The organism is Herbidospora sp. RD11066 (assembly GCF_054661255.1).
On record NZ_BAAGDO010000003.1, the window covers coordinates 536,442 to 590,282 of the forward strand.

Below are 53,841 nucleotides of genomic sequence, written 5' to 3' on the forward strand. Positions count from 1 at the left end.
TCGGAGCCTCGCTCCTCCCGCCAGCGCCCTGCGCCAAGCGTCGTTTCCTGGGCCGATCGCGCGAAATTTCGGGCGCGACAGCGCCCGATGCAAGGCCAGGGCAGTCTCGGAGCCTCGCTCCTCCCGCCAGCGCCCTGCGCCAAGCGTCGTTTCCTGGGCCGATCGCGCGAAATTTCGGGCGCGGGAGCGCCCGATGCCGGGCAGCCGAGGAGCTCCATGCACCGAGCCCCTGAGCCGAGCAGCTGTTTCTGGGTCGATAGGCCGAAATTTCGGGCGCGCAAACACCCGGCCCAGACGCTCAACGACCTAAACAAACAGGCCGCACCAGCGCCCTGGCCAACCGAGCTCAATTCGTACAGAAAGATCTCAGGGGCGGGTCTGTGGCTTGAGGCCCTCGATCGTTTCCATGGCCTTGACCACCGTAGGTTCCCGAGCCGCCAGCGCCCGCGACACATCTCGCAGTTGCTTGGCCCGGTGCAGCTGGGCACGCCAATCAGTCCCGGTGGCCCGGTGGGCCATGTCGACCTCGACCTCCACCACCCGGAACCCCTTCCGGATGAGGTCGACCGTTAACCCGGTCTCCACGCCGAACCCCGCGGCCAGCGGCCGGGCGGCCTCGAAAGCCGCGCGCGTCAGGCACCGCTGACCGTTGAGCGGCTGGACCGGATCGAAGCCGGTCAGCCGTTTGATCCCGTCACGTGCCACCTTGACCACGACCCCGTGCCCGCCCAGTTTCACCCGGGTGGCGAAGGTCGCGATCGTCATGTCGGCGGTGCCGGACACGACGGGGCCGATCAGAGGTGCCGCCGCGGCTGCGGTGTCCCCCAGGTCGGCGTCGAGGAAGAGCAGGTGACAGTTCTCGTCGAGCAGGCGGACGGCCTCCGCGCCGCTCTCCATCGCCGCGGCCTTGCCGCGGTTGCGGCTGTGGCGCACGACGCGGGCGCCGGCGGCGCGTGCCACCCGCCCGGTCTCGTCAGACGAACCGTCGTCGACGACGAGAACGAGCGATACGCCCGGCAGGCGCAGGGCGGCGGTGACCGTCGCGGCGATGCGGTCGCCTTCGTCTTTGGCCGGGATGACGACCGCGGTGCCGGAGCGGGGGGAGAGGTCGCTCATCCGGTCAGTTCGGCCAGCTCCGCCGGGACGCTCTCGTGCACGGTGAACACCGAGTCGAGACCCGTCACCTGCAGGATCTTGCGGACCGCCGGGCGTGGCGAGGCCACCTCCAGCACGCCACCGCGTTCCTTGAGGCGCTTGAGCGCGGACAGCAGCACGTTCATGCCCGTGGAGTCACAGAACTCCACGCCGGACATGTCGATGACGACCCGGTCAAGCGCGGACTCTTCGAGCACTCGGGTGAACTCCGACTGCAGGCGAGGCGCGGTATACAGGTCGATTTCTCCGGATACGGCCATCACAGCGTGACCCGCATGCGATCGAGTCGAGACTTTGAGCTCCACAGCGCGCACACTAGCGCCGGTCGGGCGCTGGGTCACGTTCCTCTGGGATTACCGAAGAGTCGTCCGCCCTTTGTCCCCGATTTCGGTCCCATGTAAACGCAGAGTGCGCGAAGCTTGACGCTATGGAACCGGCTCCCGCCGGAGCCGGAGGAGGAGCGGCGCTCATGAACACGGAACTCCCTGAAGATCCACAGAGACGTCGGCTTCGTGAGCGGCTGGAAGTCATCCAGATCCGCGCCGACAAGGCGAGTTCGTGGCGTGAAGCGGTCGGGCCGCTGCGCAGGCTGCTCAACCGTGAGGGCTTCGTGCCGATCAAGACCCGGCTCGCCTCGACCGACCTCGATTTCCTCGAGTCGTCCCGCGAAGATCTGCTGTCCTTCTCCGAGCTGTCACTGCGGCTGATCGATCTGCACCAGCCGCGCGACGCGGGCGGCATCACGAGTGACACGGCCCACCCGATCCTGCGGTGCCGCAGTTGTATGTGGCGCTGGCCGTGCCCGACGTTCCGGGCGATCACCGAGGGGTTCTCGATCGGTCACGAAACCGGTTCGTAGCGATATCCGACGCCCCACACCGTGATGATCCGGGCGGGGTCGGTCGGGTCGCGTTCGATCTTCTCCCGCAGGCGGCGTACATGGACCGTCACCGTCGACGAATCGCCGAAGGCCCAGCCCCAGACGCGGTCGAGCAGGTCCGTGCGGCTGAACGCCTGGCGCGGGTTGCGCAGCAGGTAGACGAGCAGGTCGAACTCGCGGGCCGTCAGGGTGACCTCCGCGTCGCCCAGGCGCACGTGGCGGGCGCCGACGTCCACCACGAGGTCGGCGTCTCGCAGGACGCCGGTTCCGGCCGGCACGATCGATCCTCGGGCCCTGCGGAGCACTGCGGCGACGCGTAGGGCCAGCTCACGGGGGCTGAAGGGCTTGGTGACGTAGTCGTCGGCGTCGGCGTCGGGGTCGAGGTCGACCAGGTCGATGGCCTCGCCGAGGATGATCACGGGGACCGGCCAGCGGGCGCGCAGCTTGCGGCCGACGGCGAGCAGGTTCATGTCGAGGATGAGCAGGTCGGGCGGGTCGATGCTGCTCAGCACGTCGTCTCCGGCGCATTGCACGTCGTGGCCGTCGCGTTCGAGGTAGCGGGCGATGACCTCGGCCACGGCCGGATCGTTGTCGACGACGAGAACACGTGCGGCGGGACTGACGGTCACGCCCCAAAGACTAGGTCGCACGGCGATCGTGGAACGCGTAGTTTGTTCGCCATGAGCCGAACTGTTTTTGCCGTCGTGGGGATCTTCCTCGCCATCTGGCTGGTGGTGAGTTTCGTCATCCCCGCGCTGTTCGCGACGCTGAAGTTCCTCCTGGTGATCGCGTTGATCGCGGCGGTCGTGGTCGGAGCGATCACAGTCGTGGCCAAGAAGAAGTAACCCGTGTTCGTCCAGGCCCTGCTCGGCGCGCTCGCGATGCCCGGTGGCATCGCGCTCCTCGCCGTCCTCGGCCTGTTGCTCGTCACGTGGGCGCTGCGGCTGCTGGCCGCAGCGCCACACGTCGCTGAGGCACCGCTCAGCGCAGGGGTCGAAGCGGTTCTTGTACGGCTCCGCCGCCCCAATTCGCCAGGCCGCACAAGGTCGAGAGCTCCAACAGGAAACCCGGCGCCCCGCTGATCGCCATTGATCGGCACGGGCGCCTTCGTCATGCCCTCACACCAGACGAAAGGTTCCTGTCATCGTGTTCGACTTCATCCTCGGCCCGGCCTACCACGCCACGGAGGCCCTGGCCGGGCTCGTCGGCGCCGCGCCGGCGATCGTGCTGCTGACGCTGCTGGTCCGCCTCGTGCTGCTCCCCCTGGCGATCCGGCAGGCGAAACTCCACCGCATCCGCGCGAAACTCGCCCCCGACGTGGCGAAACTGAAGAAGCGCCACGCCAACGACCCGGAACGACTGGTCCGGGAGACGCAGGCCCTCTACTCCGGCGCGGGCACCTCGATGTTCGCCGGAGTCGGCACGGGTCTGGCCCAGATCCCGTTCGCGTTCGTGCTGTACAACGTGTTCACCCACCCGGTGATCGCCGGGCAGCAGAACGTCCTGATGACCCACAGCGCGCTGTCGGTGCCCCTGAGTGAGCACCTCGGAGCGGTGATCGCCCACTCCGGGTTCTTCGGTGTGCCCACCCTGGTCTTCGTCGGTCTCATCGTGCTCATCGCACTGGTGGCCTGGCAGTCGTCGCGACTCGTGATCGGGACGCCTGAAATGCCGGGTAGTGGGCTGTTGAAACTGCTTCCTTACGGGACCGTGCTCGCCGCCGCGTTCCTGCCCTTCGCGGCGGGCGTCTACCTGCTGATCAGCACCGCCTGGACAACGACCGAGCGGCGGCTACTCAGCGCTTAGACGACTTCGCTTATTGCGCTTATTTCGGACTCACCCGACCGACCATTTCGGCCAGGCTGCGGGGCGTGGACGATGGCCCAAACAGTCGTCGTCTCGCCCTCGTGGCGAACCCCCCAGCGCTCCGCCAGGAACTCGACGATGCCGAGCCCCCGGCCCCCCAGAGACGAGAGGGTCGGCCTTCCCGCCCGCGGCTCGGTGGTGGCCCCACCGTCGCTCACGGCTACTTCCACATGTCCGTCACCGCAGGCCCATGTGACTCTGAGCTGCCCAGACGCGAGAGGATGTGCATGTCGCAGGGCATTGCTCAACAGTTCGCTCATCACCAGGACCGTGTCGTCGACCGCAGCCTCGTAAACTCCGGAGGCAAGCAGGTCGGCACCGAGGCGCTGACGCGCCACAGCAACGCTCGCCAGAGCGTACGGCAGCATGATGACGCTCGACGCACTCACCTCCCCGTTCTCCCGAACCCCCTGAAGATGGTCACCCCAGTACGACCGAAATGCCCCGTTAGCTGACTCTGGAAACCGAGACCTGATTACAGCTTGTGCACATTGGACAATAGGTCAGCTTCGGTGTTACCCCGGCCTTACCGCCCCGGTGTGTCGGGTGCGGTGACAAACCCCTCTCTGCGGAGCACGAACTGCATACGTGTACCACCCTCGGGTCGGGGCAGTGCGGCCACCTCCCCACCTTGGGCCCGCGCGAGGCTCCGGACGATGTAGAGACCGAGCCCCACACCCCCGAATCTGCGGCGGTCGCCGCTCTCGCCTTGGACGAACCGTTCGAAAACGCGCTCACGATCGGACGGGGCGATGCCGATGCCCTCGTCGTCGATCGTCAGGACGACTTGGGACTCCTCTGACCAGGCCGACACCTGGATGAGACCGCCGTCGGGCGAATATTTGAACGCGTTCTCCAGCAGCTGGTCGAGCAGTATGGCGGTGGCGAGCGCGTCACCTCGTACGAGAGGAAGGTCGTCGGGGACCCGCACCTCGACGCGGTGGCGGTCCGAGAGGACCGGCAGCCCCAAAGTCGCGGCACGCACGCGTTCGGCCAGGTCGAAGGCCTCGTCGCGGACCGACGGCTCGGCCGCCCCGGCGCGGGCGCCGAGCAGCAGGTGGTCGATCAGCCGCCCGAGCGACTTGGCCCGCTCGGCGATGGTGTGGACGTGGGCCCGCCGGTCGGTGTCGGAGAGCTTGTCCCACCGGTCGGCCAGCGTGCTGGCGAAGCCGGTCACGACGGTGATCGGGGTGCGCAGTTCGTGGCTGGTGGTGGCCAGGAACAGGTCCTTGGCCTCCTCCAACTCCTTGGCGCTGGTGATGTCGCGGAAGTCGGCGACGATCTCGCCGGTCTCCGGGATGGTCGCGCAGAGGACGTCCAGCCATCTCCCCGATTCGAGCTGGAAGGTCAGCTTCTCGCCGGGTTCTGGCAGGTCGAAGGGGGGTGGACGGCCGATCACGTCCTCGTAGGCGTAGCCGGTCAGTTCGGCCGCCTTGGGGTTCCAGCGCGTGACCGTGCCGCTCTCGCTGAGCACGGCGATGCCGTCGGCGCTGGCGTCGAAGACCGCGCGTTCGTGGGCGCGCTGCCGGATGGCGTCCTGGTAGGCGACCGCGTTGCCGACCGCGATCCCGGCGTGCCCGGCGAGCAGTTCGAGCAGTTCGAGCTCCAGGTGGCCGGGCTTGCGCCGGGCGAACAGGGCGTAGAGCGCGCCGTAGGGCCGCCCGCCGACGGCCGCGATGGCGACCGCGATGGTGTGCAGGCCGTCGAGCTGGGCCCAGATCAGATCTTGGAGCCCCTCTGGCCCGGTCTCCAGGATGACCGGTTTGCCGGTGCGCAGCAGTTTGCCCACCAGGCTGCTGCCCAGGTCGGCGGTGGCGCCCTTCATGGGTTCGGGCAGCCGGTGGGTGCTGACCAGCCGGAGCTTCTCGCCGTCGATCAGCACGAACCCGCCCGCGTCGGCCCCGGTCAGCTCGGTCAGCGAGCCGGCGATCCGGTCGAGCACCACGTTCTGGTCGAGCTCGGCGTTGATGTCGCCGACGACGTCGGTGAGCCTTCTGACGAGCTGGGCGCGCCGCACCGACCGGGCCCGCGCGGCCTCGTTGTCGTCGCGCTGGTGGTAGACGCCGACGTACCCGAGCAACGCGCCCGAGGGTGTGCGCAGCGCACTGATGTCGGCCTGCACCTCGATGAGCGTTCCGTCGCGCCGGAATCTCCGGGTTCGCAGCTGTACGGGACCACCTGTGCGCACCCTTTCGAGCACCGCGTTGTGCTCGGCCATCAGCTCCTCGGGCACGAAGGGCGGGCGGCGTCCGACGATCTCGTCGGGGGACCAGCCGAACATCCGTTCAGCGGCGGGATTCCACGTGACCACCGACAGATCGCGATCGAGTGCGACGATGGCATCGGCCGCGCTGGCGACTACCGCCCGCGCGATCCCTTCGTCCTCGTCGTCACGTTTATCCCAGTGGTCACATTCCACGGGTCCATCGTGCCGCTTTTCCGCTCGTGATCATGGGCTTTTCCCATGCTCCGCTACGCTGCCCTCGAACCCGGGGAAGGGAAGTGCCATGGACGCGTCGGCCGCATCGGGCGACCTGGAGGCACTGCTCCGGGTCACCTCACCCACGTACGTCGGGGAATCCGTCCCCACGATCGCCTTCGGCACCCACGACACGACGGCCGGACGGATGGTCCTCGCCGTCACCGCGCGGGGTGTGATTGCCACCACATTCGACGACGAACACGCGGTGTACGCCCGGGTCTACCGGGAGGTCGGGTCGTTCATCGGCCATGACCCCAGCCGCCTCGACCCGCTGAAGCGGGAGATCGACGCCTACTTCGACGGGCGGCTGCGCACGTTCACGCTCCCGTTCGACCTCCGCCTCGCGACGGCGTTCGCCCGGAGCGTGCTGCAGATGATCACCTCGACGCCCTACGGCACGACCACCACCTACGCCGCGGTCGCCGCCCGCATCGGCCGGCCCCAGGCGCTGCGCGCGGTCGCCAACGCGGTCACCGAGAACCCCGTCTGCCTGCTGGTTCCGTGTCACCGGGTGGTCGAGGGGCCGGGGCTGCCGGGGGCCTACGCCGGTGGAAAAGCCGCCAAAGAGATGCTGCTGAACCTGGAATCCGCTTAGCCAACGTGTCTGTCCCCACACGGTAAACCTGTGATCACTCAATGTGATAGTAATCTCACGCCGAGCAATCACCAGGTCACTAGTGGGGAGTGGTCATGCTGGGGTTCATCGTCGCCGTCGGGTCGGCGGTCGCCGTGGTGGCACTTTCGGCGTTCATCTTCAGAAGGTTCGGCACCGGGAGCGAGGACTCCGACCCCGGCGGCCCGACGGTCGGCCACGCCGGGTCGATGCTGTCGGCGCTGTTCCTGCTGGTCTTCGCCATCGCGATCGTCGTTCCGTGGACGACCGCCGACGCGGCCAGGCAGAACACGTACACGGAGAGCCAGTCGGCCGTGGAGGCCTACTGGGCCGCCAACGAGCTGCCTCCGGCCGCCGCGGCGCAGGTGCAGGCCGGGCTGCGCGACTACATCGGCTTCGTGGTCGACCAGGAGTGGCCGCTGATGGCCGAAGGCCAGCTCAGCACCGAGGGCACCACCCGCCTCAACACGCTGCGCACCCAGGTCTCCGGGCTGGTCGTCCAGGGTGACGACCAGGAAGACGCCAAGGCGGCCGTGGTCGACCAGATCTCCCAGCTGAGCTCGTCGCGGGTCCAGCGCGCCGCCGACGCGGGGGCCACCCCGCCGACCATCCTGCTGGTGCTGACCGTGGTGACCGGCCTGATCGTGCTGGTCTTCCCGTTCCTGGCCGGGGCCCGCCCGAAGGGCATGGCGCTGCTGCCGATGCTGGCCATGGCGGCACTGCTGGGGGTCGGCATCTTCATGGCCTTCGACATCATCCATGTGTTCGACGGCGGGCTGGCAGTGAAGCCCGACGCGTTCACCAGCGCACTGGCCGAATTCGGCCGAATCTCAGGATTGAGCTGATGACAAGCCGAATAACCGCCGCGACACTCGGCTTCCTGATGCTGGCCACGCTCTCGGTGGCCTCGGCCCCGGCCGCGACGGCCGACGGCATCCTCGACGTCGGTGTCGGCGTCGGGCCGGGCGTGGGGGTGTGCGTCCAGGTCGGGGTCATCCTCGACGTGGAGTTGGGGGTCGGTGTCCTCCAGCAGCCGCCGTGCAACCCGCCACCGCCTCCACCGCCGCCTCCGCCACCACCGCCGCCCGCCGAGGAGCCACCGGCGCCGACCCCGTCGGAGACGCCGTGTCCGCCGCCTCTGCCGGAGGAACCGCAGGTGGAGCCGCCACCGCCACCTCCGCCGCCTCAGGTGGAGGAACCGCCGCCGCCTCCTCCACCTCCGCCGCCACCGCCGCCGCCACCCCCGCCGCCGCCTCCTCCGGTGAGAGAGCCGAAGCCGAGGGTGGAGCAACCGGCCAGGGTCGTTCCGGTACGCCTTCCGAAGCCGGTCCCGACCGTGAAGAAGCCGTCACCGCGTCCCAAACCGACGCCGTCGGCGACACCGGAGCGGCGTGAACCGAGGGTCGCGGCCGTGGCCAACCCGAAGAAACGTGAGAACCCGCTGAAGTCGGTGCTCTTCATGGTCGTCCTGTCGACCGTGATCGCCTCGGCCGCGGCGGTGGCCTTCACCCGGATCAGATAGTCGCCTTGACCGAGCGCCGCCTCAGGCCCCCGATCGCCAGCGTGACCAGCGCGGCGACCAGGAACGCCCCGAGTGCGGCGCTCATCTGGGGCACGAAACCGAGCGCCTCCCGCGCCGAATCCCAGATCGCATCCCACCATTCGATCTTGGTCGGCGCCGCGACCATCCACCAGGCGGCGAACCCGAGCACCCACGGCACGATCATGATCCACCGCGACGGCGCGTGCTCCGAGGTGTCCCACCTGCGGCGCCCGCCGAGCAGGAAGTAGTCGACGGTGAGCACCGCGAACATCGGCACGAACACCGCCCCGATGATCCCCAGGAACGCCGAGTAGGTGTCCGCGCTCACGAAGATCGCCAGCAGCGTGACCAGCACCCCGATGACGACCGAGAGAATCCGCCGGTCGACCTTCGGCATCAGGTTCTGCAGCGACATCGTCACCGAGTAGACGTTCACGAACGACTGGTCGGTCTCCCGCAGCACGAGGATCCCGAAGAAGACCGCCCCGAGCGACGCGGTGACGAACGGATCCCAGACCTGGTTGACGTCGTTGCCGACGAGCGCCAGCGCCGCGATCCCCAGCGCCAGGCAGGAGACCTGGGCGATCGTGTAGCCGCCGACCACCCCGCCGAACGCCGCCCTCGAACTCTTCGAGAACCGCGAGAAGTCGGCCGCAAGCGGCACCCACGACACGCTCAGCGCGATGACGTAGTCGACGGCCGGCGTGAACGCCTCCCACGACCCCGCTCCCAGCGAGGGTCCGCGCGAGATCAGCTCGTACGCGAAATAGATCATCGCCAGCACGACGCCGACGGTGACGTAGCGGCGCAGGATGCGCACGGCGCCGAGCGGCTTGATCGTGAGCGCCGTGGTGATCACCCCGGCGATGACGACCCAGACCGCGTAGGGCACCGTCACCCCGAACTGCCCCGCGATGGCCTGCGCGCCCTGGGCGATGACCCAGAGTTCGAACGCCCCCCAGCCCAGCATCTGGATGATGTTCAGCACGCTCGGGAGATAGGAGAGTTTCGCCCCGAAAAGCCCTCTGAGCAGCATCATCGCCGGGGCGCCCGTCTGGGTGCCCGGAATGGCGGCCAGGCCGACCATGGCCGTACCGATGAGACTGCCCACCACGGCGGCCGTCAGCGCTGCGACGAAACTCAGCGGACGGTCCCCGAGGGGGTTGACCAGCGCGATCGCTCCTGAGAACCCGAGCAGTGACACCCCGAGGTTGGCCCACAGTGCACCCTGGTCGAGCAGGCCGAGCGTTTTCGGCGGAGCCTCGTCGAGGGTGAGGGGTGCCTCGGAATCGATGACAGCGGTCATCACACACACGCTCCCTACGCCGGCATTACCCGGACAGGTTCATGCGGTCGGCGACGCTGGTCGCCCTCTCAGCCCGGTTACGCCCGAGCTCCCGCGGTTCTTAGGTTGTGAACGAACCGGGATCAGCCCGGTTCGTCCCCACATGATGCATCATGTGCACCCGTTCGACCACCCCCGACAGGTCAGGAGCCCGGGAAGACGACCCGGCCGACGGACGGGGCGGGCAGATGTTTCTTCGCGCCCCACCAGTCGAAATTGACGCAGGTGTCGCGGCCGGGGGCGTCCTGGCCGTCGTCCACTTTCGCGCAGAACCGGTTCGGCAGGCCTTTCGCACTGGTGTACATGTGCCACTTGACGTCCACCGCCGCCTGGGCTTCGTCAGGCTTCGGGGTGTCCGCCCGCAGTGACGGCGAGGCCGCGTAGAGGTCGCCGTAGGCGATGACGCCCTCGTACATGGTCGCGTTGCGGCGCTTCCCGGCCTTGAGCAGCGCCTTGAGCGTCGTCGGTTCGACGATGAAGACGGGGTTCCAGAAGGGGTTGTACTCCCTGGGACCGGCCCGCCAGACCTTCCCCTTGGGCAGGGAACGCACGATCGCCGGGCTGGTGCGGTAGGTGTACTTCCCGCCGCCGAGCGACCTGATCCGGTCCTTGACGGGAGCGCGCTTCACCCGCGTCTCGTAGGCCACCACCTGTTTGCGGCCGAACTCCAGCCACCCCTCCTGCCAGAAGACCAGCTTCGCCGGGGCGCTGGCGAACGAATGCCCCCACTCTCGGATCATGACGCCGTGGCCCGGCACGTACTGCGCCTTCACCGCCGTCAAGGGATCCGCAGCCCCCACCGCAGGACTCGGTACGCCAAGTCCGGCGGCCACAAGGACGACAACCATCGTTCGCCGCATCACGGGGTGCATTCTGCACCAGATCGGGGGATCTACGAGTGTTCGGTCACCTGTCCGGGGGTGCGGGAGCCGGCCAGTTCCGTGAGCCGGGCCAGGTCCAGTCCGTCGCAGGTGAGCTCGTTCGAGGCGATCTCGGCGCGGATGACGGGTTCCGCGGGTCCCGGCAGGGCCACCGTGGCGGTCTGCATCGCGGCCCAGTCGCGGAGCTCGTCGATCGAGGGCTGCGGCAGCTCAGGTGAGTACTGGACGATCAGGGCGTTGTCCCCGGCGAGCAGGTGCTCCAGGCTGCCGCCGGTGGGCATGTTCTGGTCGCCCGGGGCGTAGAAGGCCCGGTCGGGGTGGTGCCACTCGGTGTCGCCGGGGGCCGCGAGGGGCGTACGCGGGCCTGATTCGCAGGTGACCGCCCCCGGCTCGGACGCGGCCGGGGTGCCGGCGCATGCGGTGCACAGGGCGAGCGCCGCCGCGGCCGGGAGGAGAAAGCGGCGCATCGGTTCACTCCTGATCGAATCGCGAGGCCGGTGGCCCGAAGGATCTCGGGCCACCGGCTGTGGAACGGGTGGGTCAGCCGACCTGGAGAACGGCCGAGCGCGAGACGATCACGCCGGTCGGGTCGGTGGCGCGGACCCGGTATTCGGAGCCGTTCAGCTCGGGCGCGGCGACCACGTCGATCGCGAACGAGGTCTGGCCGGGGACGTCCGCCCAGTCGGCCGAACCCGGAGCCTTGACCTGCCACTGGTAGGTGACGTTCTGGCCGTCGGCGGGGGCCGCGAAGACCGCGTCGTCACCGGGCTGGTGGGTGGCTCCCACCGGCTCCGACTGGAAGCGCAGGATGATCGCGTCGTCGGCGAGCACCTTCATCCACTCGGCCAGTTCCTTGGCGCGCTCGCGGATGGGGGTGTTGTCGGGACCGGGCAGGTTGGCCTTGACCTCGCGGCGGACGACCTTGGCCTCGTCCATCGCCTTGATGTAGTCCTTGACCAGGTAGGCGTTGTACGAGGCGTCGATCGCGCCGTTCAGCGTGGCGGCGAGGTCGGCACTGACGGAACCGTCGGCCACGCCGGCGGCGACCAGGCCGCGCATCTCGGTGTGGGTGGAGCAGTTGCCGGAGGTCGCGCCGGCGGCCCACTTGATGCCTTCCAGGATGTTCTGCTGGAAGAGCGGGTTGGCGGTGAGCTGCCAGTTGTGCAGCAGCGCCTGGGTGAAGGAACGCCCGCCGTCGAAGTTGGCGCACCACGAGATCGGGTGGTCGGCGCCCTCGATCCGGCCCGCGCTGTTGCCGATGCCGTTCACGTAGGTCGACTCGGTCAGCGTCTGCAGGACGTGCACCTTCTCGCGGGGAAGGAAACCCCGCCAGTTGTAGAGCTCGTCCGAGATCGTCGTCTTCTTCTCGAAGTGACGCGTGGCCGGGTGGGTGCCGTCCTCGGTGACCAGTTCGGCGACGAGGCAGCCGCCACAGGTGTTCTGGATGCCGCCGGCGTTGGAGCCGTGGTTGTCGAACTCACCGCCGGTCAGGTTCTTGTACCAGTCCCAGTTGTGCATCGAGTCGGTGGCGCCGTGGATGGCCACGAAGCCGCCGCCGTTGCGGATGTAGGTCTGGAGCGCGGCCTGCTCGTCGACGGTGGCACCGGGGGTGGTCGTCGAGGGCCGGTTGGTGACGAACACGTCGTTGCCGACGCTGGAGACGCCGACCAGGGCGTCGTACTGCGACAGACGCTCGGCGCTCTCGAACGGGTTGCCCTGCACCGACACCTCGGGGCTGAGGTAGTCGTAGACGTCGACGTCGAAGGAGTTGGCCCGGCCGAGGTCCTGGATCGTCGCCATCGTCAGCGGGATGTGCTCGTGGCGGAACGCTCCAGGGCGGTTGCCGAACAGCAGGATCTTGAACTTGGGCCGCTTGTTCCGCACGGCCTCGCCCGGAGCCCGGAACGGGTAGCGGTCCATGCCCTTGCCCGCGCTCACCGCGACACCGGTGGCGATGGCGGGGTGGTCGACGCCCTGGAGCACTTCCACCAGGTAGGCGGCGTCCTTGACCAGGGAGTCACGCATGTGGCCCGCGGGGGCGACCTTGGCGGCCAGCGCGCCGAACTTGGTCAGGGACGCCTCGGCGGTGCCGCCCTCGGCCTCGGTGAGCAGGGCCAGCAGGCGGGCGCCGTTGGGCGTGGAGATCTTCCCGGCGGTCACGTAACGCTGCACGAGGGCGCGCAGGTCGGCGATCGAGGTGGTGATCTCGAAGGTCAGCGTGTACTTGGCGCCGTTGCCGGCGGAGTCGCCGACATTGACCGCCCAGGTGTGCTTGCCGACCGAGAGGGTGGCCAGGTCCAGCGGCATCGGGTAGGTCCAGACGCCGTCGATCCACATGTCGCGGACCGCCGCGCCGCCCGAGCCGGGGGTGGCGTCGGTGCGGGTCGGGTTGATCGAGGCGGCGGTGGCGCTGTGCGCGACCTTGCCGGTGGCGATCGCCGGCCAGGCCGCAACCGGCGGCTTGGTGTCGATGCGCACGGTGATCGTCCGGGCCGCCGAGGCGTTTCCGGCCGCGTCGACCGCGACGTAGCTCACCGTGCTGTTGCGGTCGCCGCTGATCACATGTGCGGCGGTGCCGCGGTTTCCGTTCCGCACGGCGGGTACGTCGACCGCGACCCCCGCGATGGTCACCCGGAACAGGTTGACGACGTCGTCGTCGGTCGCCGACAGGTTCAGCGTGACGTCGTTGCCGGTGAACCAGCCGCCGGCGCCCGTGGAGGTGGAGGTCACGTACGAGGTGTTGTTCGCCACCCCGTTGTAGTTCGGGACGGGGTCGACCGGGGAGAGCGTGGCCACGTCGAGGACGGGCGCGGCTCCGGTCTCGGCGGCGAACGCCACTCCGGGCGTGCCGATCAGCAAAGCGGGCACTGCCAGCAGGGCAGTCGCTAACGATCGCTTGGTGGGACGTGTGCGAGAGGACGGCATGTCGCTCCTCTTTTGAGGTCTTACAGGAACTCCACCGCGTCCGAGCGCCACCACTCCCTAACGCGCTGAATGTCGGAAGTGTGAGCTTCGCCTCATACATTTGTCAACGATCTTACGAACTTTCGATTTTCGTCGGCAAAAGTTTTCGACTAAAAGTTTCTCCCGACACTCGCGAAAGTTACTCCCGGCCACCGCGAAAATTCAGGCGCGGGGCAGCAGCGAGCCGGTCAGTGCGCCACGGGGGTCGTACACCACGCACATGACGTCGCGGTCGCCGTCCGCCCAGGTCTCGGCGGTCGGCAGGATCGGGTAGTAGTCCAGGTCGGCGCCCGCCGCCCCCGGCCAGTAGTGCGCGAACCCCCGCTGGCAGCTGCTCCAGCCGAACTCGGCGAGCGCCGCGCGATCGTAGGGCCCGTCGTCGGCGTGGACGAAGCCGTAGGACTGGTTGTCGGCGTGCTGGTCGCAGGTCGTGTAGAGGACGACCTCCTCGCCCGCCGCCGGGGAGTACTCCGGGTCGGTGAAGCACTCGCCCGCTTCCAGGTTGAGCACTCCGGTCGTCTCCGGGGTCATGAAGTCGTCGCCCTTGTCCACGACCGGCGCGACCGGGACGACGAAGAGCACGCCGAGCGCCAGCACGGCGGGCACCATCGCCAGAAGGCGGGCAACGGTCATCGGCACCTCGCCAGGCTGGTGGGTCCAGTGAAATATCACCTCAACGCCGAGTGTCGGCCGTACAGAGATCGGATGTCCGCTCGACCACCCGGTCTGACCTCGGGTGACGCTGCGTACAGGAGTGAAAGTAAAGATCGTCCGTTCACTTCGAGGCAAGGTTCCGGCCAACCCCTTCTGCGTGGATTCGGACATCCCCTCGTGCTCCCTCGACGGGATGAACCCCCTTCCTCAGGAGTGAAGCTCGACGTGAGTGACGCCACCCGACCCTGGTCGCCGCGCACCCGGCAGGGCAAACTGATCGCGATCGGCGCCGGTGCGCTGCTTGTCGGCGGTCTGGCCTTCAGCCCCGTGGCGTTCGGCGCCGCCGCACCGCCGAAGTTCCCCGCCGCCGAGATCCACAAGCCCACCCCGATGCCCGACCGGGTCATCCTCACCCCGACCGCCACGCCCGCGTCGTCACAGAAGGTGACCTGGCGCGCCGCGGCGACCTCCGATGTCGCCCAGGCCCAGATCCTGGAGGCGCCCCGCGCGCTGGGCGACGTCGCCCCGGCCGCCGGCGCCGTCAGCAACGTGATGGCGCAGTCGAGCACCCCGGTCAACACCACCCTCGGGTACGCCTCGACCTACCACACGGTCGAGTTCACCGCCCTCAAGCCCGCCACCCGGTACACCTACCGCGTCGGCGACGGCACCAACTGGAGCGAGTGGAACGACTTCACCACCGCCGCCGCCGGTTTCCAGCCGTTCTCCTTCATCTACTACGGCGACGCGCAGAACTACATCGACTCGGCCGTCCCCCGCGTGTTCCGCCAGGCGTTCGCCGACCGGCCGCAGGCCAAGATGATCGTCAACGCCGGTGACCTCATCGACTCCGCGAACAGCGAGGAGCAGTGGGGCCAGTGGTTCAAGGCCGGCGGCTTCATCGACAGCCAGGTCAACAACCTGTCCATCACGGGTAACCACGAGTACAGCGGCCTCAACCTGTCGTCGTTCTGGGTTCCGCAGTTCCCCTACCCGGACAACGGCCCGGCCTGGACCGACTACCCGAGCGCGCAGAACATCGCCAAGACCGCGTACTACGTGGACTACCAGGGCGTGCGCTTCATCGGCCTGAACAGCAACGTCCAGTCGATCCCCGACCTGATGACCAAGCAGACCGCTTGGCTGGAGGGTCTGCTCAAGGACAACCCGAACAAGTGGACCGTGGTGACCTTCCACCACCCCGTCTACTCCAACACCGGCACCCGTAACAACCCGGTCGTCCGCGCCCAGTGGGCCCCGCTGTTCGAGAAGTACGGCGTCGACCTGGTTCTCCAGGGCCACGACCACTCGTACGGCCGCGGCAACCTGAAGACCGCCCGCCAGTCGGCGACCACCCACAACGGCGTCTCGTACGTCGTGTCGGTCTCCGGCGGCAAGATGTACGAGCTCAACGGCGGCGTGAACTGGACCGGCAACGGCGCCGAGGTCATCAGCACGAGCGAGAACACCCAGCTCTACCAGATGATCGACGTCGACAAGGACCAGATCCGCTTCGAGGCCCGCTACGCCAACGGCGAGCACCACGACGGCTTCGTGATCCGCAAGAACGACGCGGGCGAGCGCAGCGTCATCGAGCTCGGCAGCGGCAACACCGGCGAGCAGGTCACCGTCGACAAGACCAGCGTCGCGCCGGGTGAGCAGCTCACCGCCACCGCGTTCGGCTTCGACCCGGCCGAGAAGATCAAGGTCTACCTGCTCCGTCTCAAGGGCACGGTCGACACCCGCACCTACGTCGGCACCCAGACCGCCGACGCGCTGGGCAAGCTGAGCTACGGCTTCACGCTGCCGGCCGACCTCGACAAGGACAGCACCTACCGGGTGTACCTGGAGAGCGCCACCCAGAAGATCACCAGCCCGGTGATCACGGTCAAGTAGTACCGCGCCGGGCCGGCGTGATCGCGCCGGCCCGGTCGGCCCGACAGGAGATCCCTTGACCTTCCGTACCCGTCTGGCGGGCGCGCTGCTCGCCGTGGCGGCGGTGGCCGCCGTGCCGGTGGCGCCGGCCGCCGCTCATCCCTTCGGCCCGCCGTCCACCGCGCGGATCAGCGTCGACGGCTCGCGCGTAGCCCTCGCCTGGCTGGCCGCCGAGGACGACTGGGTCGCGCTCGGCCAGTCGCTCGGCGCGTTCGAGAACCCCGCCGACGGTCCGGTGTCCACCGAACTCACCGGCGAGCAGAAGCTGCAGCGGTCTGCGGCGGTCCGCGACTACCTGCTCGGCCGGATCACCGTCGCGCAGGGCGGCACGCCCTGTCCCGGGCGGTTGGAGTCGCTGGAGCAACTGGTCACCCAGGGCGCCCGGCTCTCCTTCGACTGCCCCGCCCCGGCCGTCGACCTCGACGTCACGGTGAGCGCGCTCACCGACCTCAACGAGAACTACCGGACCATGCTCACCGCCGAGACGCCCGCCACCCCGGCCCAGGCGCTCTACACCGCGCGGCAGCAGACCACCCGGCTGCGCTTCAGCGCCTCCGGCGGCGGCCCGCTCACGGCCGTGACCGCCGTCGCCGCGGGCACCGCCGCCGCGGCCGTGATCATCGGAGGGCTCGTGCTGCTGCGGGTCCGCCGCAGGAAGGTCGTACAGGCATGAACGAGATGGGCGGGGCGGACGACCGCCTGATCGCCATGTTCGACGGCGGCGCGGCGTTCTGGCTGGTCCTGGCGGTGGCGCTGGGCGTCGGCGTGGTGCACGCGGTGGCCCCCGGGCACGGCAAGAGCATCACCGCGGCGTACCTGATCGGCACCCACGGCCGCTACCGCGACGCGGTGCGCCTCGGGGTGATCGTGGCCGTCATGCACACCTTCTCGGTGCTGGTGCTGGCGCTCGCCTGGGTGGGGCTCAGCGGCGTCGCCGGCCTCGGTACGAAGAGCATCACCGCCTGGTTGCAGGTGGTCGCCGGGCTGGTCGTGATCGGCGTGGGCGTCCACCTGGTCTACCGCCACCTGCGCGAACGCGGCCACGGCCATGGACACGGGCACGGACATGGGCATGGGCATGGGCACGAGTCGCCGACCGATCCGTGGTCGCGGCGCGGACTGGTCGCGCTCGCCCTCTCGGGCGGGCTGCTGCCCTCGCCGTCGGCCTTCATCGTGCTGGTGAGCGGGCTGCTCACCGGGCGGGCGCTGGACGCCGTCGTGCTGGTGATCGCGTTCGGGGCCGGGATGGCGGCCACGCTGACCGCCGTAGGGGTCGCGACGATCAAGGGCGGTGGGCTGGTGACCCGCCGATGGTCAGTGGCCGGTTGGCTCCCCGCCGTCGCCGGAGTCGCGGTGTCGCTCGGCGGCTGTCTCTACCTGGTCGCGGCCGTCGGCGCACTCACGGCGTAGGAACGCGCCGAGGCCGGTGGGCTCCCGTCCGAGCAGGGTGGTCAGCGTCGGGTCGACGGCGGCGAACTCACCCGCGCGGCTCGCGGCGAAGATGCCCAGGAGGTGGTCGGCGGCCTCGGCCGGAACGCCCCGGCCGACGAGCCTCTCGCGGAACAGGTCGTCGGGGGCGACCGCCCTGGTGATGGTGCGGCCGGTGGCCTGGGTGGCCAGCTTGGCGGCGTCGTCGAGAGTGAGCGCCTGAGTCGCGGTGAGCGGTGGGGTGGGCCCGTCGAAGCGGCCTTCCTCGGCCAGGATCACGGCGGCCGCCTCCGCGAGGTCGTCGTGGGTGGTCCAGCTCACCGGCCCGTCGGCGGGCAGCGCGATCTCTCCTCCCCCGGCCAGGACCGGGTTGAGGAACTGCACCGTACTGGCGGTGTAGAAGCCGTTGCGCAGCGACGTGAACGGCACCCCGGAGGCGCGCAGCGCGTCTTCGGTGGCGGCGTGGTCGCGGCAGGCCTGGAAGCAGGAGGTCGCGGCGGCGCCCATGTGGCTGGTGTAGAGGATGCGGCGGGCGCCCGCCGCGACAGCCCCGTCGATGGCGGTCCGATGCTGGTGTACGGCCTCGTCCCCCATCTTGTCGACGGAGACGACGAGCACCTGCGTGGCGCCCTCGAAGGCGTGCGCGAGCCCGCCGGGGTCGGTGAAACTCCCCCGCCGCACCCGTACGCCCCGGTCTGTGAGCCCCCGCGCCTTCTCCGGGTCACGGACGCTGACCCCGATCTCCCTCGCCGGGACGCGGCTCAGCAGGTGTTCGACGATCCGGCGCCCGAGTTTCCCGGTCGCTCCGGTCACGATGATCATTGGTCCTCCAGATGATTCCAGCGGAAACAGAATGATGCTAACACTGGAAATTATCAATGGAACCAGCAGACTGATAACATCGATACATGTCACCCCGCGACCAGGAGCAGACCCGGCAGCGCGTCATCGAGGCCACGATCGCGTTGCTGACCCGCGAGGGCCGCGACGCGGTCACCACCCGCGCCGTCGCCGTGGCGGCCGGTCTCCAGCCACCGGCCATCTACCGCCTGTTCGGCGACAAGGAGGGCCTGCTCGACGCCGTCGCCGAACACGGCTTCGCCACCTTCCTGGCGAGCAAGAACCTCGAGCCGGGAGACCCCATCGCCGACCTGAAGGCGGGCTGGGACCTGGCGGTCGAGTTCGGCCTGGCCAACCCGGCGCTCTACGTGCTCATGTACGCCGACCCCGACCGGCCCGCCCCCGCCGCGTTCACGGCGGGCGTGGAGGTCCTGATGGGCCGGATCAGGCGCCTGGCCGCCGCCGGGTGGCTGCGCGTCGACGAGGACCTCGCCGCCGCGATCATCCACGCCACCGCGCGCGGCGCCGTGCTGACCTGGCTGGCCCTGCCGGAAGACCGGCGCGACCCCGCGCTGCTGACCACCCTGCGCGAGTCGATGCTCGCCGCCGTCACCACCCACGAGCCGGCGGTCCGGGAGGCCGGACCGGCCGGCGCCGCCCGCGCGCTGCGCGCCGCCCTGCCCGAACAGACCGCCCTGAGCCGGAGCGAACAGCACCTGCTGGAAGAGTGGCTCGACCGCCTCACATCGGGCTGACCAGGCCCGATTCGTAGGCGATCACCACGGCCTGGGCCCGGTCACGGGCCCCGATCTTGGCCAGGACGTTCGCGATGTGGCTCTTCACCGCCGACGGCGACAGCTCCAGCTCGGTGGCGATCTCGCTGTTGGAGTTCCCCCGCGCGATGGACGTCAGGATCTCGCGCTCCTCGGAGGTCAGCTCCGCCAGCCGGGCCGGCCGCACCTTGGTCGCCCGCACGAACGCCCCGAGCAGCCGGGTCAGCAGCCTCGGCGCGACCGTCGCCTCGCCCCCGTGGACGACCCGGATCGCCGCCACCACGTCTTCCGGCGAGACCTCCTTGGGCAGGAACCCGGCCGCGCCCGCGCGGAGCGCGTCGACCACCTGCTCTTCGAGGTCGAAGTTGCTGAGGATGAGCACCTTGGCCGGGCTCACCGCGAGCTCCGCCAGTTCGGCGGTCGCGGCCAGGCCGTCGACGTTGGGCATGTGCAGATCCATCACCACGACGTCGGGCTCGGTCTCCAGCGCGAGCCGCACCGCCTGCGCGCCGTCGGCGGCGGCGCCCACGACGGTCATGTCGCCCGCGGACTCGACGATCAGCCCCAGCCCTTCGCGGACCAGCGGATGGTCGTCGGCGATCAGCACCCTGATCATGTCGACCTCCACCCTCCATCGTCATAGGCGATGGCCACCGCGGTAGTAGCCCTGGAGGCAGGCTCTACCCTCGTACCGATGAAGACTCCCGTGATCATGGCGCTCGTCCTGTTCTGCGCCGTCGGGTCTGTTCCCCGGCCGGACGAACGCGCCCAGATCCTGGCCGCCGCGCACGCCCTGATCGGCCGGTATCCCTATTCGTGGGGCGGCGGCCATGGCGGCGGCGCGGGCCCGTCGTTCGGCATCTGCCAGGGCTACCGGGGCGACATCAAGCCCTGCCCGGCCACCCGGACCCACGGCCTCGACTGTTCGGGCCTCACCCGCTGGGTCTACAAGATCGGCTACGACCATGACGTGCTCGGCCCCGGCACCACCGACGACCACCTGCGCCGCATGCGCGAGGTGGCCGTCCCGGCCCCCGGCGACCTGGTCTTCTTCGGTACGAAGAAACGCACCCACCACGTGGGTGTCTACATCGGCGACGGCCGGATGATCAACGCCTTCAAGACGGGGACGCGAGTGCGCATCGACCCGGTGACCGCCCTCGACGACCTGCTCGGGTATTACCGCCTGTGAAGCGGGTCAGGCCACGTACGGAGGCTGGCCGCCCTCGCTCTGCATCGGCAGGCCCGAGGCCGCCCACGACTGCATGCCGCCACCGACGTTGATCGCATCCCAGCCCACGTGGTTGAGCCACGTGGCCGCCTGGGCCGAGCGCCCGCCGACCCGGCAGATCACATAGACCGGCTGCCCCTGGGGCACCTCGCCCACCCGGTTCTGCAACTGCCCGAGCGGAATGTGGGTGGCCGACGGCGCGTGACCGGCCCGCCACTCGTCAACCTCACGCACGTCGAGCAGGTAAGCGCCCTCAGGCACACCGGTCGGCTGAACGTCCCGCAGAGTCATGCGCCCCAGTGTAGGGACAGCTGCTCCCTACTTGAGCAGTTTGCTCAGCCGCCGGTCGGCCAGCGGTTTCCCGCCCGTCTGGCAGGTCGGGCAGTACTGCAGCGAGGAGTCGGCGAAGGACACCTCGCGAACCGTGTCGCCGCACACCTCGCACTTCTCGCCGGTACGCCCGTGCACCCGCAGGCCCGATTTCTTCTCGGCCTTCAGGTCCTTGGCGGCGATCCCCCTGGCCCGCTCGATCGCCTCGCGCAGGGTCACGACGATGGCGTCGTACAGGGAGGAGATCTGTTCGGGCGTCAGCGTGGAGGCGACCTTGAACGGCGACATCTTCGCCGCGTGCAGGACCTCGTCGGAGTAGGCGTTGCCGATGCCGGCGATGACCTTCTGGTCGCGTAGCAGCCCCTTGATCTGGGTCCGCTTACCCTCGATGAGCGAGGTGAGGGTCTCGACGGTGAAGGAGGGCAGCAGCGGGTCGGGCCCGAGGGCGGCGATGCCGGGCACGTCGTCGGGAGAGGTCACCACATAGACGGCCAGACGTTTCTGGGTGCCCGCCTCGGTCAGTTCGAACCCGGGGGCGACTCCGAGGTCGTCGGGCGCGAAACGGACACGAAGAGCGAGCGGCCCCTTCCCCGGCCGAACCGGCTTGGCCCCGGAGAGGTCGTCGCGCCACCGCAGCCAGCCGCCGCGTGCGAGGTGGAACACCAGATGGATGCCGTCGCAGTCGAGGTCGAGGAACTTCCCGTGCCGGGCGACCGTCGTCACGGTGAGACCACCGAGGGCGTCGATCGGCGGCGAGACGGTCTTCAGCGCCGAGAACGCGACCACGTCGACGGCCTGCACGACCTGGCCGACCGCGCGCTCGCGCAGGAACTCGGCCAGCGACTCCACCTCGGGCAATTCAGGCATACTTCAGACTACGTAGGGACGCGCAGATGACCAGCATCATCGCCGAAGACGTGCTGCTTCTCGGTTACGACGAGAAGACCGGCCAGCCGACGATCAGTTCCATCGGCCTGAACGCGGGCCTCGCCGGGGCGATCCTGGCCGAGCTGGCGATCAACGGCCGGCTGAGCCTGGCCGACAAGAAGGTCGTCGTCACCGACGCCACCCCCGTCGGCGATCCGGAGCTCGACGCCGCCTTAGAGCGGATCGCCGCCGAGGCCAAGGTCCGCGAGCCCGAGTGGTGGATCGGCAAGCTCAACGGCGACCAGCTGCGGCAGCGCCTGCTGGTCAGGCTCGTCGAGAACGGAGTCCTCTCGGAGGAGAAGAGCAAGATCCTCGGGCTGTTCAAAACGGTCAAGTACCCCGAGCTCGACGGCAGCGTCGAGCGCGCGGTCCGCCAGAAGGTGGAGAGCGTGCTGACCGGCGCCGAGCCCGACCCCCGCACCGCCGTCGTCATCGGGATCATGCACGCCACCAAGGCGCTGAAGAAGCAGTTCCCCGGCACCGACGACGCCCGGGTGAAGGAGATCACCGAGGGCGACTGGGCCGGGGAGGGCGTGAAGCAGGCCATCGCCGCCGTCGAGGCCGCCGTGCTCATGGTGCTCACGACGGTCGTCATCGTGACGGCGGTGAGTTAGCCCTTCTCGATCGCGCTCTTCGGCACGGGCTTGTCGGCCTCCAGCGCCTCGAACAGCTGGTTGGCCCTGGTCGCGTCCCACTTGACGACCGACTGGCCGTCGATGGTGGGCAGCGAGCCGATCGGCACCGCCGTCGTCACCGGGTTGTTCTTCATCGCCAGGCCGAGCGACAGCAGGTTGAACGGGCCGGTGCCCGGGTCGACCGCGACCGACTCGGCGGCGCTGTTGGCCAGCGGGACGGCCGTGAACGGGTTGATCAGGGTGCCGGGGCTGGCGGCCTTCTTGACCACGGCCGAGAAGAACTCGCGCTGGCGCTGGGTGCGGTCGAAGTCGGGGATGGCACCGGTCTTGCGGGTGCGGACGTAGCCCAGGGCGGTCGCGCCGTCCATGGTCTGGCAGCCCTTCTTGATGTTGAGGGCCGCCTTCGGGTCTTTGATCGCCTGCTTGGGGCAGATCTCGACCCCGCCGACGGCGTCGACGATGCCGACGAACCCGCCGAAGCCGATCTCCATGTAGTGGTCGATGCGGATGCCGGTGACCTGCTCGACGGTCCGGGTCAGCAGCTTGGGGCCGCCGAAGGCGTAGGAGGCGTTCAGCTTGCCGTTGCCGTTGCCCGGGATCGGCACGTAGGAGTCGCGCGGGAGGCTGACCAGGGTCGGCCGTCCGTCGCCGTCGGGGATGTGCAGCAGCATCATCGTGTCGGTACGGCGGCCGACCGCGGAGCCGGTGCGGAGCTTCTTCTTGTCGGCGGCGCTCAGGCCCTCACGGCTGTCGGAGCCGACCAGCAGCCAGTCTTGCCCCGGCGTCTCGGCCGGACGGCCGTCGTAGTCGGTGAAGGCCTCGATCGAGTTCATCTTGCCCTGCACGCTGAAGAACAGCGCGACGACCCCGATCAGCACCAGCGAGAGGAAGACCGCCAGGCCGATGGCGATGTTCCGGCCGATCCGGCGCGGCTTGCGCGGCCGGCCGCCACCGCCACCGAAATCACGCGCCTCCGGGCTTGGCTCGTTCCCACCACCGAACATCCTGACCGGTGAGGTGCCCTTCCGCGGCTTGCCGTAGACCTTGGAACGGCCTTTGGGCTCGGGCCCCTTGACTTCATGCTCGCGGACCGGGTAGGCCGGAGGCTCCAGCGGCCGCCGCACCATTCGCGTCGGCTCGTTGTCCTCAACCACGTTCCTCTACCCCCCGCTTGCCGAGACATGACACTGCCTTGACGGTACGCCGATCCGACCGCCGGGGGCGGGCCCGTTATCAAGGTTTTCCTATGGAAAAGTACACAGAACCGATCCAGGAAACATCATCGGCCGGTCGGCCGTTACGGTTGAAGCACCCCTAGTTGAAAGGACCGTCGTGTCCGTTTCGGACCCCTGGAGTACCAGCCCGTGCCTTGGCACGGGTCCACGTGAGGCGATGAGATGACCATCGTCCTCGGCCTCCTCGCCGTCCTGCTCCTCACCTTGGCCACCGGCTTCTTCGTGGCCCAGGAGTTCGCTTACGTCGCCGCCGACCGCGCGCTGCTGCGCCAGCAGGCCGACACCAATCCCGCCGCCCAGCGAGCCCTCGACGTGACCGGCCGGCTCTCCTTCATGCTGTCGGGCGCCCAGCTCGGCATCACCGTCACCACGCTCCTCGTCGGCTTCCTGGCGGAACCGGCGATCTCGGTGTCGCTGCGCGGTCCCCTCGAAGACCTCGGCCTGCCGCCGGGCGCGGTCCCCGGCGTGAGCGTCGCGGTCGGCGTGGCCATCGCCACGATCATCCAGATGATCCTCGGCGAGCTGGCCCCCAAGAACCTCGGCATCGCCCGGCCCGAGCCGGTGGCGATGTGGCTGTCCCGCCCCACCCTCATGTACCTGAAGGTCGCCGGCCCGCTGATCCGGCTCTTCGACGGCGCGGCCACCCGGCTGGTCCGGCTGTTCGGCATCGAGCCCGTCGAGGAGATCGAGCACGGCGCCACGCCCGAGGAGCTGTCGCGCATCCTCGACGACTCCCGTGAGGCCGGCGACCTGCCGCCCCGGCTGGCCGACCTGCTGGAGCGCGCCCTGGAGTTCGGCGACCGCACCGCCGACGACGTGATGATCCCGCGTCCGCGGGTGGTCTCGCTGCACGCCGACGCGCCGGTGTCCTCCCTGGTCGACGCCGTCCGCGACCACGGCCACTCCCGCTACCCCGTGCTCGGCAGCGACACCGACGACGTCGTGGGCGTCGTCGGCCTGCTCGACTACCTGGGCCGCGAGGGCGAGACCACGATCGGCGGCATCATGCGCACCCCGCTGCTGGTCCCCGAGACCCTGCCGGTCCCGGTCCTGCTCTCGCGCATGTCCGGCGGCACCTTCGCCTGCGTCATCGACGAATACGGCGGTCTCGCCGGCGTCGTCACGATCGAGGACCTGGCCGAGGAACTCGTCGGCGAGCTCATCGACGAGAACGACCCCGAGCCCCTCGGCGTCACCGTCAACCCCGACGGCACCTGGGACGTGCCCGGCACGCTCCGCATCGACGAGGTCGAGCGGGCGACCGGTGTGACCCTGCCCGAAGACGACGGCTACGAGACCATAGGGGGTCTCGTGCTGGCCGAGCTGGGCCGCATGGCCGAGCCCGGCGACGCCGTCACCGTCGCGACCGTCGAAGAACACGACCTGCTCGACGAGGACGAGGGTCCCCGCCACGCCCTGCTGACCGTGCTCGACGTCCACCGGCGGGTGCCCCAGATGATCCGCCTCGCGATCGCGGCGGCCCCGGCCGCCGGGGAGGTCGCCGAAGAGGCCCTCCACGAGAACACCGGCCCGCAGGACTACGCGCCCGAACTCTTCTCGGCCCTGTTCCAGGGGAGGCCGGTGTGAGCTCCACGATGGCGCTCCTGCTCGGTGTCGTCCTGCTCGGACTGAACGGCTTCTTCGTGGCCGCCGAGTTCGCCGTGATCTCCGCCCGCCGCCACCGCCTCGAAGAGGCGGCCACCGGTCCTTTCGCCCGCGTCGCGGCCAGAGCCGCCCTGCGCGGCAGCCGCCAGCTCTCGCTCATGCTGGCCGGCGCGCAGCTCGGCATCACGCTCTGCTCGCTGGGCCTGGGCATGGTGACCGAACCCGCGCTGCACCACCTGCTCGAACCGGTTCTGGCCGGCCTGCCCGAGAGCGTCGGAACCGCGGTCTCGTACGTGCTGGCGCTCGCGATCGTCACCTTCCTGCACATGGTGGTCGGTGAGATGGCGCCCAAGTCGCTGGCCCTGACCCACCCCGAGCCGGCCGCCCTGGCCTTGGCGCTGCCGTTCCGCGGCTTCGTCTGGCTGGTCCGGCCGCTGCTGTCCGGGCTCAACGGGCTGACCAACGGCCTGCTGCGCCTGTGCGGCGTGCGTCCCCGCGACGAACTGGCCACCGCCCGCACCCCTCACCAGCTCGCCATGCTGGTGGCCGAGTCGGGCCGCATGGGCATGCTCGACCGCGACGAGCACGACCTGCTCACCCGGGCGCTGCGGGTGCAGAACCAGCCGGTCGAACGGCTGATGACGCCGCTCGCCGACGCGGTCACGATCCCCGCCGACGCCTCCTCCGAACACGTGCACAAGACGGCGGTGGCGGCCAACCGGCTGCGGATGCTGGTGACCTCGCCCGAGGGCGTCAGAGGTGTGCTGCACGTCCGGGACAGCCTGGTCCATCCCGAGATGACCCCCGGGGAGCTGGCGACGCCCGTACCGACCCTCAAGTGCTCGACGCCGATCCCCGACGCGGTGACCGCCCTTCAGGACGCGCGGGCACAGCTCGGCCTGGTGGTCGACGACCGCGGCGAGGTCGTGGGCGAGATCAGTGTCACATCCCTCATCGGTGAACTTCTCACCGTCTGACTCAGGGGCCGCTCCCGTCACAGGGAGCGGCCCACATCCCGGGACATTCGGTCTCGCTTTATGAGACTTCGGGCAAACTTTTTCATTCGATCCCGGGTGCAAGCGGTTTGAAAGCCGCGCTTCGGAGAATATGGATCAGCGCCGCAGGAATCGGCGACCAGTTCCGGAGGGATCCCCCGTGCGACCAGGGCCGTTGAGCGCCACAACGAAAAAACCCCGCCGGTGGAAGGTGTTCCCTTCGACCTGCGAGGTGAATTCTTTGTGGGCAAGGGGGGAGTTGAACCCCCACGTCCTTTCGGACACACGGACCTGAACCGTGCGCGTCTGCCATTCCGCCACTTGCCCTTGCGGGTGCGCCTCTTTTCGGCTGCCTGGAAAGGTTAGCACGGATCCGCCAGTGCCACTGAACCCGGATACGATCCGTGTAGACGATGGAGGAAGGGAGGTAGCCGGTGGGAGTCCTTCAGCGCTTCGAGCGCAGGCTCGAAGGTTTGGTTGAGGGCGCCTTCGCGCGTGCGTTCAAGTCCGACCTTCAGCCCGTTGAGGTCGCAAGCGCGGTGCAGAGGGAGATGGACGACCGGGCCGCGATCGTCGCTCAGGGCAGAACACTTGTCCCCAACGACTTCGTGGTCGAGCTGTCCACGACCGACAACGAGCGCCTCGAGGTGTACGCCGACAGCATCAGCCACGAGCTGGCCAATCTCGCGCGGGAATACGCCAAGGAGCAGGGCTACTCGTTCGTCGGGCCCGTCCGGGTGCGCTTCGAGACCGCCGAAGACCTCGCGGTCGGGCTGTTCCGGATCCGGTCCGGCGTGATCCGCGGCGCGACGGTGGAGCAAGACGAGATCAGGCAACCGGTCAGCGACGTCCCCGCGGCTCGCAAGAGCAGCGCTTTCGGGGGCCGGCCCCGCCTGCTGGTGTCCACCCAGGACGACCCGCAGGGCCAGCGATCCTACGAGCTGACCACACCGGTCACTCTGCTGGGCCGGGGGACCGATTGTGATCTACGGCTGGTGGATCCGGGCGTATCGCGGCATCATGCCGAGCTACGGGTCGAGGGTCAACAGGTCGTTCTGGTGGATCTCGGTTCAACGAACGGCACCTTCGTCAACGGGCAGCCGGTCCGCAGGATCGAGATGCAGGACGGGACGAGGGTGACACTGGGGCGAACCACCCTGGTGTTCAAACGCGATTAAAGGTAGACAAACGGTCCATGTCCGAGCTCGCGCTGCTGCTGATCAGGCTCGCCTTCCTGGCGGTGCTCTGGTTCTTCGTCATTGCCGCGGTCGGCGTGATCCGGACAGACTTGTTCGGTCCGCGAACGGCTCCTTCCGCGAATCCGCGTAAGTTGCCCACCAAACCGGCGAAGAATATTCCTGCCAAGCCCAAGAGGGGGGAGCCACGTCAGATGGTCGTCACAGGTGGCCCCCTGCAAGGGACCATCATCAACCTCACCGAACAGCCGATCACGATAGGCCGGGCCACTGACTCGACGCTCGTCCTGAGCGACGACTACGCGTCCAGCCGCCATGCCCAGCTGTTCCCCCAGGACGGTCAGTGGATCGTGGAAGACCTCGGCTCGACCAACGGAACCTATCTCGACCGTTCCAAAGTGACCCGCCCGACGCCGGTGCCTCTCGGGACTCCCGTCCGCATCGGCAAGACCGTCATCGAATTGCGCAAATGACAACAGCACTCCGATACGCCGCCCGCTCGGACGTCGGCCTCCTCCGTGAAGGAAACGAGGACTCGGCGTACGCCAGCGGCCGCCTGCTCGCCGTCGCCGACGGCATGGGCGGGCACGCTCACGGTGAGGTGGCCTCCTCGGTCGCCATCGCCGCACTGTCGTCCCTTGACCGGGACGCCTACGGGAGTGACCTGGTCGGCACGATCGAGGCCGCGGTCCGCGACGCCAACCACCAGCTCCACACGATGGTGGCCCGCGATCCCAGCCTCAAGGGCATGGGGACCACGCTCACCGCCATGTTGTGGAACGGCACCAGGTTCGCGCTCGTCCATGTGGGCGACTCGCGGGCCTACCTGCTGCGCAACGGTGAGCTCTACCAGATCACCCACGACCACACACTCGTGCAGTCGCTGGTGGACGACGGCCGCATCACGCAAGAAGAGGCCGCCAACCACCCGCAACGCTCGATCCTCCTGCGCGCCCTCGACGGCAGCGGCGAGGTCGACCCCGACCTGCAGGACAGGGAAGCCCAGATCGGCGACCGCTACCTGCTGTGCTCGGACGGCCTGTCTACCGTCGTCAGCGCCGAGACACTCCATCACACGCTCTCCACCATCGACGATCCGGACGACGTGGTACGCCAGCTCATCGACCTGGCCAATCGCGGCGGCGGACCTGACAACATCACGTGCGTGCTGGCAGACGTCATCGAGACAGACGACGTGCAGCCGCTCAACCACGTGGCGGCGGTGGTCGGGGCGGCCGGTTCCGGTCGCGGCCGGTCGGCACCGCCCGACAACCCGGCGGGCCGGGCCATGACGGTGACGGCGCCTCAGCCGGTCATCGTCGACCTGGAACTCGACGACAACCCCGCGCCGGAGGCCCTCGCGGCCTCCGGCCGCCGGGCCACCGCCCGCAAGAAGCGCACCTGGCCGGTGGTCACGACGTTACTGGTCGTCGTCGTGGGGGTGCTGGGCGCCGGAGGCTACTTCGGCTACCAGTGGACCCAGAACCAGTTCTACGTCGGCGAGGACCAAGGCCGCCTGGTCGTCTTCCAGGGGGTCGACGCCGACCTCGGTTTCGTCTCGTTCAAGCACGTCGTCCACACCTCCGACCTGTCGGTCTCGGCTCTCCCGCAGGTGGAACAGGACAAGGTGCAGAGCGGCATCATGGTCAACGACGTCGACGCCGGAAAGGCGAAGATCGCCTCACTGACCGGAGGCACCGAGAGCCCGACGACGCCTGAGGCGTCCCCCAGTGCCGGCGAACCCTCGGAATCGCCGTCGTGACGACCGCACCCGTAGCGGAGGTGTCCGCCGTCCCGACGACCGCGAAGCGACGGGGCGCGCAGCTCCTCATGCTCGCGTTCGCGATCGTGGTCGTAATGGCCGCCTACGCGAGCGTCGGCCTCGGCCTCGACGGCCAGATCCCCTCCGGCACGTTCACCTACGGCCTCGGCCTGGCCGCGCTGATGTTCGCCGCCTACGGCGTGCTGGCGAAATGGGCCCCCTGGGCAGATCCCCTGCTGCTTCCCCTGGTGACTTTGGTCAACGGGCTCGGCCTGGTGTTCATCTACCGGATCGAGCAGACCGGGCAGGCCGGCGCGTCCGGCTCGCAGCAGCTCATGTGGACCGCGCTCGGCGTGGTGATGTTCTCCGCGACCCTCATCGTGTTGAAGGACCACCGGACGCTGCAGCGCTTCACGTACACGATGGGCTTCATCGGGCTCGCGCTGCTGATCATGCCGCTGCTGCCGATCATCGGTGAGGACGTCAACGGCGCGAACATCTGGATCAAGATCGGCCCGCTGACCTACCAGCCGGCCGAGATGGCGAAGATGGCGCTGGTCATCTTCTTCGCCGGCTACCTGGTCGCCAAGCGCGACGTGCTGGCCCTGGCGGGGCGGCGGCTGTTCTTCATCGACCTCCCCCGCGTGCGCGACCTCGGGCCGGTCATCATCACGTGGGGCCTCAGCCTCGGCGTGCTGGTGCTCCAGAAGGACCTGGGCAGCTCGCTGCTGGTGTTCGGCACGTTCATCGCGATGCTCTACATCGCCACCCAGCGCACCTCCTGGGTGCTCATCGGCGTGCTGCTGTTCGTGGGCGGCGCGGTGCTGGCGGGGCAGATCTTCGGTCACGTACAGGACCGGTTCGAGGTCTGGCTCGACCCCGGCAACCCCGAGTTCTACGAGCGTGAGCTCGGCGGCAGCCAGCAGCTCATGCAGGGCCTGTTCGCCATGGGTTCGGGCGGCATCCTCGGCACCGGCCTCGGCCAGGGGTTCCCCCGCGAGATCCCGCTGTCGTTCTCCGACTTCATCATCGCCGTCGTCGGCGAGGAGCTCGGCCTGACCGGCCTGATGGCCCTGCTGATGGTCTACGCCCTCATCGTCGAGCGCGGGCTGCGCACCGCACTGGCCGCCCGCGACCCGTTCTCCAAGCTCCTGGCGGGCGGGCTGTCGTTCCTGCTGGCCTGGCAGGTCTTCATCATCGTCGGCGGCGTGACCCGGCTGATCCCGCTGACCGGCCTGGTCACCCCGTTCATGTCGGCGGGCGGTTCGGCCCTGCTGACTAACTGGATCCTTATCGCCCTGCTGGTACGCATGTCGGACGCGGCACGACGCCCGCCGCCCCAGGCCATCCAGAACGAAGGACTCACCCAGGTGTTCACGCGATGAACGCAACCATCAAGCGCGCAGCCGTCGCCTGCATGGTCATGTTCGCCCTGCTCATGGTCAACGTGAACTACCTGGGAGCGGTGAAGGCCGGCGACTACAGCACCGACAACCGCAACAAGCGGTCGTTCTACGCGCGCTACTCGGTCGACCGGGGCTGGATCACCGCCGACGACGGCAAGACCACCCTGGCCAAGACCGTCGACACCGGCGACAAGACGTTCCGCTTCGAGCGCGAATACCCCAACGGCCGCATGTACGCCCATGTGCTGGGCTTCTTCGCGCCCGAGAGCGCGCGCGGCATCGAGCTCAACGAGAACAAGCTCCTCAACGGCAGCGACCCCGACCTGGTCGTCGGCCGCCTGATCGACTTCGTCAGCAAGAAGCCGCCGAAGGGCGCGAGCGTCGACCTGACCATCGTTCCGGCCGCCCAGAAGGTCGCCTACGACAAGCTGCGCGCCAGTGGCAAGCGCGGCGCCGTGGTCGCCGTCAACCCGAAGACGGGCGCCGTCCAGGTGATGGTCTCGCTGCCCACCTACGACCCCAACGAGCTGGCCTCCCCCGACAAGGCGAAGGTCGCGCAGAACTACAACAAGCTGGCGGCCGACGACACCGACCCGCTGCTCAACCGGGCGGTCGAGAAGACCTACCCGCCGGGCTCGACCTTCAAGGTCGTCACCGCGGCGGCGTTCCTCGAGGCCGACAGCAGCCGCGACCCCGAGACCACCGTCCCGGCGCCCCAGGTGCTCGACCTGCCGGGCACCACCGCGGGCCTGCCCAACTACGGCGGCGCGGCCTGCGGCGGCGGCGAGGTGACGCTGCGGTTCGCGCTGGAGCGCTCGTGCAACACCCCGTTCGGCCAGATCGGCATGGACCTCGGCTGGGAGACGATGCGCGAGGAGTCGGCCAAGTTCGGGATCGGCGAGCCGATCCAGTTCGACCTGCCGGCGGCCGGCACCACGATCGGCCCCGAAGAAGACATGGCGGCGCTCGCGCAGCTGTCGATCGGCCAGCGCAACAACCAGCAGACCCCGCTCCAGATGGTGCAGATCGCCTCGGCGATCGCCAACAGCGGCGTGCTGATGAAGCCGACCCTGGTCAACAAGATCACCGGCCCCGACGGCGGCGTGATCCAGGACTTCGAGCAGGACGAGATCGGCGAGGCCATGAGTGGCGAGGTCGCCGACGAGCTCAAGCAGATGATGGTCTCGGTGATCACCAACGGCACCGGCACCGGCGCCCAGATCCCGGGTGTGACGGTGGCCGGCAAGACCGGCACCGCCGAGGCGGGCGACGCCCCGGCGCCGCACGCCTGGTTCATCGGCTTCGCCCCGGCGGAAGACCCGGTGACGGCGATCTGCGTCTTCATCGAGGCGGGCAGCGCCGGCAACGACGCCACGGGTGGTGGCACGGCCGCGCCGCTGGCGCGTGACGTGATGCAGGCGGTGCTCGGAGTCAAATGAGCCACGGGCTGCTCGGCAACCGATACCGGCTGACCTCCCGAATCGCCATCGGCGGGATGGGTGAGGTCTGGCGCGCGACCGACGGCCTCCTCCAGCGGGAGGTCGCGGTCAAGCTGCTGCGCGCCCACGTGGCCGCCGATCCGGCGTTCCGCGACCGGTTCCGGACCGAGGCCCGCATCACGGCGGGGCTGGCCGACCCGGGCATCGCCCAGGTCTTCGACTACGGCGAGGAGAACGACCTCGCCTACCTGGTGATGGAGCTGGTGCCGGGAGAGCCGCTGTCGGCCGTGCTGGCCCGCAACGGGCGGTTGAGCGCCGAGGTGACCCTCGACGTGATCTCGCAGGCCTCACGCGGCCTCCAGGCGGCCCACCAGGCCGGTGTGATCCACCGCGACATCAAGCCGGGCAACCTGCTCGTCACCCGCACCGGTCTGGTCAAGATCACCGACTTCGGCATCGCGCGGGCACTCGAGTCGGCGTCGGTCACGCAGACGGGAACGGTCCTCGGCACCGCCCAATACGTCAGCCCCGAGCAGGCGTCGGGTCACCCGCTGACCCCGTCCACCGACCTCTACTCGCTGGGCGTGGTGGCCTACGAGTGCCTGACGGGACGGCCGCCGTTCCTGGCCGAGACGCAGGTGGCCGTCGCGCTGCTCCACCTCAACGAGCAGCCGCCGCCGCTGCCCGACCACGTGCCGTCCGCCGTGCGGGCGCTGGTGATGGCGCTGCTGGCCAAAGACCCGGCGCGGCGTCCGGGCAGCGCGCGTGAGCTGGGCGACCGAGCGATGGTGCTGCGCGACGCACTGGCCGGGCCCGAAGAGGCCCCGCTGAGCGGTCTGACCGGCCCCAGCGTCGTCATCACCAACCGGGTGGGCACCCCGCCGTCGGGTGGTCCGCTCTCCACCAAGCCGCTGCCCCAGAACGGGCGCCGGACGACCGCACTCGTCGTGGCGACCGTCGGTGCGGTGGCGGCGGCCGGATTCGGGGCGATTCAGTTCATACCGACTTCGCAGGAGCCGGAGACGGTGACCGGAACGTCGTCGGAAGATGGAGGTCAGGTGACGTTCGCGCCGGTCGACCAGCCGAAGCGGACCTCACGCACTCCTCTCGTGCCGGCCACGCGCCGGCCACCCTCGGTGCCGTCGGCCCGGCCTATTCCCACGCCGTCGGCTACCGTTGTCAAGACGGCGATCCCGACCCAGAGCCCCGCGCCGTCGCCGACGACCACGACGACTCCCACCCCGACCCCGACGCCGAGTGAGACTCCGACGCCAAGTGAGACTCCAACATCGCCCACACCTTCCCCAACCGCCACGACCCTCCCGAATGAGGAGACGCCATGACGTATGGGGTTGATGATGGACAACGGCGGCACCCCACGATGAACGGCAAGGGACTGTGCAGGAAATGACTCAGCCACGGCAACTCGGCGGTCGATACGAACTCGACGGCGTCGTCGGGCGTGGCGGCATGGCCGAGGTCTATCGCGCCCGGGATCTCCGGCTCGACCGCATCGTCGCGATCAAGACCCTCCGCGCCGACCTGGCCCGTGACCACACGTTCCAGGCCCGGTTCCGTCGTGAGGCACAGTCTGCGGCGTCACTGAACCACCCATCGATCATCGCGGTGTACGACACCGGCGAAGACATGATGGACGGCACCCCGACGCCCTACATCGTCATGGAATACGTCGACGGGCGGACCCTCCGCGACCTGCTCCGGCAGGACCGGCGGCTGATCCCCGAGCGGGCAGCCGAGCTCGTCGACGGCATCCTGCGGGCGCTCGACTACAGCCACCGGGGCGGGATCGTCCACCGCGACATCAAGCCGGCCAACGTCATGCTGACCCGCAACGGCGAGGTCAAGGTGATGGATTTCGGCATCGCCCGCGCGATGGCCGACTCGGCCGCCACCATGACGCAGACCGCCCAGGTGATCGGCACCGCCCAGTACCTCTCGCCCGAGCAGGCGCGCGGTGAGCGCGTCGACGCCCGGAGCGACATCTACTCGACCGGCTGCGTGCTCTACGAGCTGCTGACCGGCCAGCCCCCGTTCACCGGCGACTCCCCTGTGGCGATCGCCTACCAGCACGTGCGCGAAGACCCGATCCCGCCGTCGCGGATCGACCCGGAGATCCCCAAGTGGTGTGACGCCATCGTCCTCAAGGCGATGGCCAAAGACCCGGTGCAGCGCTACCAGAGCGCGGCCGAGATGCGGGCCGACCTCCAGCGCGCCGTACAGGGCATGCCGATGGACCCGCAGACGATGGCCCTGGCCAACAACTACGGCCAGTACGCCGGCGCCGACCGCACCCGCACCATGACCAGCGCCCAGGGCGCCGCTCCGGCGCAGGGCACCCGCCACATCCCCGCTTACGAATACGGCGAGGAGGAGCGCACCAGCCGCAGCGACCGCCACCGGCAGCGGAGCAGCCCCGGGGCGACCGCCGCCAAGACGGCCGCGTGGATCCTCATCCCGCTGCTGATCATCGGCGCGTTCGTCTGGGTGGGCCTCACGTTCCTGTCGGCGCCGGGCGACGGCGAGAAGGTCGAGACGATCCCGGTCCCGGTGATCGAAGACCAGCCGAAGGCCGAGGCCGAGGCCGCGCTGACGGCGGCCGGGTTCAAGGTCACGCTCGAAGAGGAGTTCAACGAGGACTACAAGAAGGGCCGGGCGATCCGCACCGACCCCGCGGCCGGTGAGCAGCTCGAGAAGGGGAAGCCGGTCAAGCTCTTCGTGTCCAAGGGCGTGGAGACCATCGCGGTCCCCAACGTGGTGGGCAAGACCCGTGAAGACGCCATCGCCGAGCTCACGGCCGCCGAGCTGAAGTTCACGATCGACTTCGAGAATTCCTCGGGCAAGCAGGGCACCGTCGTCAAGATGGACCCGGCGGCGGGCGAGGAGGTCAGCAAGGGCAGCCGCATCAAGCTGACCCTGCCGACAGAGCTGATCGAGGTCCCGACCGTGACGACGCTGACGGTCGACGACGCGCGCCAGACGCTCGAAGAGGCCGGCTTCAAGGTCAACATCTCGGAGCAGCCGAGCGACGTGGTCCCGCAGGGCATCGTGATCGACCAGACGCCCGCCGGTGGGTCGAAGCAGGCGCCGAAGCGGACGATCACGCTGATCGTGTCGAGCGGCCCGCAGGCCCAGCCCGAGTTGCCGCCGACCAACGACCCGGGCACCGAGTTCCCGACCGAAGACCCGCCGACCAACGACGGCGGCGGCACCGACGACCCCAACAACCCCGGTGACGGCGTTGACGTCGACACGGGCGGCGGCGGGTTCGGCCAGTAAACGCGAAGAGGGTTTCCGCCACTCGGGGGCAATGGCGGAAACCCTCACTGTGATGTCGGTGACAGCCCCCGGCGTGTTACAGGTTTCCGAGCCAATTTCCGAGCAATTGTGAGCCATGCTCGGAGAGGACCGACTCTGGGTGGAATTGCACCCCCTCTAAGGGCGCCGACCTGTGCCGCAGTCCCATGACCACCCCGTCGGGGGTGGTCGCGGTGACGATCAGGTCGGCCGGGACGCTCCCGGGCGTGACGGCCAGCGAGTGGTAGCGCGTCATGGTCACCGGGCTCGGCAGCCCCTCGAACACCCCGTGGCCGTCGTGCACGATCGGGCTGGTGCGCCCGTGCAGCAGCTCGGGCGCGCGGGTCACCTCGGCGCCGTAGGCGATGGCCAGGGCCTGGTGCCCGAGGCAGACGCCCAGGTAGGGCAGCCGCCGGTCGGCGCACCAGCGGACCAGCGGCACACTGACCCCCGCATCTTCCGGCGCTCCGGGCCCCGGGGAGACCAGCACCCCGTCGAACCCGCCGGCGTCGGCGACGGTCACCTCGTCGCGGGGGCGCACATCGCAGTCGGCGCCGAGGACGCGCAGGTACTGGACGATCGTGTGCACGAAACTGTCATGGTTGTCGACGACCAGAATGCGCACCTGCTCACCCTACGGTCACCTCGTCAAGGGCGACACGCGGCTCCAGCCAGGGGAAGACGCCGTACCAGAGGAAGAGCCCGGCCAGGCCCAGCAGCAGGAGCATGCCGACGAGCTTGGCGGCGGTGTTGCCGGGCAGGTGACGCCAGACGAAGCCGTACACGCTGTCTCCTTAGATGACGTCGCGCTCTTCGGTGGTGGCCAGGGTGCCGAAGACGATGAGGCGCTGGCGGGCCGAATATTCGGGATGACACGTGGAGAGGGTGATCACGGCCTTCTCGGCCTTCCTGCCCGGGTGGCCGGGCACGGGTTCGATCATGTCGACCTCGGTCGGCTCGACGATCTTCGATCCGGTGACCTTGTACGTGTACCGCGCCTCCCGCGAGTCGATCACGATGTCATCACCCTTTCTGAGCTCGTCGATCCGGTTGAACGGCGCCGAATAGGTGGTGCGGTGACCCGAGACGACGAAGTTGCCGACCTCGCCCGGCTGCGCCGAGCCCGGATAGTGGCCGGGGCCCTGCCGGAGGTGCTCGTCTTCGACGCCCTCGACGATGGCGTATTTGTAGGTCGCGCCCAGGCGGGGCAGCTTGAGCAGCGCCACGGCGCCGCCGAGCTCGATCTTCCCCAGGGTCTTCTTCGCCTGGTCGGCGACGAGCTGCTGCTGGAGAACGCGCTGGTGGCGCTCGGTGTAGGCGCTGGTCCCCCACAGCAGATAGGCGCAGAAGAGCAGCAACACGACACCCAGGGTGATGCTGAGCTCACCGATGGTCCTCAGGATCGCCCTCACCGGGACACCGTAAGAGCGGGGGCGCCCGGGGGTGTCAGCGTTGACGAATTGTTTGCGGACGTCCGGTGGAAAGGGGAATCGCCCTTCGGGGACGTCGGCGTCTATTCTTAGCGACTACGCTTACTGCCAAACCCGCATCGAGCGCGGGTGACCATCAGGAGACTCCCGTGCCCAACTCGAAGGTTCGCAAGAAGGCCGTCTACACCCCGCCCCAGAAGGTCACCACGGTCAAGGTCAGCCCCCGCTGGCTGGCTCCGGTGATGGTGGCGTCGTGGATCCTCGGCATCGGCTGGATCGCGGCCTACTACATCGTCGGTCGCACGGGCCCCGTGTTCGAGCCGCTCGGCAACTGGAACCTCGCGATCGGGTTCGCCCTGATCATCTTCGGCGTCGTCCTCTCCACGAAGTGGCGTTAGCCGAGACCACGGCGACGGGCTGACACTTTCCACAGGCTTTTCCACAGCCTGGGGAAGCCTCAGCCCGCGCCTGTAACATTCAGCCTCTGCCGGGCCAGACGATCCCGTTCTGACGCTCCCACTCGGCGATGAGCGCGTAGGGCTCGCCGAAGTAGACGGTGAGCACGAGCACCAGCACGACCGCCACCACCCCCGCCCACTGGATGATCGCCCTGTTGCGCTCGGGTGCGTAGGCGAAGATGGCCGCCACCAGCGAGCCCACCACGAGGCCGCCCAGGTGGCCCTGCCAGCTGATGCCCGGGATCACGAAGGTCAGCACCACGTTGATGCCGATCAGCCAGACCACCCCGCGGGCGTCGTAGCCGAGACGGCGGGCCATCACGAACAGCGCGCCGAACAGGCCGTAGATGGCGCCCGAGGCGCCGACCGACGGGTAGACGCTGAACAGGTAGACGGCGGCCGAGCCGCCCAGCGCCGCGACCAGATAGAGCGCCGCGAACCGGGCGTGGCCCAGGCGGCGTTCGAGCTCCGGCCCGATGGCGTAGAGCGCCCACATGTTGAACAGGATGTGGGTGATCGAGAAGGCCGAGGTGGGCTGCAGGTGGAGGAAGGCCCCCGACAGCAGCCGCCAGTATTCGCCGTCGTAGATGTGGCCGGGCGAGGTGTCGAACAGGTTGACGAAGTCGTTTCCGAGGACGAACTCGGCGGCGTAGGCGACCACGTTGATGATCAGCAGGCCCCACGTGACCCTGGGCACGGTGACGTGACCGCCGCCGAACTGGGCACGGGCCTGGCGGACACCCTTGTTGCCCTCACGCACGCACTCGACGCACTGGAAGCCGACCGACGCGTTCTGCATGCAGTCGGGGCAGATGGGCTTGTCGCACCGCTGGCAGCGGACGTAGGTCTCGCGCTCGGGGTGTCGGTAGCACGTGGGCACCGCCGCCGAGCCCGGTTCGATCGGGGGAGGCTGGGTGGTCATGGGGTCCTTCCGGAGGGGCCTAACCTCAGCCTGCCATACGGAAACGGCAGAGGCGCCCACCCCGGGGCGCCCCTGCCGTCCGCCGCTTACGAACGCTCGATGACCACCGACTCGAGGACCACTTCCTTGATCGGCCGGTCGCGGCCGTCGGTCTCGGTGACGGCGATCGCGTCGACGACGTCGCTGCCCTCGACGACCTCACCGAAGATCGTGTGACCCTGGTTCAGGTGGGGGGTCTTGGCGACGGTGATGAAGAACTGCGAACCGTTCGTCCCCTTGCCGAACCGCTTGCCCGCGTTGGCCATGGCCAGCAGGTAGGGGCGGTTGAACTGGTTGTCGACGTGGATCTCGTCGTCGAAGTCGTAGCCGGGGCCGCCCACACCCTGGCCGAGCGGGTCGCCGCCCTGGAGCATGAAGCCGGCGATCACCCGGTGGAAGACGGTGCCGTCGTAGAGACGGTCGTTGGTCTTCTTGCCGGTCTCCGGGTGGGTCCACTCCCGGGTGCCCTCGGCGAGCTCGACGAAGTTCTTCACGGTCTTCGGCGCCTGGTTCGGCCAAAGCTTGATTTTGATGGTGCCCCGGTTGGTGTTCAGGATCGCGGTGAGGTTCTCAGCCATGCGTGGCCGCCCCCTTCAGGTCACGGACTCAATGTTTTCCAAGGGCAAGGGTAGCGATCGTCCGGAGCACCCCTGGTGATGATTGAGGGGCATTCGGGCGGGAAGGTGACGACTCGGGGCCCCATTTCGACAGGGGAGGTTGTCGTGTCCCGGACAATGAAGAAGAAGGCGCGAGCCGCGCTCGACTATCCAGATACATGGGCGATGCGGGCGAAACACTCGGCTTACCGCACGGCCAACAAGGTCGGCCCGATGGCCGGACAGGCCCGTGACACCGCGGTCGGGATGGCCGGCAACGCCCGTGACATGGCCGGTAACGCCCGTGACTACGCGGGCACCGCCCGTGACGTCGCGTCCGGCCGGTTCGAGGACGCCCGCTACTGGGCGGCCCCGCGGCTTGACCACGCGGCGACGGCGCTGGAGGAGCAGATCGCTCCGAGAATGGCCGCGATGCTGGCCGAAATGGCCCGGCGGATCGACCCCGCGCCCATGCCGAGGCGGCGTGGCCGGATGCCGATGATGGTGCTGCTGGGCGGTCTCGCCCTGGGAGCGGTCGGCTTCGCGCTCTACAAGCGGAACGCGCGGCAGTGGGCCGACACGATGTCCGACACCAAGGACGCCGTCCGCGGCAAGGTCGAGCACGTGCGCCATCGCGCCCACCAGACGGGCGAGAAGATGGAGCAGAAGGCCGACGAGATGCACAACAGGATGTCCTGAGATCTGGTTCTTAGAGACCGGCGCCCATGATCGGGCGCCGGTTTCTTTGTGTACGGGGCCAGCTTTGGGGCAGTCTTGACTTCTGTGACGGACAAATCCGTTTCTTCGGGCACTGAGGTGCCCATCGCACACGCCCCCATCGGCGCCACGGCCGAGCCTCCGCAGACGCCGAAGCCCGACCACTCGGGCGAGCACAAGCTGCCCTTCGGCCGTCCCGGCAAGCCCATGGGCAACAGCCCGTTCATGTTCGGGCTGGTCGCCGCGTTCGGCGTGCTGACCGCCTGGTGGCTGGTGCAGATGGTGGCCGCCGCCGGGTCGGTGCTCGTGCTGATCGTGGTGTCGCTGTTCCTGGCGATCGGGCTCAACCCGGCCGTCGAGTGGCTGCACGGGCGGGGTCTCTCACGCCTGTGGGCGATCACCATCGTGTTCGCCGGGGTGATCGTGTTCTTCGCGATCTTCGCGGTCTCGATCGTGCCGGCGCTCACCGAGCAGACCTCCGGATTCGTGCAGGACGTGCCGAATCTCGTACAGCAACTGCAGAACCACCCGCTCATCCGGTCGCTCGACCAGGAGTATCAGGTTCTGGCCAAGCTCCAGGAGTATCTGACCAGCGGCGACCTGGCCACCTCGCTGTTCGGCGGGATCCTGGGCGTGGCCGGGGTGGTGATCAGCGCCGTGTTCAGCTTCCTGACGGTGCTGGTGCTGACGCTCTACTTCCTCGGGTCGCTCAACTCGATCAAGGAGTCGGGCTACCGGCTGGTGCCGAGGTCGCGGCGCGACCGGGTCAGGCTGCTGGTCGACGAGGTGATCCGGCAGATCGGCGGATACGTCGGCGGCAACCTGATCATCTCGCTGATCGCGGGCGTGGTGACGTACATCTTCCTGGTCATCGCCGGAGTCCCCTACGCCCTGGCGCTGGCGATCTTCGTGGCGATCACCGACCTGATCCCGATGGTCGGCGCGGTCATCGGGGCCGTGGTGGCCTCGCTGGTGGGGTTCCTGACCTCGCTGCCGATCGGCATCGCGTGCGTGATCTTCTTCGTGATCTACCAGCAGATCGAGAACTACGTGATCTCGCCGAGGGTTTTCAAGTCGTCGGTGGACGTGCCGCCGATCGCGACCATCATCGGGGCGCTGCTCGGCGGCGCGCTGCTCGGTGTGGTCGGCGCGCTGCTGGGCATCCCGCTGGCCGCCGCGATCCTGCTGGTGATCAGGGAGGTCGTCCTGCCCCGGCAGGAGAAGGTCTAGTGGTGGGCGTGGGCGTACTCTTCGCGGCGCCACAGCATCACGGCCAGCATGAGCGGGAACATGATCACGTGGGTGACCATCATCAGCCCGTGTTCGTCGATCGCACCGGCCCAGAACAGCGGGAACGCCACGACGGCCGGCAGGTACATGGCCGCGCACATCTCCAGGGTGCGCGGCCAGGAATGACGTCGTAAGAGCATGACGACGGCCATGCCGATCGACATGTTGGTCGCCATGACGAGATATCCGGCCTCGGGGCCGAGGTCCCAGCGGCCGGTGACCAGGCCGAGCAGGAACATCCCGGCGAACATCGCGACGACCATTTCCAGGTAGTGCAGGGCGAATCGTTTCCAGTCCATGCGGTCGAGAATGGTCCGCGAGAAGGAGCCGAACCTACGCCGGAAGACCAATGTGTCCGGAATTCTGGGCTCTTAGTCTGCTGTCATGCGGAGAGTCGTGGTGGTCGGGTATCCCGCCGCCGAGTTACTGGACATCGCCAGCGTGACCAGCACTCTGATCATGGCCAACGTCTTCGGCGCCGCGCCTCCCTACGACGTCGTGTTCGCGACCCCCGGCGGCCGTCCGATCATCTGCGCGAGCGGCCTGACGCTGGCCGCCCAGGCCACCCTCGAACACGAGACCGGACCGCTCGACACGCTCATCGTGGTGGGCGGCATCGGCTGCGACGACGCCGCCGCCAACCCCGTGCTGATCGCCCACTTCCGGCGGCTCGCGAAGGTCAGCCGCCGGGTCGCCTCGGTCTGCACGGGCGCCTCGATCCTGGCCGAGACCGGCCTGCTCGACGGCCGCCGGGCCACCACCCACTGGCAGGACGCGCCCCGCCTGGCCGCCCGCCACCCGCAGATCACGGTCGACCCCGACCCGATCTTCATCCGCGACGGCGCGCTCGCCACCTCGGCCGGGGTGACCGCCGCGCTCGACCTCACGCTGGCCTTCATCGAGGAGGACCACGGCGCCGAGGTGGCCCGGATGACCTCCCGGCACCTGGTCACCTACCTCCAGCGCCCCGGCAACCAGGCCCAGATGAGCATGTTCGTCAAACCGCCCGCCCCCGACGGCCCGCTGAGCACGCTGACCGGCTTCATCGGCGCCAACCTGTGCGAGGACCTGTCGACCCCCGCCCTCGCCCGCCGGATCGGCACCAGCGAACGCCACCTGACCCGCCTGTTCGTGAAGCACCTGGGCCTCGCCCCGGCCCGGTACGTGCGCGAGGCAAGGCTGGAGGCGGCGGCCCGGCTGCTGGAGACCACCGACCTGACGATGGCCGTGATCGCCCAGCGCACCGGCTTCGGCCGGGCCGAGTCGCTGCGGCAGGCGTTCACCGGCCGCTTCGGGATCGCGCCGTCGCGGTTCAGGAAGGGCCGCTAGAACAGCGTCAGCGGCTCGACCTCCGGCGGTTCCGGCAGCGGCTCGACCTGAGGGAGCCGGGCCCTGACCTCGTCGTGGAAGCGGCGGGCCAGCGTGAGCGCCTGAGTGTTGTCGGGGGTGTGCACGAACATCGTCGGCGAGCGCCCCTCCTTCAGCCATTCGACCGTCTTCTCGACCCAGAAGGCCCAGCCCTCGACCGTCCGGTCGGCGTCGTCACGGCCGAGGTAGCGGATGAGGGGGTGGCCGGTCAGGGCGCGGTCTCGCCTGGGCATGCGCGGCTTGCGCGTCCAGGCCTCGCGCTCGGCGTCGGAGGTCGGGGGCCGCTCGAACAGGACGGTGGTGTCGAAGGGGACCCATTCGGCCTCTCTGGAGGCCAGGACCTTCTCCAACGCGGAAATGGCGCGGTCGTCGTCGAAGAAGGCGCGGTGGCGGACCTCGACGGCATAGCGGTGACCTACCGGCAGCCCCCTGAGGAAGGCGGCCAGGGTGCCGAGGTCGGCGGGGCCGAAACCGCCGGGGAGCTGGATCCACAGAGCGTGGTTGCGGGGGCCGAGCGGCTCCATGACGTGGAGGAAGGAACGCAGGTCGTCAGCGGCGTTCTGGAGGTGGCGTTCGTGGGTGATGGTCTTGGGGAGTTTGACCAGCAGCCGGAAGTCGGGACCGGTCTGCCGCGCCCACGATTCGACCGTCTCCCGCGACGGGACGGCGTAGAAGGTCGTGTTGCCCTCGACGGCGTTGCACCAGGTCGCGTACGCCTCCAGGCGCTCCCCCTGCGGGAGCTGGGGCTGCCACGACTTGTGGTTCCACTGAGCGCATCCAACGTGAAGCCGCATGAGATCGACGCTATCGACTGGCGGGCGGGCACGCACCGCCGGTGACCGGGCAGATGTCCACGTTGTACTCCACCGCGCGGCGCAGAGACGCGCTGAGCAGTCGCTCGATCAGCGAACGACCCGCCTGGTCACCGATCCGGCGGGCTATGACGAGGATGGTCACCTCCGCCGCACCGGCCTGCAGGATGGTCGCCGCGGCCGACTGGGCATGACCTCCTTGGACCCAAGTGTCCTCAAGAACGACCACGTGGTACCCGGCCACCTCGGACGGGTCGGCTAAGACGAAGTGGTCGGGGCGGACCAGGCGTCGCTCTTCGGCGGGGATGCCGGTTCGGGGCAGCAGATCGAACCTGCGCCAGCGTTTCGGCAGGACCTCGCGGAGCCCGCCCAGGGGGTGTAGACCGGTGCGCCCGCCTAAGGACGGCACCGACGTCAACCGCGTGACGGGTCGGCTGCCGACTCGGTCGAGACACCCGGCGTGGGTGACCGTGAAGCCGAGCAGCAGGAGCTGGACCCGTTGGAAGGACGGGTTCTGCGGCCGGAACCATTCCGGCATCGGATCTTTGTAGTGATGCATGTCGGTGTTCGACTGATGGCCGCTGAAGGCGTAGGTGAGCGGCACCACACGCCGGGCCACCGGAACGGGCCCCTTGCTGTCCTGACTGCATCGGTAGCACAGGGTGTAACGATCCTCGATCGGGACCGTGCAGACCGCGCAGGTGACGTTCGGCAGGCGTATCGGGTTGCGCATGATGGCGCCCAGCCGGCTCCGGATGACATCGCGGAACGGTGGCGTCGTCACTGGGCGAGGGCCTCGAGAATGAACCGCTCGATCTCGTTGTGGCGGTTCAATATGGTCTCGACGATCCCGAGCGCCTCATCGACCGTGTTCGCGACATGAACATCTGGGCGATCGGTCATTTCCCGGCCCCAGCTCGTGCGGTGGACCACCGGGGCCATGAGGATCACGGGCCGGCCGTGTTCGACGGCTTTGCGCGCCTGAATCCTGGTTCCGCTTCGTTCACCGGCCTCGATGATGATCGTTGCCATGGCATAGCCCGACATGGTTCCGTTGCGCAGGGGAAAGGTGAGCTTGCTGGCCCGCTCGTCGGGCCAGAACTGGGAGAAGACCGCGCCGTTCTCGGCGATCGTCTGGTGCAGGCCGCGATTCTCCGGCGGATAGACGTGTCGGACGCCGGTGCCGATGACTGCGACCGTGCGGCCACCGGCTTCGAGGGCGCCGGTGTGCGCCGCCGTGTCCACTCCGGACGCCAGGCCGGAAACGACCGTCAGCCCTCGGCTCACCAGCCGGGCGGCCAGTTCGGTGGCGGCTTTACGGCCATCATCGGAGACATGGCGGGAACCGACCACCGCCACGCCCCGGTCGTCTGCCCGGACCGTGCCGTGGGCGAAGAGCACGGGTGGCCGGTCGAAGACGTCGCGCAGCCGGTGAGGGTAGGCCTCGTCGCCCATCGTGAGAACCTGGATGCCTTCGTCTTCCCAGGACGAGATGGCGAGCAGCGCCTCTTCCAGGGCGACGTCGACGGGATCGGCGAACAGGTCTGCCTGGCCGAGACACTCCCGCAGGAACGACCGGGCCGACCCCTCTTCGGTGACCCGCTGGACGAGTTCGCACCGGTTCCGCTCCGAGGAGACGCGGCGAAGCGACGCGACGATCGCGGCACGTTCCCTCGCGTCCCAATGAGCCATATGGCCAGCCTAATACCAGGCCACCGCCGACACACCCCTTAGATCGAACATGCATACTAATCAGATAAGCAGCGAATTGACGGCCGGTCCGAAACTTTCATAACCCGTCCCAGGTGGGACGTTGCCCCTCCTCGCGAAGATTGCCTTCTGAAATATTTCGGGTCATTCTCCGGAATATTTCGATCGTTCGGAGGAGAGCATGAAACGACTCCTGGTCGCCATCTTGATCCTGGCGGCGGGGCTGATACCCCTGCGGCCGGCTCAGGCGGCCTCGCTCGTCGAGGTGACCAATTTCGGCACCAACCCCACCAACCTTCGCATGCATCTGTACGTGCCCGACAACGTCGCCCAGCGCCCGGCGATCCTGGTGGCGGTGCATTACTGCACCGGGACGGGCCCTGCCTTCTACTCGGGCACGGAGTTCGCCTCCCTCGCCGACCGCTACGGGTTCATCGTGATCTACCCGTCGGCCACCCGCAGCGGGCAGTGCTTCGACGTCTACACCTCCGGCGCGCTCACCCACAACGGCAACAGCGACCCCGTGGGCATCGTGTCGATGGTCAACTACGTGAAGTCGCGCTACAACGTGGACCCGAACCGGGTCTTCGCGGCGGGGGCCTCCTCCGGCGGCATGATGACGAACGTCCTGCTCGGCGACTACCCTGACGTGTTCCGGGCCGGGGCGTCGTTCATGGGGGTGCCGTTCGCGTGCTTCGCCACGACGGGCGGGTCGACGTGGAACAGCGAGTGCGCCAACGGGACGATCGTCCGGACCCCGCAGGCGTGGGGTGACCTGGTGCGCGGGGCCTACCCGGGCTACACCGGCCAGCGGCCGCGCATGCAGATCTGGCACGGCACCGCGGACACCACGCTGCGCTACCCGAACTTCCAGGAACAGATCAAGCAGTGGACCAACGTCCATGGGCTGTCGCAGACGCCGACCTCGACGGACACGCCGCGGTCCGGGTGGACGCGGACCCGCTACGGCACCCAGGTCGAGGCGATCAGCCTCCAGGGCGTCGGGCACAACCTGCCGCAGTCGGGTCAGGCCGCGATGGCGATCACCTTCTTCGGCCTGGACGGCACCCAGCCGTCGCCGTCGCCTTCTCCCTCGCCCAGCCCGACACCGTCCCCGTCGCCCACGCCTTCTCCGTCGCCGACGCCCACGCCGAGCCCGACTCCCACGCCGACGCCTCCTCCGGGTGGGCCGTGCCGGGTGGCGTACACGGTCAATCCCTGGAACACCGGGCTGACCGCGAGTGTGACGATCACCAACACCGGGACCAGCCCGATCAACACGTGGAACCTGGCGTTCACGTTGCCCTCGGGTCAGACGGTCACCTCGGCGTGGAACGCCACCGTCTCGCCGACCAGCGGGAGCGTCACGGCGCGCAACATGGCCTACAACCCGACGATCCCCGTGAACGGCACCCAGTCGTTCGGGTTCAACGCCAACCACACCGGTAACACCGCACGTCCGAGCGCTTTCACCCTGAACGGGAGCGCCTGCACGATCGCCTAGCCGTGGAACGGCCTGGCTCCGGCCAGGCCGTTTTACGGGCGGTTACGGTGTCACTATGAGTGAATATCAGCGCACCCACTGGCTCCGGCGCTGGCCGGGGCTGGCGCTCGCGCTGCTCGCCGTGTTCGCCACGGCGATGGACAACCGGCTGATCTCGATCAACTCGCGGCCGGGGCTGGCGGAGCTGCAGCGACCACCGTTCGAGCTGCCCATCTGGCTGCACGGGCCGGCCTTCGCGTTCCTGTCACTCACGATGGCGCTGATCGCGGGGCTGCTCTGGTACGAGGAGGCCCGGCCGTTCGCCCTGTGGTGGTGGGTGGCCCAGCTCGCCGCCTACGCCGCCTGGGCGCCGCTCTCACTCGGGCTGCGGCTCCACTTCCTGGCCGCGGTCGACGCGGCGCTCTTCCTCGGGCTCCTCGTCGTGGGCTTCTTCGTCTACTGGCGCGACAGCAAGATGGCGGCCCTGCTGTTGCTCCCCTTCATCGCCTGGACGGTGTATCTCACCGCCCTGAGCTTCGAGTTCCACCGCCTCAACTCCTAGCGCACCTCGGTGTTCTGGCAGGCGGCCAGCAGCCACCGGCCGTCCTCTTTGGTCATCACCCACATCGGCGAGCCCGGTTTCCCCTCCGGTTCGCCCTCCGGCGTGCGGTACTGCTGCACGACCTTCACCGCCGCGACGTCGGGGCGCAGGAACAGGACGTGCTCGATCTCGAAGGTCACCGACAGGTCCTTCATCCCGCCCGGGAGCACCTTCCGGGTGAAATCGGCGATCTCGTCGCGGCCGAACAGGCGGCGGCCGTGGCCGGTGGTCCAGATGGCGTCGGGCCGGAAGAGGGCGACGAACTCGTCGACCAGTTCATTGCACTGGGCGTGCTCGACGGTGGCGACGATCCGGGTGATCTCCTCGATGTCCATGGGCCCAGCGTCCTTCATCAAGTTCACTTGACGTCAAGAGTGCCGAAGGCCTCTTCCCTTGGAGACTTCCGCTACCTAGATTCGTCCCATGATTCGTGTCTTCCTGCTCGACGACCACGAGGTCGTGCGGCGTGGAGTTGCGGCGCTGCTGGAGTCGGAGGACGACATCGAGGTCGTCGGCGAGGCCGGTACGGCCGCGGCGGCCGGTGCGCGCATCCCCGCCCTGCGGCCCGACGTCGCGATCCTGGACGTCCGCCTGCCCGACGGCGACGGCGTCAAGGTGTGCCGCGAGGTCCGCAGCCAGGTGCCCGGCCTGGCCTGCCTGATGCTCACCTCCTACGCCGACGACGACGCCCTCTTCGAGGCCGTGATGGCGGGGGCGGCCGGATACGTGCTGAAGCAGATCCACGGCTCCGACCTGGTCGGCGCGGTCCGCACGGTCGCGGCCGGGCAGTCGCTGCTCGACCCGCAGACCACCGCGTCGATGCTGCACCGGCTGCGCGACCAGGCCGGGCGCACCGACCCGCTGGCCGCCCTGTCCGACCAGGAACGCACGATCCTGGAACTGATCGGCGAGGGGCTGACGAACCGGCAGATCGGCGAGCGGATGTATCTGGCCGAGAAGACCGTCAAGAACTACGTCTCGAACCTGCTCGCGAAGCTGAACATGCAGCGCCGGACGCAGGCGGCGGCGCTGGCGGCGCGGATGAGGGCAGATCGGCGAGATTAAAGGGGACTTAAGTCCCTACGGGCGAAATGTGACCCCAGGCCAAACTCACTTCATGAGAACTGATTCGGCCGGACTCTCGGTGCTGTCCCGGGAGGAGTGCCTGCGTCTGCTGGCGATCACTCCTATCGGGCGCCTCGTGTTCACGCACCGGGCGCTGCCCGCCGTCCAGCCGGTCAACTACGTACTCGACGGGGAGACCGTCGTCATCAGGACCGCCATCGGCTCCCGTCTGGCCGCGGCGACCCGCGACTCCGTGGTGGCGTTCGAGATCGACGACATCGACAAGACCACCGGAACCGGATGGTCGGTGACCGTGCTCGGGCACGCCCGTGGAGTGACCGACCCCGAGGAGGTCGCGCGGCTGGCCGCGCTGCCGCTCCAGCCGTGGGCGCCGTCGGCCTTCGACCACTTCGTGACGCTGTCGGCCGAAGAGGTCTCGGGGCGTCGCATCAACTGACCGGGACGCTCCAGGCCAGGCGGGTGTTCCAGCCGTTGGCCGCGCCGATCGAGAACGAACCGCCCAGCAGGGTCGCCCGCTCCTCCAAATTACGCAGGCCGCTGCGGCGTCCTTGTTCGGGGATGCCGACGCCGTCGTCCTGGACGATCAGGGTCAGCCTGCCGCCGGTCACCTCGGCCACCACTTCGGCCTTGGTGGCCTTCGCATGGCGTACAAGATTGGAAAGAGCCTCGCGCAGGACGGCGAGGAGCTGTTCGGCGACCGCGTCGGTCACGACGTTGTCGAGCCAGCCCTCCATCCGCAGGCCCGGCATGAAGCCCAGGTGACCGCGGGCGCCCTCGACCAGTTCGACGATGTGGGCGCGCAGGGTCTGCTCGCCCATGGTGGCCGGTGACTGCAGGGCGAAGATGGTGGAGCGGATCTGCCGGATCGTCTCGTCGAGTTCGTCGATGGTGTGCCTGACCCGGGTCGCGGCCTCGGGGTGGTCGACGAGGCGGACGGTGCTCATCAGTGTCATGGCCGTGGCGAACAACCGCTGGATGACGACGTCGTGCAGGTCTTTGGCGATGCGGTGGCGGTCTTCCAGCAGGCCCAGGCGCTCGGCGTCTTCTCTGGCCTCGGCCAGTTCCAGGGCTATCGAGGCCTGGTCGGCGAAGGCGCTCAGCATGCGCAGCAGCGACGGCGTGAAGGGTAACCGGCCCGGCCGCTTGCCGATCTCCAGCACCGCGCGGACCGAGCCCACCCGGCCCAGCGGGATCGACGCCGACTGCGCCGCGTCGTCGTCGACCAAGGCGGACATGTCGCCGTCGGCGATCTCGGTGCCGTTGCCGAAGCGGAGCACCGCGACGTCGGCGTCGGTCATCTCGCGGGCCCGGCCGACGACGTGGGTGAGCACCTCCTGCGGCCCGGCCCCCGACAACAGGCTCGTGGTCACCTCGGACGACGCCTGGAGCCACATCTCGCGGCGGCGGGTCTCCTCGAACAGGCGGGCGTTCTCGATCGCGACGCCGGCCGCCGTGGCCAGCGCGGTGACGACCGCCTGGTCCTCCTCGTCGAACTCGGCGCCGCCGCGCTTCTCGGTCAGGTAGAGGTTGCCGAAGACCTCGTCGCGCACCCGCAGCGGCACCCCGAGGAAGCTGCCCATCGGCGGGTGGCCGGGCGGGAAGCCGTAGGAGTCGGGGTGGTCGGAGATCCGCGCCATGCGCAGCGGCTTCGGCTCCTTGATGAGCAAGCCCAGCAGCCCGAGGCCGTGGGGCCAGTGTTCGATGCGGGCGATCTCGGCCTCGCTCAGCCCGACCGGGATGAACTCCAGCAGCGTCGACTCTTCGCCCACCACGCCGAGCGCGCCGTAGGTGGCGTCGACCAGCCGGGCGGCGGTCTCGACGATCCGGCCGAGCACGATCTCGAGCTGGAGGTCGCTGCCGATGAGGACCACGGCTTCGAGCAGCGCGTGGACCCGGTCGCGGGTGGCCAGCACCGCCTCGAGCCGGGTCTGGAGCTCCGAAAGGAGCTCGTCAAGACGCATGCTCGGCACGAGGGGGTGAGCCATGATGACATTGTGCTACCAACTGGTGTGACTTTGGTCCTATCGGGCTGAGTCGTCCGGCCCTACTTCGCAAATCTTGACGCGGGCAGCCTGATGGCGTGGATTCCATACCTGGTGAGGTGGCCGTACTGTCACGGTCGGAGGCGGTCCTGGCGGCGCTCGTCGACGTGCTGCCGGTCTGTTCGTACGTCCGGGCCGACGACGCCGAGATGCTGACCCACTGGGGAGACGACCCGGTCACGACCGTCATCGTCGTCGACTCGCTGGGCGACCCCAGGGAGTTCGCGCAGGTGGCGGCGCGGGTCAGCCGCCGCAAGCCGATCGTGGTCTTCACGCCCGCCGGGATCACGCCGGAACTGACCGCCCTCGCCCGCGCCACCGGCGTGATCCTGGTCGATGGGCTGCGCGACCTGGTCGACACGGTCAGGCTGCTGGCCTACCAGCCGCTCCCGGCCGGGCGGCGGGTGTCGATCAGCGGCGACGTGCTGCACGCCGACGCCCTGACGCAGTTGCTCCCCTGCGGCCCCGAGTCCGACGCCGACGCGTGTCTGGTGGTGGCGCCCTTCGGCTCCGACCTGGGCACCGCCTGGAAGACCGTGCTGGCGGCCGAGCGTCACGTGACGACGCTGGCGTGCGTGCTCGGTCAGGACGGGCTGGTCGGGGGACGGGTGCCGTGTTACGCCTATCCGGAGCAGGCGGTCCGGGCGCTGTCCCGGGTGGCGGCCTATGTCGAGTGGCGGAGCACCGCGCCCGAGTGGACGTCGGTCCCCGACGATCCGGCCGCGCGTGAGCTCGTCCACGACACACCGCGCCTGCTCGCCCACTTCGGCATCACGCTCGACTCCGGCGACGGGGTGGAGATGGTCGTGCGCGGCGTCAACGACCCGGTGACCGGCCCACTCGTGGTGCTCGGTTATGGCGGGGTCGTCGCCGACCTGGCCGGGGACCGCGCGTACCGGGTCCCGCCGCTGGGGCCGGACGCCGCCGCCGAGATGATCGCCGACCTGCGCTGTTCCCCGCTCCTGTACGGCTACCGCCACCACCCCCGGGCCGACACGACCGCCCTGGGCGACCTGCTGACGAAGGTCGGGCGCCTGGTCGCGACCCTCCCCGAGGTGACGTCGGTCGACCTGTCACCGGTGACGGTGTCGGCGAACGGGGTGACGGTGGGCGAGGCACGCATGAGTGTGCGCGGCTGAGAATCGCCGCGCACACTGACCCACCGCCTCAGTGGTGGTGGTGATGATCGTTGTGATGGTTGTGGTGGTCGTGGTGATGATGATCGTTGTGGTGGTCGTTGTGATGGCCATGGGGCGGGTCATGGTGCGACGTCGCCGCCATGGGCGTCGTCCCGGTCGGCAAGACCGCCGCACCGGCCGACGTGGCCACGGGTCCGAGCACCAAGGCGCCTGCTCCGACGAGTCCCGCGCAGGCCGCCGCCACTCTCCTCTTGTCCATGAGGATCTCCCTTTTGGCATAGCGGTACTTCCATCGTCATCACGCCCGTGACGTGGATGTCGAGGGACGGCGGCCCGGATTGGGGTCGTGAGGTGCGGGTCTTTAAGGCGTCCTTGTGTCAGAAGTCGGCGTCGAAGCTGACCGTTCCCGTGACGCCTACCTGGTAGGCGGAGACCTTGCGTTCGAAGAAGTTGGCCAATTCCTGCACGTCCTGGAGCTCCATGAAAGCGAAGGGGTTCCGGGAGCCGTACAGGGGTGGGATGCCGAGCTGGGCGAGGCGGCGGTCGGCGACATGTTCCAGGTAGCTGCGCATGTCGGTGGGGGACATTCCCGACACGCCCTGGCCGAGCAGGTCTTCGGCGAACTGGGCCTCGCAGTCGACGGCCTCGGCGAGCATGTCCTTCACCTGGGCGACGAGCTTGTCGTCGAACAGGTCGGGTTCCTCGGCGCGGGCGACCTCGACGACGTCGAAGGCGAACGCCATGTGCATCGACTCGTCGCGGAAGACCCAGTTCGTGCCCGAGGCCAGGCCGTTGAGCAGGCCGCGGGAGCGCAGGAAGTAGACGTACGCGAAGGCGCCGTAGAAGAACAGGCCCTCGATGCACGCGGCGAAGCAGATGAGGTTGAGCAGGAAGGCGCGGCGGTCGTCCTTCGTCTCCAGGGTCTTGAGGTCGCCGAGCGAGTCGATCCAGCGGAAGCAGAAGTCCGCCTTGCGGCTGATCGACGGGATGTTCTCGACGGCGGCGAAGGCCTCGAAACGCTCCTGCTCGTCGGGGACGTAGGTGTCGAGCAGGTTCAGGTAGAACTGCACGTGGACGGCCTCTTCGAAGAGCTGCCGCGACAGGTAGAGGCGCGCTTCGGGGGCGTTGACGTGCTGGTAGAGGTTGAGCACCAGGTTGTTGGCGACGATGGTGTCACCCGTGGCGAAGAAGGCCACCAATCGTGAGACCAGGTGGCGTTCGGCGTCGGAGAGCTTCTTCAGGTCGGCGAGGTCGGAGTGGAGGTCGACCTCCTCGACGTGCCAGGTGTTCTTGATCGCGTCGCGGTAGCGCTCGAAGAACGCCGGGTAGCGCATCGGGCGCAGGGTCAGGCTCATGCCGGGGTCGAGCAGCATTACTGGCACGCCTCACAGGACTCGGGGTTCTCCAGGGAGCAGACTTCCGCAGGGGTCAGGACCGGGACGGTCGCCTGCTGGATGCGCGTCGCGGGGCGCGAGCGCAGGTAGTACGTGGTTTTCAGGCCCGACTTCCACGCGTAGAGGTACATCGACGACAGCTTGTCGATGGTCGGGCTGGCCATGAACAGGTTGAGCGACTGGCTCTGGTCGATGTACGGAGCCCGCGCCGCCCCCATGTCGATGAGCGCGCGCTGCGGGAGCTCCCAGGCGGTGCGGAACAGCCGGCGCACGTCGTCCGGCAGCTCGCCCAGGCCCTGCACCGAGCCCTCGGCCTGGCGGATGGCGGTGCGGACGGGCTCCGTCCACAGACCCCGGGTCTTGAGTTCGGCGACGAGGGCGTTGTTGATCTGGAGGAACTCGCCGCTCAGGGTCTCGCGCTTGAACAGGTTGGAGACCTGGGGTTCGACGCACTCGTAGCAGCCCGCGATGGAGGCGATGGTCGCGGTGGGGGCGATGGCGATCAGCAGCGAGTTGCGCAGGCCGTGCTCGGCGATCTTCGCGCGGAGCGCGGTCCACTCGGGGCTGAGGCCGTGCAGGTCGGGCTGGAGTTTTCCGCGCGCGGCCCAGGTCTCCCGGTACGCCGGGTGCGGGCCGTGCTCGGCCGCGAGGTCGGCCGAGGTGTCGAGGGCGGCGAGGTAGATCTCCTCGGAGATCTTCGTGCTGAGCTCGCGGGCCTCAAGGGAGTCGAAGGGGAGCTTCAGGGCGAAGAAGACGTCCTGGAGGCCCATCAGGCCGAGGCCGACCGGGCGCCAGCGGGGGTTGCTCGCCGCGGCCTGCTGGGTCGGGTAGTAGTTGATGTCGATCACGCGGTCGAGGAAGACGACCGCCGTTCTCACGGTCCGGCGCAGCTTGGCCCAGTCGATGCCGCCGTCGGCCAGGTGGGCGGCCAGGTTGACGGAGCCCAGGTTGCAGACCGCGGTCTCCTCGTCGTTGGAGACCTCGATGATCTCGGTGCACAGGTTCGACAGGTGCACCACGTTCTGCGGCTCGGCGGCCTGGTTGCAGGTGCGGTTGGAGACGTCCTTGAAGGTCATCCAGCCGTTGCCGGTCTGGGCCAGGGTGCGCATCATCTTGGCGTACAGGTCGCGGGCGCGGATCTGGCGGACCGCGCGGCCGTCGGCCTCGGCCTTCCGGTAGACCTCGTCGAAGGCGTCGCCCCACAGGTCGGGCAGTTCGGGCAGGTCGTTGGGGTCGAACAGCGACCACGTCTGGTCGGCCTCGACGCGGCGCATGAACTCGTCGGGGATCCAGTTGGCCAGGTTGAGGTTGTGGGTGCG

The 53,841-nt window shown here is 68.9% G+C and carries 60 protein-coding genes, 1 tRNA gene and 1 riboswitch (1 of these 62 cut by a window edge); of the genes, 31 read left to right on the top strand and 30 right to left on the bottom strand.

Going from position 1 to position 53,841, the window contains the following annotated elements:
- Positions 1 to 366: 366 nt before the first annotated feature.
- Positions 367 to 1,116: a glycosyltransferase family 2 protein gene (locus ACYQ78_RS13955; protein ID WP_459801232.1), complete on the bottom strand. Its 750-nt coding sequence runs from the start codon at positions 1,114 to 1,116 to the stop codon at positions 367 to 369.
- Positions 1,113 to 1,460, bottom strand: coding sequence for an STAS domain-containing protein (locus tag ACYQ78_RS13960; RefSeq protein ID WP_459801233.1), 348 nt, complete (start codon positions 1,458 to 1,460; stop codon positions 1,113 to 1,115). Before ACYQ78_RS13960 ends, ACYQ78_RS13955 begins: the two co-directional genes overlap by 4 nt.
- A 164-nt stretch (positions 1,461 to 1,624) precedes the next feature.
- Here ACYQ78_RS13960 and ACYQ78_RS13965 point away from each other — a divergent pair, with 164 nt between their 5' ends.
- Positions 1,625 to 2,014, top strand: a complete 390-nt coding sequence (locus ACYQ78_RS13965; RefSeq protein ID WP_459801234.1) for a hypothetical protein — start codon at positions 1,625 to 1,627, stop codon at positions 2,012 to 2,014.
- On the opposite strand, the gene ACYQ78_RS13970 is transcribed toward ACYQ78_RS13965, so the two are convergent.
- On the bottom strand, positions 1,996 to 2,664 hold the full coding sequence (locus ACYQ78_RS13970; RefSeq protein WP_459801235.1) for a response regulator transcription factor: 669 nt from the start codon (positions 2,662 to 2,664) through the stop codon (positions 1,996 to 1,998). The genes ACYQ78_RS13965 and ACYQ78_RS13970 overlap by 19 nt on opposite strands.
- 51 nt (positions 2,665 to 2,715) lie before the next feature.
- Between ACYQ78_RS13970 and ACYQ78_RS13975 the strand changes: the two genes are divergently transcribed.
- The 3 genes from ACYQ78_RS13975 to yidC all read left to right on the top strand — a co-directional run bounded on the left by ACYQ78_RS13975 (position 2,716) and on the right by yidC (position 3,841).
- Complete coding sequence (locus ACYQ78_RS13975; RefSeq protein WP_459801236.1) at positions 2,716 to 2,880, top strand: hypothetical protein; 165 nt, start codon at positions 2,716 to 2,718, stop codon at positions 2,878 to 2,880.
- Positions 2,881 to 2,883: 3 nt separating this feature from the next.
- On the top strand, positions 2,884 to 3,117 hold the full coding sequence (locus ACYQ78_RS13980; protein WP_459801237.1) for a DUF6412 domain-containing protein: 234 nt from the start codon (positions 2,884 to 2,886) through the stop codon (positions 3,115 to 3,117).
- A gap of 64 nt (positions 3,118 to 3,181) precedes the next feature.
- The gene (gene yidC, locus ACYQ78_RS13985; protein ID WP_459801238.1) at positions 3,182 to 3,841 is read left to right on the top strand and encodes a membrane protein insertase YidC; all 660 of its coding nucleotides are present in this window, start codon (positions 3,182 to 3,184) and stop codon (positions 3,839 to 3,841) included.
- On the opposite strand, the gene ACYQ78_RS13990 is transcribed toward yidC, so the two are convergent.
- A complete protein-coding gene (locus ACYQ78_RS13990) occupies positions 3,838 to 4,269 on the bottom strand; it encodes an ATP-binding protein (protein ID WP_459801239.1) in 432 nt (143 codons plus the stop codon). The genes yidC and ACYQ78_RS13990 overlap by 4 nt on opposite strands.
- A 158-nt stretch (positions 4,270 to 4,427) precedes the next feature.
- Positions 4,428 to 6,320, bottom strand: coding sequence for a PAS domain S-box protein (locus ACYQ78_RS13995; protein ID WP_459801240.1), 1,893 nt, complete (start codon positions 6,318 to 6,320; stop codon positions 4,428 to 4,430).
- An 88-nt stretch (positions 6,321 to 6,408) separates the two neighbouring features.
- Here ACYQ78_RS13995 and ACYQ78_RS14000 point away from each other — a divergent pair, with 88 nt between their 5' ends.
- The 3 genes from ACYQ78_RS14000 to ACYQ78_RS14010 all read left to right on the top strand — a co-directional run bounded on the left by ACYQ78_RS14000 (position 6,409) and on the right by ACYQ78_RS14010 (position 8,518).
- Positions 6,409 to 6,978, top strand: a complete 570-nt coding sequence (locus tag ACYQ78_RS14000) for a methylated-DNA--[protein]-cysteine S-methyltransferase (protein WP_459801241.1) — start codon at positions 6,409 to 6,411, stop codon at positions 6,976 to 6,978.
- 95 nt (positions 6,979 to 7,073) lie between these two features.
- Positions 7,074 to 7,841 carry a bestrophin-like domain gene (locus ACYQ78_RS14005; RefSeq protein WP_459801242.1) on the top strand — a complete coding sequence of 256 codons (768 nt, stop codon included), beginning with the start codon at positions 7,074 to 7,076 and terminating at the stop codon, positions 7,839 to 7,841.
- Entirely contained in the window at positions 7,841 to 8,518 is a 678-nt protein-coding gene (locus ACYQ78_RS14010) for a hypothetical protein (RefSeq protein WP_459801243.1), read from the top strand. The genes ACYQ78_RS14005 and ACYQ78_RS14010 overlap by 1 nt, the downstream gene beginning before the upstream one ends.
- Here ACYQ78_RS14010 and ACYQ78_RS14015 read toward each other — a convergent pair.
- From ACYQ78_RS14015 to ACYQ78_RS14035, 5 genes are all read right to left on the bottom strand, one after another.
- A complete protein-coding gene (locus ACYQ78_RS14015; protein ID WP_459801244.1) occupies positions 8,511 to 9,845 on the bottom strand; it encodes a purine-cytosine permease family protein in 1,335 nt (444 codons plus the stop codon). The two genes, ACYQ78_RS14010 and ACYQ78_RS14015, sit on opposite strands and share 8 nt — an antisense overlap.
- A riboswitch (TPP riboswitch) is annotated at positions 9,839 to 9,950 on the bottom strand. (Overlaps the previous gene by 7 nt.)
- Before the next feature lie 77 nt (positions 9,951 to 10,027).
- On the bottom strand, positions 10,028 to 10,657 hold the full coding sequence (locus tag ACYQ78_RS14020; protein ID WP_459801245.1) for a hypothetical protein: 630 nt from the start codon (positions 10,655 to 10,657) through the stop codon (positions 10,028 to 10,030).
- Positions 10,658 to 10,776: 119 nt separating this feature from the next.
- Positions 10,777 to 11,232 carry a hypothetical protein gene (locus tag ACYQ78_RS14025; protein ID WP_459801246.1) on the bottom strand — a complete coding sequence of 152 codons (456 nt, stop codon included), beginning with the start codon at positions 11,230 to 11,232 and terminating at the stop codon, positions 10,777 to 10,779.
- Between the two features lie 73 nt (positions 11,233 to 11,305).
- Positions 11,306 to 13,633, bottom strand: a complete 2,328-nt coding sequence (locus ACYQ78_RS14030) for a ThuA domain-containing protein (protein WP_459801247.1) — start codon at positions 13,631 to 13,633, stop codon at positions 11,306 to 11,308.
- A 258-nt stretch (positions 13,634 to 13,891) separates the two neighbouring features.
- On the bottom strand, positions 13,892 to 14,368 hold the full coding sequence (locus ACYQ78_RS14035; RefSeq protein WP_459801248.1) for a hypothetical protein: 477 nt from the start codon (positions 14,366 to 14,368) through the stop codon (positions 13,892 to 13,894).
- A 240-nt stretch (positions 14,369 to 14,608) separates the two neighbouring features.
- On the opposite strand from ACYQ78_RS14035, the gene ACYQ78_RS14040 reads away from it, so the two are divergent.
- The 3 genes from ACYQ78_RS14040 to ACYQ78_RS14050 are packed head-to-tail and all read left to right on the top strand — an operon-like array spanning position 14,609 to position 17,728.
- Positions 14,609 to 16,279 carry a purple acid phosphatase family protein gene (locus ACYQ78_RS14040; protein ID WP_459801249.1) on the top strand — a complete coding sequence of 557 codons (1,671 nt, stop codon included), beginning with the start codon at positions 14,609 to 14,611 and terminating at the stop codon, positions 16,277 to 16,279.
- Positions 16,280 to 16,334: 55 nt separating this feature from the next.
- On the top strand, positions 16,335 to 16,991 hold the full coding sequence (locus ACYQ78_RS14045; RefSeq protein ID WP_459801250.1) for a hypothetical protein: 657 nt from the start codon (positions 16,335 to 16,337) through the stop codon (positions 16,989 to 16,991).
- Positions 16,988 to 17,728 carry a nickel/cobalt transporter gene (locus tag ACYQ78_RS14050; RefSeq protein WP_459801251.1) on the top strand — a complete coding sequence of 247 codons (741 nt, stop codon included), beginning with the start codon at positions 16,988 to 16,990 and terminating at the stop codon, positions 17,726 to 17,728. The genes ACYQ78_RS14045 and ACYQ78_RS14050 overlap by 4 nt, the downstream gene beginning before the upstream one ends.
- On the opposite strand, the gene ACYQ78_RS14055 is transcribed toward ACYQ78_RS14050, so the two are convergent.
- A complete protein-coding gene (locus ACYQ78_RS14055; RefSeq protein ID WP_459801252.1) occupies positions 17,633 to 18,568 on the bottom strand; it encodes an SDR family oxidoreductase in 936 nt (311 codons plus the stop codon). The two genes, ACYQ78_RS14050 and ACYQ78_RS14055, sit on opposite strands and share 96 nt — an antisense overlap.
- An 86-nt stretch (positions 18,569 to 18,654) precedes the next feature.
- Between ACYQ78_RS14055 and ACYQ78_RS14060 the strand changes: the two genes are divergently transcribed.
- The gene (locus ACYQ78_RS14060; protein ID WP_459801253.1) at positions 18,655 to 19,341 is read left to right on the top strand and encodes a TetR/AcrR family transcriptional regulator; all 687 of its coding nucleotides are present in this window, start codon (positions 18,655 to 18,657) and stop codon (positions 19,339 to 19,341) included.
- Here ACYQ78_RS14060 and ACYQ78_RS14065 read toward each other — a convergent pair.
- A complete protein-coding gene (locus ACYQ78_RS14065; RefSeq protein ID WP_459801254.1) occupies positions 19,328 to 19,975 on the bottom strand; it encodes a response regulator in 648 nt (215 codons plus the stop codon). The two genes, ACYQ78_RS14060 and ACYQ78_RS14065, sit on opposite strands and share 14 nt — an antisense overlap.
- A 78-nt stretch (positions 19,976 to 20,053) precedes the next feature.
- Here ACYQ78_RS14065 and ACYQ78_RS14070 point away from each other — a divergent pair, with 78 nt between their 5' ends.
- A complete protein-coding gene (locus ACYQ78_RS14070; protein WP_459801255.1) occupies positions 20,054 to 20,551 on the top strand; it encodes a C40 family peptidase in 498 nt (165 codons plus the stop codon).
- A 6-nt stretch (positions 20,552 to 20,557) separates the two neighbouring features.
- Here ACYQ78_RS14070 and ACYQ78_RS14075 read toward each other — a convergent pair whose 3' ends face one another.
- On the bottom strand, positions 20,558 to 20,881 hold the full coding sequence (locus tag ACYQ78_RS14075; protein WP_459801256.1) for a rhodanese-like domain-containing protein: 324 nt from the start codon (positions 20,879 to 20,881) through the stop codon (positions 20,558 to 20,560).
- A gap of 27 nt (positions 20,882 to 20,908) precedes the next feature.
- A complete protein-coding gene (locus tag ACYQ78_RS14080; RefSeq protein WP_459801257.1) occupies positions 20,909 to 21,787 on the bottom strand; it encodes an Fpg/Nei family DNA glycosylase in 879 nt (292 codons plus the stop codon).
- Positions 21,788 to 21,813: 26 nt separating this feature from the next.
- Here ACYQ78_RS14080 and ACYQ78_RS14085 point away from each other — a divergent pair, with 26 nt between their 5' ends.
- Positions 21,814 to 22,461, top strand: coding sequence for a GOLPH3/VPS74 family protein (locus tag ACYQ78_RS14085; RefSeq protein ID WP_459801258.1), 648 nt, complete (start codon positions 21,814 to 21,816; stop codon positions 22,459 to 22,461).
- Here the strand turns inward: ACYQ78_RS14085 and ACYQ78_RS14090 are convergent.
- The gene (locus tag ACYQ78_RS14090) at positions 22,458 to 23,636 is read right to left on the bottom strand and encodes an LCP family protein (RefSeq protein WP_459801259.1); all 1,179 of its coding nucleotides are present in this window, start codon (positions 23,634 to 23,636) and stop codon (positions 22,458 to 22,460) included. The two genes, ACYQ78_RS14085 and ACYQ78_RS14090, sit on opposite strands and share 4 nt — an antisense overlap.
- 243 nt (positions 23,637 to 23,879) lie before the next feature.
- On the opposite strand from ACYQ78_RS14090, the gene ACYQ78_RS14095 reads away from it, so the two are divergent.
- Both ACYQ78_RS14095 and ACYQ78_RS14100 read left to right on the top strand, forming a co-directional pair.
- Entirely contained in the window at positions 23,880 to 25,304 is a 1,425-nt protein-coding gene (locus ACYQ78_RS14095) for a hemolysin family protein (RefSeq protein ID WP_459801260.1), read from the top strand.
- Positions 25,301 to 26,299, top strand: a complete 999-nt coding sequence (locus ACYQ78_RS14100; RefSeq protein ID WP_459801261.1) for a hemolysin family protein — start codon at positions 25,301 to 25,303, stop codon at positions 26,297 to 26,299. The genes ACYQ78_RS14095 and ACYQ78_RS14100 overlap by 4 nt, the downstream gene beginning before the upstream one ends.
- Positions 26,300 to 26,561: 262 nt before the next feature.
- Here ACYQ78_RS14100 and ACYQ78_RS14105 read toward each other — a convergent pair.
- Positions 26,562 to 26,644: transfer RNA gene (locus tag ACYQ78_RS14105), tRNA-Leu, on the bottom strand.
- Between the two features lie 107 nt (positions 26,645 to 26,751).
- Between ACYQ78_RS14105 and ACYQ78_RS14110 the strand changes: the two genes are divergently transcribed.
- The 7 genes from ACYQ78_RS14110 (at position 26,752) to pknB (ending at position 35,417) form a co-directional block, all read left to right on the top strand.
- Positions 26,752 to 27,495, top strand: a complete 744-nt coding sequence (locus ACYQ78_RS14110) for an FhaA domain-containing protein (RefSeq protein ID WP_459801262.1) — start codon at positions 26,752 to 26,754, stop codon at positions 27,493 to 27,495.
- A gap of 17 nt (positions 27,496 to 27,512) precedes the next feature.
- Positions 27,513 to 27,986, top strand: a complete 474-nt coding sequence (locus ACYQ78_RS14115) for an FHA domain-containing protein FhaB/FipA (RefSeq protein WP_061290277.1) — start codon at positions 27,513 to 27,515, stop codon at positions 27,984 to 27,986.
- Positions 27,983 to 29,275: a Stp1/IreP family PP2C-type Ser/Thr phosphatase gene (locus tag ACYQ78_RS14120; RefSeq protein WP_459801263.1), complete on the top strand. Its 1,293-nt coding sequence runs from the start codon at positions 27,983 to 27,985 to the stop codon at positions 29,273 to 29,275. The genes ACYQ78_RS14115 and ACYQ78_RS14120 overlap by 4 nt, the downstream gene beginning before the upstream one ends.
- On the top strand, positions 29,272 to 30,660 hold the full coding sequence (locus ACYQ78_RS14125; protein ID WP_459801264.1) for an FtsW/RodA/SpoVE family cell cycle protein: 1,389 nt from the start codon (positions 29,272 to 29,274) through the stop codon (positions 30,658 to 30,660). The genes ACYQ78_RS14120 and ACYQ78_RS14125 overlap by 4 nt, the downstream gene beginning before the upstream one ends.
- Positions 30,657 to 32,120: a peptidoglycan D,D-transpeptidase FtsI family protein gene (locus tag ACYQ78_RS14130; protein WP_459801265.1), complete on the top strand. Its 1,464-nt coding sequence runs from the start codon at positions 30,657 to 30,659 to the stop codon at positions 32,118 to 32,120. Before ACYQ78_RS14125 ends, ACYQ78_RS14130 begins: the two co-directional genes overlap by 4 nt.
- On the top strand, positions 32,117 to 33,463 hold the full coding sequence (locus ACYQ78_RS14135; RefSeq protein ID WP_459801266.1) for a serine/threonine-protein kinase: 1,347 nt from the start codon (positions 32,117 to 32,119) through the stop codon (positions 33,461 to 33,463). The genes ACYQ78_RS14130 and ACYQ78_RS14135 overlap by 4 nt, the downstream gene beginning before the upstream one ends.
- 64 nt (positions 33,464 to 33,527) lie before the next feature.
- Positions 33,528 to 35,417 (top strand): Stk1 family PASTA domain-containing Ser/Thr kinase, encoded by a 1,890-nt coding sequence (gene pknB / locus ACYQ78_RS14140; RefSeq protein ID WP_459801267.1) that lies wholly within the window; start codon positions 33,528 to 33,530, stop codon positions 35,415 to 35,417.
- 76 nt (positions 35,418 to 35,493) lie between these two features.
- On the opposite strand, the gene ACYQ78_RS14145 is transcribed toward pknB, so the two are convergent.
- The 3 genes from ACYQ78_RS14145 to ACYQ78_RS14155 are packed head-to-tail and all read right to left on the bottom strand — an operon-like array spanning position 35,494 to position 36,847.
- The gene (locus ACYQ78_RS14145) at positions 35,494 to 36,060 is read right to left on the bottom strand and encodes an anthranilate synthase component II (RefSeq protein ID WP_459801268.1); all 567 of its coding nucleotides are present in this window, start codon (positions 36,058 to 36,060) and stop codon (positions 35,494 to 35,496) included.
- Positions 36,061 to 36,064: 4 nt separating this feature from the next.
- A complete protein-coding gene (locus tag ACYQ78_RS14150; RefSeq protein ID WP_169807465.1) occupies positions 36,065 to 36,220 on the bottom strand; it encodes a hypothetical protein in 156 nt (51 codons plus the stop codon).
- Between the two features lie 9 nt (positions 36,221 to 36,229).
- Entirely contained in the window at positions 36,230 to 36,847 is a 618-nt protein-coding gene (locus tag ACYQ78_RS14155; protein ID WP_459801269.1) for a class E sortase, read from the bottom strand.
- Between the two features lie 167 nt (positions 36,848 to 37,014).
- On the opposite strand from ACYQ78_RS14155, the gene ACYQ78_RS14160 reads away from it, so the two are divergent.
- A complete protein-coding gene (locus ACYQ78_RS14160; RefSeq protein WP_459801270.1) occupies positions 37,015 to 37,263 on the top strand; it encodes a cell division protein CrgA in 249 nt (82 codons plus the stop codon).
- Positions 37,264 to 37,342: 79 nt separating this feature from the next.
- Here ACYQ78_RS14160 and ACYQ78_RS14165 read toward each other — a convergent pair whose 3' ends face one another.
- The gene (locus ACYQ78_RS14165) at positions 37,343 to 38,245 is read right to left on the bottom strand and encodes a rhomboid family intramembrane serine protease (protein WP_459801271.1); all 903 of its coding nucleotides are present in this window, start codon (positions 38,243 to 38,245) and stop codon (positions 37,343 to 37,345) included.
- Positions 38,246 to 38,331: 86 nt separating this feature from the next.
- Positions 38,332 to 38,862 carry a peptidylprolyl isomerase gene (locus ACYQ78_RS14170; RefSeq protein WP_459801272.1) on the bottom strand — a complete coding sequence of 177 codons (531 nt, stop codon included), beginning with the start codon at positions 38,860 to 38,862 and terminating at the stop codon, positions 38,332 to 38,334.
- Positions 38,863 to 39,006: 144 nt separating this feature from the next.
- Between ACYQ78_RS14170 and ACYQ78_RS14175 the strand changes: the two genes are divergently transcribed.
- Complete coding sequence (locus ACYQ78_RS14175) at positions 39,007 to 39,579, top strand: hypothetical protein (protein ID WP_459801273.1); 573 nt, start codon at positions 39,007 to 39,009, stop codon at positions 39,577 to 39,579.
- Positions 39,580 to 39,696: 117 nt separating this feature from the next.
- Positions 39,697 to 40,827, top strand: coding sequence for an AI-2E family transporter (locus tag ACYQ78_RS14180; RefSeq protein ID WP_459801274.1), 1,131 nt, complete (start codon positions 39,697 to 39,699; stop codon positions 40,825 to 40,827).
- Here the strand turns inward: ACYQ78_RS14180 and ACYQ78_RS14185 are convergent.
- Positions 40,824 to 41,186, bottom strand: a complete 363-nt coding sequence (locus tag ACYQ78_RS14185; protein ID WP_459801275.1) for a hypothetical protein — start codon at positions 41,184 to 41,186, stop codon at positions 40,824 to 40,826. The two genes, ACYQ78_RS14180 and ACYQ78_RS14185, sit on opposite strands and share 4 nt — an antisense overlap.
- A gap of 85 nt (positions 41,187 to 41,271) precedes the next feature.
- On the opposite strand from ACYQ78_RS14185, the gene ACYQ78_RS14190 reads away from it, so the two are divergent.
- A complete protein-coding gene (locus tag ACYQ78_RS14190) occupies positions 41,272 to 42,216 on the top strand; it encodes a GlxA family transcriptional regulator (protein WP_459801276.1) in 945 nt (314 codons plus the stop codon).
- On the opposite strand, the gene ACYQ78_RS14195 is transcribed toward ACYQ78_RS14190, so the two are convergent.
- The 3 genes from ACYQ78_RS14195 to ACYQ78_RS14205 are packed head-to-tail and all read right to left on the bottom strand — an operon-like array spanning position 42,213 to position 44,759.
- Positions 42,213 to 43,049, bottom strand: coding sequence for a DUF72 domain-containing protein (locus ACYQ78_RS14195; protein WP_459801277.1), 837 nt, complete (start codon positions 43,047 to 43,049; stop codon positions 42,213 to 42,215). The two genes, ACYQ78_RS14190 and ACYQ78_RS14195, sit on opposite strands and share 4 nt — an antisense overlap.
- Before the next feature lie 10 nt (positions 43,050 to 43,059).
- Entirely contained in the window at positions 43,060 to 43,800 is a 741-nt protein-coding gene (locus ACYQ78_RS14200) for a hypothetical protein (protein WP_459801278.1), read from the bottom strand.
- 47 nt (positions 43,801 to 43,847) lie between these two features.
- Positions 43,848 to 44,759, bottom strand: coding sequence for a DNA-processing protein DprA (locus ACYQ78_RS14205; protein WP_459801279.1), 912 nt, complete (start codon positions 44,757 to 44,759; stop codon positions 43,848 to 43,850).
- A 199-nt stretch (positions 44,760 to 44,958) separates the two neighbouring features.
- Between ACYQ78_RS14205 and ACYQ78_RS14210 the strand changes: the two genes are divergently transcribed.
- Together ACYQ78_RS14210 and ACYQ78_RS14215 are read left to right on the top strand one after the other, a co-directional pair.
- A complete protein-coding gene (locus ACYQ78_RS14210; RefSeq protein ID WP_459801280.1) occupies positions 44,959 to 46,281 on the top strand; it encodes an extracellular catalytic domain type 1 short-chain-length polyhydroxyalkanoate depolymerase in 1,323 nt (440 codons plus the stop codon).
- Positions 46,282 to 46,336: 55 nt separating this feature from the next.
- The gene (locus tag ACYQ78_RS14215) at positions 46,337 to 46,822 is read left to right on the top strand and encodes a tryptophan-rich sensory protein (protein WP_459801281.1); all 486 of its coding nucleotides are present in this window, start codon (positions 46,337 to 46,339) and stop codon (positions 46,820 to 46,822) included.
- On the opposite strand, the gene ACYQ78_RS14220 is transcribed toward ACYQ78_RS14215, so the two are convergent.
- Positions 46,819 to 47,214, bottom strand: a complete 396-nt coding sequence (locus tag ACYQ78_RS14220) for an SgcJ/EcaC family oxidoreductase (RefSeq protein ID WP_459801282.1) — start codon at positions 47,212 to 47,214, stop codon at positions 46,819 to 46,821. The genes ACYQ78_RS14215 and ACYQ78_RS14220 overlap by 4 nt on opposite strands.
- 70 nt (positions 47,215 to 47,284) lie before the next feature.
- Here ACYQ78_RS14220 and ACYQ78_RS14225 point away from each other — a divergent pair, with 70 nt between their 5' ends.
- Both ACYQ78_RS14225 and ACYQ78_RS14230 read left to right on the top strand, forming a co-directional pair.
- A complete protein-coding gene (locus ACYQ78_RS14225; RefSeq protein WP_459801283.1) occupies positions 47,285 to 47,926 on the top strand; it encodes a response regulator in 642 nt (213 codons plus the stop codon).
- Positions 47,927 to 47,978: 52 nt separating this feature from the next.
- Complete coding sequence (locus ACYQ78_RS14230; RefSeq protein ID WP_459801284.1) at positions 47,979 to 48,383, top strand: pyridoxamine 5'-phosphate oxidase family protein; 405 nt, start codon at positions 47,979 to 47,981, stop codon at positions 48,381 to 48,383.
- On the opposite strand, the gene ACYQ78_RS14235 is transcribed toward ACYQ78_RS14230, so the two are convergent.
- Positions 48,376 to 49,932, bottom strand: a complete 1,557-nt coding sequence (locus ACYQ78_RS14235; protein WP_459801285.1) for a GAF domain-containing sensor histidine kinase — start codon at positions 49,930 to 49,932, stop codon at positions 48,376 to 48,378. The genes ACYQ78_RS14230 and ACYQ78_RS14235 overlap by 8 nt on opposite strands.
- Positions 49,933 to 50,027: 95 nt before the next feature.
- On the opposite strand from ACYQ78_RS14235, the gene ACYQ78_RS14240 reads away from it, so the two are divergent.
- Positions 50,028 to 51,128 carry an acetate--CoA ligase family protein gene (locus ACYQ78_RS14240; protein ID WP_459801286.1) on the top strand — a complete coding sequence of 367 codons (1,101 nt, stop codon included), beginning with the start codon at positions 50,028 to 50,030 and terminating at the stop codon, positions 51,126 to 51,128.
- A 28-nt stretch (positions 51,129 to 51,156) separates the two neighbouring features.
- Here ACYQ78_RS14240 and ACYQ78_RS14245 read toward each other — a convergent pair whose 3' ends face one another.
- From ACYQ78_RS14245 to ACYQ78_RS14255, 3 genes are all read right to left on the bottom strand, one after another.
- The gene (locus ACYQ78_RS14245) at positions 51,157 to 51,387 is read right to left on the bottom strand and encodes a hypothetical protein (protein WP_459801287.1); all 231 of its coding nucleotides are present in this window, start codon (positions 51,385 to 51,387) and stop codon (positions 51,157 to 51,159) included.
- Between the two features lie 118 nt (positions 51,388 to 51,505).
- Positions 51,506 to 52,501: a ribonucleotide-diphosphate reductase subunit beta gene (locus tag ACYQ78_RS14250; RefSeq protein WP_459801773.1), complete on the bottom strand. Its 996-nt coding sequence runs from the start codon at positions 52,499 to 52,501 to the stop codon at positions 51,506 to 51,508.
- On the bottom strand, positions 52,501 to 53,841 hold the 3' portion of the coding sequence (locus tag ACYQ78_RS14255) for a ribonucleoside-diphosphate reductase subunit alpha (protein WP_459801288.1). It continues 939 nt past the right edge of the window; only the last 1,341 of its 2,280 coding nucleotides appear in the window; its start codon lies beyond the right edge, outside the window; the stop codon is at positions 52,501 to 52,503. Before ACYQ78_RS14255 ends, ACYQ78_RS14250 begins: the two co-directional genes overlap by 1 nt.

Excerpts from the sequence above, each read along its gene's own strand:
- ACYQ78_RS13955 (WP_459801232.1), bottom strand. The coding sequence starts at position 1,116 with ATGAGCGACCTCTCCCCCCGCTCCGGCACCGCGGTCGTCATCCCGGCC.
- ACYQ78_RS13965 (WP_459801234.1), top strand. The coding sequence starts at position 1,625 with ATGAACACGGAACTCCCTGAAGATCCACAGAGACGTCGGCTTCGTGAG.
- ACYQ78_RS13975 (WP_459801236.1), top strand. The coding sequence starts at position 2,716 with ATGAGCCGAACTGTTTTTGCCGTCGTGGGGATCTTCCTCGCCATCTGG.
- ACYQ78_RS13990 (WP_459801239.1), bottom strand. The coding sequence starts at position 4,269 with ATGCTGCCGTACGCTCTGGCGAGCGTTGCTGTGGCGCGTCAGCGCCTC.
- ACYQ78_RS14000 (WP_459801241.1), top strand. The coding sequence starts at position 6,409 with ATGGACGCGTCGGCCGCATCGGGCGACCTGGAGGCACTGCTCCGGGTC.
- ACYQ78_RS14005 (WP_459801242.1), top strand. The coding sequence starts at position 7,074 with ATGCTGGGGTTCATCGTCGCCGTCGGGTCGGCGGTCGCCGTGGTGGCA.
- ACYQ78_RS14010 (WP_459801243.1), top strand. The coding sequence starts at position 7,841 with ATGACAAGCCGAATAACCGCCGCGACACTCGGCTTCCTGATGCTGGCC.
- ACYQ78_RS14015 (WP_459801244.1), bottom strand. The coding sequence starts at position 9,845 with ATGACCGCTGTCATCGATTCCGAGGCACCCCTCACCCTCGACGAGGCT.
- ACYQ78_RS14025 (WP_459801246.1), bottom strand. The coding sequence starts at position 11,232 with ATGCGCCGCTTTCTCCTCCCGGCCGCGGCGGCGCTCGCCCTGTGCACC.
- ACYQ78_RS14050 (WP_459801251.1), top strand. The coding sequence starts at position 16,988 with ATGAACGAGATGGGCGGGGCGGACGACCGCCTGATCGCCATGTTCGAC.
- ACYQ78_RS14055 (WP_459801252.1), bottom strand. The coding sequence starts at position 18,568 with ATGATCATCGTGACCGGAGCGACCGGGAAACTCGGGCGCCGGATCGTC.
- ACYQ78_RS14060 (WP_459801253.1), top strand. The coding sequence starts at position 18,655 with ATGTCACCCCGCGACCAGGAGCAGACCCGGCAGCGCGTCATCGAGGCC.
- ACYQ78_RS14065 (WP_459801254.1), bottom strand. The coding sequence starts at position 19,975 with ATGATCAGGGTGCTGATCGCCGACGACCATCCGCTGGTCCGCGAAGGG.
- ACYQ78_RS14070 (WP_459801255.1), top strand. The coding sequence starts at position 20,054 with ATGAAGACTCCCGTGATCATGGCGCTCGTCCTGTTCTGCGCCGTCGGG.
- ACYQ78_RS14075 (WP_459801256.1), bottom strand. The coding sequence starts at position 20,881 with ATGACTCTGCGGGACGTTCAGCCGACCGGTGTGCCTGAGGGCGCTTAC.
- ACYQ78_RS14080 (WP_459801257.1), bottom strand. The coding sequence starts at position 21,787 with ATGCCTGAATTGCCCGAGGTGGAGTCGCTGGCCGAGTTCCTGCGCGAG.
- ACYQ78_RS14085 (WP_459801258.1), top strand. The coding sequence starts at position 21,814 with ATGACCAGCATCATCGCCGAAGACGTGCTGCTTCTCGGTTACGACGAG.
- ACYQ78_RS14095 (WP_459801260.1), top strand. The coding sequence starts at position 23,880 with ATGACCATCGTCCTCGGCCTCCTCGCCGTCCTGCTCCTCACCTTGGCC.
- ACYQ78_RS14115 (WP_061290277.1), top strand. The coding sequence starts at position 27,513 with ATGTCCGAGCTCGCGCTGCTGCTGATCAGGCTCGCCTTCCTGGCGGTG.
- ACYQ78_RS14120 (WP_459801263.1), top strand. The coding sequence starts at position 27,983 with ATGACAACAGCACTCCGATACGCCGCCCGCTCGGACGTCGGCCTCCTC.
- ACYQ78_RS14130 (WP_459801265.1), top strand. The coding sequence starts at position 30,657 with ATGAACGCAACCATCAAGCGCGCAGCCGTCGCCTGCATGGTCATGTTC.
- ACYQ78_RS14135 (WP_459801266.1), top strand. The coding sequence starts at position 32,117 with ATGAGCCACGGGCTGCTCGGCAACCGATACCGGCTGACCTCCCGAATC.
- pknB (WP_459801267.1), top strand. The coding sequence starts at position 33,528 with ATGACTCAGCCACGGCAACTCGGCGGTCGATACGAACTCGACGGCGTC.
- ACYQ78_RS14165 (WP_459801271.1), bottom strand. The coding sequence starts at position 38,245 with ATGACCACCCAGCCTCCCCCGATCGAACCGGGCTCGGCGGCGGTGCCC.
- ACYQ78_RS14170 (WP_459801272.1), bottom strand. The coding sequence starts at position 38,862 with ATGGCTGAGAACCTCACCGCGATCCTGAACACCAACCGGGGCACCATC.
- ACYQ78_RS14185 (WP_459801275.1), bottom strand. The coding sequence starts at position 41,186 with ATGGACTGGAAACGATTCGCCCTGCACTACCTGGAAATGGTCGTCGCG.
- ACYQ78_RS14190 (WP_459801276.1), top strand. The coding sequence starts at position 41,272 with ATGCGGAGAGTCGTGGTGGTCGGGTATCCCGCCGCCGAGTTACTGGAC.
- ACYQ78_RS14195 (WP_459801277.1), bottom strand. The coding sequence starts at position 43,049 with ATGCGGCTTCACGTTGGATGCGCTCAGTGGAACCACAAGTCGTGGCAG.
- ACYQ78_RS14200 (WP_459801278.1), bottom strand. The coding sequence starts at position 43,800 with ATGCGCAACCCGATACGCCTGCCGAACGTCACCTGCGCGGTCTGCACG.
- ACYQ78_RS14205 (WP_459801279.1), bottom strand. The coding sequence starts at position 44,759 with ATGGCTCATTGGGACGCGAGGGAACGTGCCGCGATCGTCGCGTCGCTT.
- ACYQ78_RS14210 (WP_459801280.1), top strand. The coding sequence starts at position 44,959 with ATGAAACGACTCCTGGTCGCCATCTTGATCCTGGCGGCGGGGCTGATA.
- ACYQ78_RS14215 (WP_459801281.1), top strand. The coding sequence starts at position 46,337 with ATGAGTGAATATCAGCGCACCCACTGGCTCCGGCGCTGGCCGGGGCTG.
- ACYQ78_RS14220 (WP_459801282.1), bottom strand. The coding sequence starts at position 47,214 with ATGAAGGACGCTGGGCCCATGGACATCGAGGAGATCACCCGGATCGTC.
- ACYQ78_RS14225 (WP_459801283.1), top strand. The coding sequence starts at position 47,285 with ATGATTCGTGTCTTCCTGCTCGACGACCACGAGGTCGTGCGGCGTGGA.
- ACYQ78_RS14230 (WP_459801284.1), top strand. The coding sequence starts at position 47,979 with ATGAGAACTGATTCGGCCGGACTCTCGGTGCTGTCCCGGGAGGAGTGC.
- ACYQ78_RS14235 (WP_459801285.1), bottom strand. The coding sequence starts at position 49,932 with ATGGCTCACCCCCTCGTGCCGAGCATGCGTCTTGACGAGCTCCTTTCG.
- ACYQ78_RS14245 (WP_459801287.1), bottom strand. The coding sequence starts at position 51,387 with ATGGACAAGAGGAGAGTGGCGGCGGCCTGCGCGGGACTCGTCGGAGCA.
- ACYQ78_RS14250 (WP_459801773.1), bottom strand. The coding sequence starts at position 52,501 with ATGCTGCTCGACCCCGGCATGAGCCTGACCCTGCGCCCGATGCGCTAC.